Source organism: Demequina sp. NBRC 110056 (assembly GCF_002090155.1).
Lineage (GTDB): Bacteria > Actinomycetota > Actinomycetes > Actinomycetales > Demequinaceae > Demequina.
The window spans coordinates 167,181-224,699 of sequence record NZ_BBRM01000002.1; the positions used below are offsets into that span (position 1 = coordinate 167,181).

Below are 57,519 nucleotides of genomic sequence, written 5' to 3' on the forward strand. Positions count from 1 at the left end.
GCCTCGCTCACCGACGAGGGACGCGCGTGGATCGAGGACAACGCCCCCGACCAGGAGCGCCTGTTCGCCGTCGAGCGCGGCAGGGCCGCCCACCGCGAGGTGATGGTCGAGCTGCGCGCTCTCAGCGAGGCCGTCACGCACGTCATCCGCTCGGTGGACACGCCCGAGGCGACCGCCCGGGCCACGGAGATCCTCGCCTCCGCGCGCAAGGACCTCTATCGGGTGCTCGCCGAGGACTGATCCTCACGAGGTGAGCTGCTGAAGGTGCGGCGCACGGGCTCGACGGGAGTCGACCCCCACGCGTCGCGCCTTCGGCGTGCGCGTCACGCCTCGCGCTCGCGATAGAGCGTTGGCGTCGTGCCCTGGACTCGGCGGAACTGACGCGAGAAGTAGTACGCGTCGCCGTACCCCACGGCCTCCGCGATGCGGGCGATCGGCAGCTCGGTCGTGTCGAGCAGCTCCCGCGCGCGGGACATGCGCAGCTGGGTCTGGAACTGGAGCGGCGACGACCCGAGCTGGCGCCTGAACAACGCGGTGAAGTGCGATCGGCTGAGGTGACACCGTGCCGCGAGCGCGTCGATGTCCAGTCGCTGCTCCGGTGCCAGGCGGATGGTCTCGGCGGCGGCATCGATCGCCGCGGATCTCCGATCGCGGGGGCTGTGCCCCGAGGCGAGCAGCGCCATCACATGCCAAGCCGCACCGGACGCGGCGAGCTGAGCGGCGTCGGTGACCTCACGTTCCACCGCGCGCAGGATCTCGCTGACCAACGCCGCACAGTGCACGATGTCGCGCACCGCGCGCACGGGGGAGCGGATCGTGAGGTCGGCGGCGGCGAGGAACTCGTCGAGGTCCCTGCCCACGACGTGCATCCACCACAGCGTCCACGGCTCGTCGTCGTCGGCGGCGTACGCGTGCGGGTGGCCGGCCGGCAGCACGGCCGCGTGCCCGGGTGTCACGGCGAAGCTCCCCGCGCTGGTCTGGACTGTCCCGCGTCCCTGCGTGCACAGCAGCACGACCGCTTGGTCGATGGGGCGGTCACGCGCGTATCCGTGCCGGTGCGCGCGGGGAAAGTGCCCGATGTCGGTGACGACCAGGTGCCGCGTGCCAGGTCGACCGAGCGCTCCTGCGATGGCGCTCGGCGTCTGGACGAGGATGCGCTGGCCGGGGAAGCCTTCGGCGATGACCACGAGGTCATGGTCGCGACCGATCAGCGAAAAGTCCAGGAACGGCGTCGAACTGTGCTGAGGCGTCGAACGCTCAGGAGCGTATCGTCGGCATGGTGATCGACGACGACCATGTCTCCGAGGTCCTCCTGCCTCCCGCTCCGGCCGCTGTGGCAGGGGACGCGCTCAAGGTGTGGCGTGAGCCGATCGACATCGACACGTACGAGCCGGAGGAGCCCGACGGATACCCGACGTTCTTCGACAAGCGCGTCTACCAGGGCTCCTCCGGTGCGGTGTTCCCCCTGCCGTTCCACGAGCGGATCAGCCAGACCAAGTCGCCCCGCGCCTGGGACGCCGTCCACCTCGAGAACCGGTGGATTCGCCTCGTGCTGCTGCCCGAGCTCGGCGGACGGATATACGTCGGCTACGACAAGGCGGCGGAGTACGACTTCTTCTACCGCAACAACGTCATCAAGCCAGCGCTCGTGGGACTCGCGGGCCCGTGGGTGTCGGGCGGCGTCGAGTTCAACTGGCCGCAGCACCACCGGCCAGCGACGTTCCTGCCGACCGAGGTCGACATCGAGCGCGAGGTGGACGGAGCCGTCACCGTGTGGATGTCCGACCATGACCCCATGCGTCGCATGCGCGGCACGCACGGGATCCGGCTGCGGCCGGACTCGTCGCTCATCGAGCTGCGGGTCCGGCTGTACAACAGGACGACGACCACCCAGACGTTCCTGTGGTGGGCCAACGTCGCCGCGGCGGTGAACGACGACTATCAGTCGTTCTTCCCCACGGATGTCGCCTACGTCGCCGATCACGCCAGGCGGGCGCTCACCGAGTTCCCCGCCGCGAGGACGCCGTACTACGGCATCGACTACGCCGCGCGCGCCGCCGAGGCGGAAGGCGCTGACCGCATCGACTGGTACAAGAACATCCTCGTCCCGACGTCGTACATGGTGACGGACACCGCCGACGACTTCTTCGGCGGGTACGACCACGGCCGTCGGGCGGGCTTCGTCCACGTCGCCGACCGCCGCATCGCGCCCGGCAAGAAGCAGTGGACGTGGGGCAACGCGCCCTTCGGATGGGCATGGGACGCGAACCTCACCGACACCGACGGTCCGTATGTGGAGCTCATGGCCGGGGTGTTCACGGACAACCAGCCGGACTTCTCCTTCCTCGCGCCGGGGGAGACGCGCGCCTTCAGCCAGTTCTGGTACCCGATCCAGGGGATCGGGCCCGCGCACCAGGCGAGCACCGAGGCGGCGGTGTCGCTCGACGTGACGCCCGACGGCGCCCGCACCGCGGTGCGGGTGGGCGTCTGCGTGACGCGGGAGAGGACCGGCGGCGTCGTGGAGCTCTCGGTGGACGGCGCTGTGGTCGAGCGGTGGCCCGGTGCCTTGCGGCCCGGCGAGCCCTTGCTGCGGGAGGTCAGCCTCGAGGGCGAGGTGGAGCCGACGACGGTCGAGCTCGTCGTCCGCGACGGCTCGAGCGTCCTGCTCCGGTGGCGCCCCCGCGACGGTGGGCAGCCGCAGCCGGCGCTCGCCCACGTCCCCCCGGCCCCGGCGGACGTGCAGTCGGCTGACGAGCTCACCGTGATCGCCTCGTACCTCGACCAGTACCGCCACGCGGCCCGTTCGCCCGAGGACTACTGGGCCGAGGCGCTCTCGCGCGACGCGGGAGATGCACGGTCGCACGTCGCGCTTGCGCGCCGAGAGCTCGCCCGAGGGCGTTGGGCGGAGGCCGCGGCGCATGCGAGGGAGGCCGTCGCCCGCGTCACGCAGTACGTCCCCAATCCCTCCGACGGCGAGGCGCACTACCTTCTCGGGCTCGCGCTCGAGCGCACGGGCGACCTCGGAGGCGCACGAGACGCCTGGGGCAAGGCGATGTGGAGCGCGGCCTGGAGGGCGCCCGCAGGCTACGAGCTGGCGTGTGCCGCGCTGCGAGAGGGCGATCCGCGTCGCGCGGCAGACCTCCTCACCGAGGTGCTGGCAGCCAACGCCTCTCACGCGCAGGCTCGGTGCGCGCTCGCCGTCGCGCTCTGGCGGCTCGGCGACGACGATGCCGCGCAGGACGTCCTCGACGACCTCTTCGCCGAGGACCCGATGGACGCGTGGGGCCGGGTGCTGCGTGGCGAGGACGGGCCAGCCGACGCGACGATGGTGCTCGACATCGCCCTCGAGTTCCGCCGCGTGGGCGAGGAGGACGACGCCGTCGCCTGGCTGGAACGGGCCGTGGCGCTCGACCCCGAGGCCCCGCTCGGCCAGGTGCGCGTGGCGCCGGTTGCCCTGGCGCACCTGGCCGCAGCGCACCGCGCGCTCGGAGACGAGCCCGCCGCGCGGAAGGCATGGGCGCGCCTCGAGGCCTCCGACGCGCGCTGGTGCCTCCCAGCACGCGCCGAGGACGCGGACGCCCTCGCCCTTGCGGCAGCTCAGCCCGGCGGCGCGGTGGCGTCGCTGCTGCTCGGCCACTGGTGGTACCACCACCGGTGTCATGGCGCCGCGGAGAGCTGGTGGCGAGCCGCGCTCGCGAAGGGTCTCGACAGCACGGACCGGGCGGTCGTCCTGAGGAACCTCGCCATCGCGGCCTACAACGTCCACCGCGAGCCGGAGCTCGCGGACGACCTCTACGAGCAGGCGCTCGCCGCCGCGCCCGCCGACCCGCGACTGCTGCACGAGCGCGACCAGCTGCGCGCGCGTCGTGGCGTCCCCGCCACGGTGCGACTCGGCGAGCTCGAGGCGCATCTCGACGCCGTGTCCGAGCGTGACGACCTCGTCACCTCGTGGATCGGCCTGCTGGTCGACGCGGGCCGACTCGACGAGGCGCAGGCCGCGCTCTCGGCCCGCCGCTTCCAGCCATGGGAGGGCGGCGAGGGCCTGGTCCTGGCGCAGTGGGATCGCTGTCATCTGGCATTGGCCCGGCGTTCCGCGGACGCCGGACGGTGGCGCGACGCTGTGCAGCACCTGCGTGCGGCGCTCGAGCCTCCTGCGAGCCTGGGCGAGGCGCGCCACCCGCTCGCCAACACCGCCGAGCTCCACTGGGAGCTCGGGCGGGCGATGGTCGCGGTGGGCGACCACGACGGTGCTCGTCAGGCGTGGGACGTCGCCGCTCAGACCACACGAGACTTCGCGGGCATGAGCGAGCGATCCTTCGGCTCGCAGGTGGCGTCGACGGTGCGCGCGCTGCGGGATCTCGGACGCGAGGACGAGGCGCGAGAGGTTCTCGCACGCACACGCTCGGCGGTTGCCGAGCACGCGCGCGTTCCCGCGGAGATCGACTACTTCGCGACGTCGTTGCCGACCATGCTGCTCTTCGACGACGATCCGAGCGATGCTCGCGACCGGTTGGTCGCGACGATCCTCGCCGACCTCGAGGCCGCGGACCTCCGTGCGCTCGAGGCAACCGACGCCACGGACACGAGCGGGTGGTGAGGCTCGCGAGCGGTGCGCTGGCCACATCGTGCCGTTCGTGTGGGTGGTGGGGCCCGTGATGCTCCACCTCGACGCGGGGGCCTGGCACGTCGCCGTGGATCCGGAGCACGGCGCGCGCGTGGTGTCCCTGAGCGTCGACGGCGAGGAGTGGCTGAGCACGTCGAGCCCGGAGCGCGACGGCGAGGGCGCATTCGTCCGTCCCGGGCTCGGAGGGTGGGACGAGGTCGTCCCCACCGTCGCCGACTGCGCCGTCGCGCCCTGGGGCAGGCTCGGCGACCACGGTCAGGCGTGGCACGCGCCGTGGGAGGTGCGGCGTCGCGACGCTCACGCGCTCGCGACCACCATCGAGCTCGACCGGCCCGAGCTGGCTCTCTTGCGCACCCTCACCCTCGGTTCCACGGGGCTCACCGTCGACTACGAGCTGACCAACCGCAGCGCCACTGCGGTGCCGTGGCTCTGGACCGCCCACATGCTGTTCGCGGCACCCGCCGGGACGTCCGTCGAGGTGGACGATGCGCCTGGATCGTTGATCGGTGAATGGCCGAGGCCCGGCTCGTCGGTGGCGCGGCTGCCCGCGGGGATCGACAGCCTCGCGCCGGGCACCGCGCTGAAGTGCTTCGCCCGAGGAGCGCGCCAGGCGAGGATCACGCGCCCTGGCGGTTCCCAGCTGGTGGTGAGCGCTGGCGGCCTGGCCGACCCCGCGATCGGTCTGCTGTGGGACCGGAGACTGTGGGCGGGTGAGGACGTCGTCGCGATCGAGCCGTCCAATGCGGCGACGGACCGGGCATCCGACCTGCCACGATCGGCCTGGCTGGCGCCACGGCGGACCACGACATGGCGAATGAGCATTGCCGTCGTGCCTCGTACCGGTACTCTGGACTCGCGGATGAGCTGGCCAGGCGACCGCGTGGTCCTTCGGGATCCCGAGGAACGTCCGGGCTCCGCAGGGCAGGGTGATGGCTAACGGCCACCCGGGGTGACCCGCGGGACAGTGCCACAGAGAGCAGACCGCCGCGCCTCCTCGGAGGCGAGGTAAGGGTGAAAGGGTGAGGTAAGAGCTCACCGCGCGACTGGTGACAGGAGCGGCACGGTAAACCCCACCTGGAGCAAGGCCAGACAGAGAGCGTTCGAGGGCTGCCCGCCCGAGCTCTCGGGTAGGTCGCTGGAGCCCTGGGGCAACCCAGGGCCTAGATGGATGGTCGCCCCTCGCGAGCGGTGACGCGAGCGAGTGACAGAACCCGGCGTATCGGCCAGCTCATCCGCCCTTAGGCAGACGTCTGGGGGATGCAAGGAGCCGCCGGCACCGGCGGCCTGAGAAGGTCCGGGGACGACCCGGCGGAACGGCGTGTCGCAGGTGCGGCACGGAGGTCTCGAGGAGGCACAGTGGCTCGACCAGCCCAGAGGCGGTCCGACCGAGCACGGTCGGGAGGCGGCGGCAAGCGCCGCAAGCCGACGCGACCGCGCGAACCCGGTCTGATCCCCCTGCTCGCGGCGCTCGCGAACGAGGTGGACCGGGCCCTGCAGCGTCCGCCGATCAAGCAGAGCGTGCGCACCAAGTTCCAGGTGGTCGCCCTGCTCGTGCGCGAGGAGCGCGCGAACGTCAAGAACGATGACTCGCTCACCACGACCGCCCGTGACGAGCTGATCAAGCGCCTCGATGGGGTCGGCACCCTGCTCGCGAAGACCGCAGCTCGAGACACCACACTGCTGTCGCTGCTTGCCGAGGACGCCCGCGTGACCGACTCCGCCCGCCGCTACAAGCACGACGTGCTGCGCGAGGCCGGCCGCGAGGTGCCCGACGAGCCAGAGCCCGAGCCCACGCCGCCGTCCTCCCCGTCTCCCGACGCCGCGAGACGCGTGGTCCCGCAGTCGGCCATCGCGCGCCAGCTCGCCAATCCGTTCCTCGCGCCGGACTTCGAAGCCGTCCGCGAGCGCCAGGCGGCCCAGCCGCGCCGGCTCGCCGGCTGGGAGCTCCTCGACCCGCTGTTCCGCTCGTTCGAGCAGGACGCCCCCGGGGTCGCGGCGTGCATGCCGCTGCCGGAGTCCGGCGCCGCGATGGAGGCGGCGCGGGTCCCGCTCGGTCGATCGCTGATGCCGCACCAGGCCCAGGTGGTCGCCGCGGCCTCGCGAGGCCACCGGACGTTCCTCCTGGCGGACGAGCCCGGTCTCGGCAAGACGGCGCAGGCGCTGCTCGCCGCGCAGGCCGCGGACGCGTACCCGCTGCTCGTGGTCGTGCCCAACGTCGTCAAGATGAACTGGGCGCGCGAGGTCGAGATGTGGACGCCGAGCCGCCGCGCGACGGTGGTCCACGGCGACGGCGACGAGGTGGACGCCTTCGCCGACGTCGTCATCGTCAACTACGCCATCCTCGACCGCCACGTCGGGTGGTTTGGCGACCACGGGTTCCGCGGCATGGTGGTGGACGAGGCGCACTTCATCAAGAACAAGACCTCGCAGCGCTCCCAGCACGTGCTCGCGCTGTCGGAGCGCATCCAGCAGCGCACGGCGAAGCCGTTCCTCATGGCGCTGACCGGCACGCCGCTCATCAACGACATCGAGGACTTCCGCGCCATCTGGCAGTTCCTCGGCTGGATCGACGACGAGCGGCCGCTCGGCGGCCTCATGAACGCCCTCGAGGACAACGGCCTCAACCCCCTCGACCGTGGCTTCTACGCCGCCGCCCGCGGCGCCGTGATCGACCAGGGCATCGTGCGCCGGCGCAAGGTCGACGTCGCCGCGGACATCCCCGCGCGCCGCGTCGCCGACCTGCCCGTCGAGCTCGACGGGCCGGTGGGCCGCACGATCCGCGCCGCGGAGGCCGCGCTCGCAGAGCGCATGGTGGGCCAGTACCGGCGCGCGATGCAGGCGCGCCCCGCGGAGGCGCTGCCCGACGCGGGCGTCGACCTCGACCTCGCCCGCCGCATCGCCGCGGCGGAGCTCAAGGACGCGAGCTCCAAGAAGACGGGGGAGAACATCTTCACCCTCGTCCGGCGCATCGGCCAGGCGAAGGCCGGCCTGGCTGCCGACTACGCCGCTCAGCTCGCGCGCAACGTCGGCAAGGTGGTGTTCTTCGCCAAGCACCTCGACGTCATGGACGAGGCCGAGCAGCTGTTCGCCGACCGCGGCATCCGCTACACCTCCATTCGCGGGGACCAGTCGGCCAAGGTGCGCGAGCAGAACATCGCGGCCTTCACGGACGAGCCCGACGTGCAGATCATCGTGTGCTCGCTCATGGCGGCCGGGGTGGGCGTGAACCTCCAGGTCGCGTCGAACCTTGTGCTCGCCGAGCTGTCGTGGACCGATGCCGAGCAGACGCAGGCGATCGACCGCATCCACCGCATCGGGCAGGAAGAGCCGGTCACCGCGTGGCGCATCATCGCGGCGCAGACCGTCGATTCCAGGATCGCCCAGCTGATCGACAGCAAGTCCGGGCTCGCTGCGCGTGCTCTCGACGGCGCCGTGATCGACGACGCGGACCCGTCGGCGGACGCGCAGGTCGAGGCCCTCGTCGGGCTCCTCGTCGACGCGCTCGAGGCGGAGGGCCTCGCCTGACCGGCACCGTGTGAGCCGCCCGCCGGGTGCATCCGGGTGCTGTCCGGATGCGCTCCCGGCGGAACATCGCGTCCGCACGCCGGGTTGTCCCATGCGGAGGTGATCCCCATGCCCCAGGATGCATGGTCGAAGAAGCGTGAGCGCCAGTACGAGCACATCAAGGAGTCGGAGCTGGATCGAGGCCGGTCGGAGGACCGCGCCGAGGAGATCGCCGCTGCGACGGTCAACAAGACTCGTCGCGAGAAGGGCGAGACCAAGGACGACGACTGAGCGGCTCGGCGTAGCCTTGTCGCCATGAGCCACCGCATCTACCGCGTGCCCGTCGCGTCGGTCTACCCGCACTACGTCACGAAGATGGAGAAGAAGGGCAGGACGGTCGCCGAGCTCCAGGAGGCCATCGAGTGGCTCACCGGGTTCGACGAGGCGCGGTTGCAGTCCCATCTCGACGCGGAGACCACGTTCGAGGACTTCTTCGAGGACGCGACCCTCAACGCGAACGCCGGCCTCATCACGGGCGTGATCTGCGGGGTGCGGGTGGAGGAGATCGAGGACCCGCTCATGCAGAAGGTGCGCTACCTCGACAAGCTCGTCGACGAGCTCGCTCGGGGCAAGGCGATGGACAAGGTGCTGCGCGCGTAGCGGAGCCTCCCGCCCGATAGGGGGCCGCGGCGGTACCCTCGCCGGGTGAGCGACAGCAGCGGCCGGTCTGGCAATGGTGACGGCGCGCCCGGCGCGCGCAGGCCGATGCCGCCCTCGATCCAGCCCGGACAGCGCGACGCGGCCGGACGAGCACGGGGCAGCCAGCAGCGCTCCGACCAGCCCTCGCCGTCACGGCGTAGCGTCATCCCGCCCGCTCAGGGCCAGCCGCGCACCAGCGGGCAGCCGTCATCCGGCTCAGGGCGACCGCCCGCCCCGCAGCGAGCGCCGCAGCAGCCCCAGAACGGCGAGCGGTCGCAGCCAGGGTCGCGCCCCGGCTCGATCCCGCCATCCCAGCGCGGGGCGCGGCCGGACGGTGCCTCCCAGGTCCAGGCGCCGCCGCCCGCGCCTCGTCGCCGCAAGCGCCACCGCCCGTGCCTCACGGCGTTTCTGGTCATCCTCGCGCTCATCGTCGCTGGCCTCATCGCGCTCGTGGTGTGGATCAACTCCAACCTGCAGACGGTGCCCGCGCTGAGCGGCGCGCCGGACACTCCCGGCGACACCTACCTCATCGTCGGCGGCGACTCACGCGAGGGCTGGGACGGCCCTGACACGGTCGAGGGTCAGCGGACGGACACGATCATGGTGCTCCACCGCCCCGAGGAGGGCCCGACCGCGCTCATCAGCATCCCTCGCGACTCGTACGTCGAGATCCCGGGCAACGGCTCGAACAAGATCAACGCCGCGTACGTGTTCGGCGGGCCGGAGCTGCTCGTCGAGACCGTCGAGGACCTCACCGGCCTCACAGTCGACACCTACATGGAGGTGGGCTTCACGGGCGTGGGCGAGATCGTGGACGCCCTCGGAGGAGTGGAGCTCTGCTACGACCAGGACGTGAGCGACTGGCGCAGCCAGCTCGAGTGGGAGGCCGGCTGCCACATGGCCGACGGCGACACGGCGCTCGCGTTCTCGCGCATGCGCTACAGCGACCCGCTGGGCGACATCGGGCGAGCCCAGCGTCAGCGGCAGGTGGTCGGCGCGGTCGCCGAGGAGGTCCTCAAGCCCTCGACGCTGCTCAACCCCACCAAGCTCGTCCCCGTCGCCAACGCCGCCTTCGACGCGTTCACCTTCAACGAGGGCACCACGGCGTTCGACCTCGGCCAGATGGCGCTCGCGCTGCGCTCCGGCCTCGGCGACCAGGCAGTGACGGGCACGCCGCCCATCGCGAACCTCGGCTACCGGGTCCAGGGCGTAGGGTCGACGGTGCTGCTCGACCCCGACCAGATCGACCAGTTCTGGGACGACATCGCCGACGGCGCCTTCGAGCCCGGCAGCGCCGTGGGCGGCATCGAGTAGCGCGGGCTCGCCGCGGAGCGCCGTCAGGCGAGCCGATGCGCGCTCAGGCTCACTCGCACACCACGCCGTCGCCGTCGCGGTCCGAGTACCACGCGTACTCCGGGTCCTGGTCCCGGTAGTAGGGCCCGAGCCCGCTCGGGAGGTCCTTGCAGTACGGGTAGCGCTCGTCGACGTCGGCCGTGGTGCCCCCGGTCGTGTTCGCCGGAACGCGCTCCGAGGAGCGCTCGGGAGCCGATCCCACGTTCGAGGCGATCACCGGCTGGTCGCCGGGGCCCGGCAGCTCCTGTGCCGGGCACGTGTCGAGCACGCGGAGGATCGCGTCGAGCTCCGCCTGGGTGACCCACACCTCGTACTTGGCCTTCACGGCGACCTGACGCGCGACGTAGTCGCAGCGGAAGGCCCGATGCGACGGGAGCCAGGTGGCGGCATCGCCGTCTCCCTTGGCGCGGTTCGCGCCCGCGTCGACGGGCTCGAGGTTGAGAGGGTCGTTCGCGAAGGCGACGCGCTTGGCGAACTCCCACGACGCGGCTCCCTTGACCCACGCGTCCGACAGCGCGACAAGGTGGTCGACGTCGACCTCGCTCGCGCCGCCGCGTTCGACGCGGATCACGGAGCCCGTGAACGGGTCCGCGAGCTCGCCCGACAGCACCGTGCAGGAGCCGGACATCTCGCGGTCGGTCAGGCGCAGGCGCAGCATGTCGTTGCGCGTGTCGCACCCGTTGCGATCCACGTCGATCCACCCCGAGCCGAACTCGTCGCGGTCGTAGCCTGTGCGCGGGGCGCGTCCCTTGACCTCGAGCCGCAGCGCGGCCGCGTGGGCCGAGCCGTAGGCGGGGCGATCGGTGTCCGCGGCCTGCTCGGCGCTGGGACCGGGGAGCGCCGATGCGCTCGCTGAGGGCGTCGCACCTGTGGCGCTCGGAGCGGCGCTGGGGACGGCCGTCGGGGTGGGGGAGACCGCGGGCGCTGGCGTCGCCATGGCAGCGGCGACGGCTGCCTGATCCTCGCGGCCGTCGACCCCGGCGGCCAGGCTGGGCGCGAGCACCCCGAGGAACGCGGGGATCGCGACGGCGGTCGCGACCACCTTGAGCCAGACGGGTGCTCCGCGGCGCAGCCACAGGAGGACGACGCCTGGCACCAGGCACAGCATGAAGCCGACGATGATGGCGGGCCAGCTCGTCCACCATGTGCGTGCTGCTGCCACGACCACTCCCCTCAGAGCTGAGAACGGTCGACCGTAACCCGGTTATCGCATCGGCCCCAAGCGGACGTGGGAAAGTCCACCCGCCACGGCCGCGAGACGAGTCAGCGGCGCTGGTAGATGTCCGCGATGACGTCCTTGAAGTGCTCTGCGACCACCCGGCGGCGCACCTTGAGCGCCGCCGAGAGCTCGCCGGCCTGCTCGGTGAGCTCGTGGGGCAGCACGCGCCACTCGCGGATCGACTCGGCCCTGGACACGAGCGCGTTGGCGCGGTCCACCGCAGCCTGGAGGTGGGCGCGCACGTCGGGGTGGCGGATCGCCTCGGGCAGCGTGAGGCTGGGCAGGCCGCGGGCCTGGAGCCACGCGGGCAGCATCGCCTCGTCCAGCGCGATGAGCGCGCCGATGAACGGCTTGTCGTCCCCGACCACCACGACCTCCTGCACCAGGGCGTCGGGGCGGATCGCATCCTCGAGGGTCGCCGGCTGGACGTTCTTGCCGCCCGCGGTGATGAGGATCTCCTTCTTGCGGCCCGTGATGGCGAGGTAGCCGTCCTCGTCGATCGCGCCGAGGTCTCCGGTCCGGTACCAGCCGTCGTCCATGACGGCGGCTGTGTCCTCGGGGCGCCCGTAGTAGCCGGCGAAGACGTTGGGTCCCTTCGCGAGCACCTCGCCGTCCTCGGCGATGCGTGCCGAGCAGCCGGGATAGGGGATGCCGACGGTGCCGGGGCGCGGCTGCGACGGCGGGTTGCAGGTGAGCGGCGCGGCGGTCTCCGTCGCGCCATAGCCCTCCATGACCGTCACGCCCAGGCCCAGGTAGAAGCGGGCCAGCTCGGGGTCGAGCCGCGAGCCGCCGCAGACGACGTACCTCAAGTTGCCGCCGAGCGCCTCGCGGACCTTGTCGAGGATCAGCAGGTCGGCGGCGCGTGCCTTGATGGCGTGCCAGGACGTGGGCGGCTCGCCGGCCAGACGCAGGTCGGACGTCCGCCGCGACATGCCCGTCGCGAAGGAGAACAGCCGGTGCTTGATCTTGCTGTCCGCGCGCTGCTCGACCACGTTGTAGAAGGTCTCGAGCACCCGCGGCACCGCCATCATCCACGTGGGCCGGAAGGTGCGCAGGTCCTCGGCCAGCGTCTTGGTCGAGGGCGCGAAGCCCACGACAGCCCCGCACGCGAGGCCGAGGATCTGGATGTGTCGCGCGAGCACGTGCGCGAGCGGGAGGAAGAGCAGGATCCGCGGCTCGCCGTGCGCGAGGGTGCCGAAGTCGGGGTGGGCCGAGGCGTTGAGCGCGTGCTCGACGAAGTTGCGGTGCGTCAGCGCGACGCCGCGCGGCTCTCCGGTGGTGCCCGAGGTGTACACGATGGTCGCGATGTCGTCGGCACGGACGTCGGCGCCGCGCGACGCCAGGTCGGCGTCGGACACGGACGCGCCCGCGCTGGTCAGGACGTCGATCGCACCGCGCTCCGCGGCGTCCAGGTGGAGAACTTGAGGGGCGTCGTCCAGCTCCGACAGCACCCGCACCTGCTCGTCGGTCTCGCCGATCGCGAGGGCGAGCGTGGCGTCCCGGTGGATGCCTGCGACCTGCGCGGCGGACGCGGTGGGGTAGATCGGCACCGTGACCGCTCCTGCCGTCTGGATCGCGAAGTCGAGCGCGGCCCATTCGTGGCGCGTGGAGGCCTGCAGCCCTACACGGGCGCCGGGAGCCACGCCCTGGGCGACGAGCCCCTTGGCGAGGGTGACCACCTGCGCGTGGAAGTCCTGGAGCGACACCTCGGTCCATGCATCGCCGTCGCCCTTGAAGGCGGAGTAGGCGCGGTCGGGGAACTCGGCGGCGCGCTCGGCGAGGAACGTGGCGAGCGTGGTCGTGTCGTCGATGGTGACGATGGCGGGAGTGTGCGTCTCGGTGCGCATGACACCAGTCTAGGGGCCAACCTACGGTTCCGTAACTTCAGTCGACGCGGCCGTCACGGGTCCCGCGCGATAGAATCGCGGCGCCGCTCGGATGCCAGGACCGTGACGCACCGTCGGCGCCCTGCGCCGCGTCGCGCCCCGCCCCGAGGAGATCCAGCACCCCCATGAAGCCCCTGTTCCGAGCAGCCGCGCGCCGGCTCGCCGCGCCGCGCGGCCAGTCCGCGATCACGGTGTGGCTGGTGGTGCTGCTGGTCTCAGGCCAGGGCTTCCGCTACCTCATCGGCCTGCCGGCCTTCGCGGTGCTCGCGGTGCTCACGATCGTCGCCGTCGGCGTGAGCTTCCGCCCCACCTGGCGCGACCTGCGGCCACCCCTGCTCGTCGGCGCGTTCGTGGGCCTCGCGACCCTGTCGGTGCTGTGGTCCTCGTCCCGCCTCGTCACCCTCGTCGCGGCGCTGCTCATGGCCGCCACGACCTTCGTCGCGATCGTCACGGCACGAGGCTCGACCGCGACCGAGTTCATGGTGCGGCTGTTCCGCGGCCTCCAGATCAGCCTCGCGATCGGCATCGTCTTCGAGCTGTTCATCGCCGTGCTGTTCCTCGGCACGGTGTCGCCCGCCGTCAACGACCTCGTCGCGCTCGGCGGCGACGCGGGCGGCGTCAAGTTCGTCGCGTGGTCCGATGGGCTGCTGTTCCAGGGCGGGCCCATCCAGGGCTTCGTCGGCAACCGCAACCCGTTCGGCGCGATCGCGATCACCCTGGCGATCGTGACGTTCATCCTCATGATGGAGCGGCGCATCGGCAAGGTCGAGGGCTGGATCACCCTCGGTGCCGCGATCTTCGTGCACCTGTTCACGCAGTCCGCGACCGTCACGGCCGCGGCGGTCTACCTCGTCGCCCTGACGCTCGGCGCGCTCGCCATCAGGAGGGTGTCGTTCCGCTGGAAGCGCGTCCTGTCCTTCTCGATCCTCGCGGTCAGCGCCGTGGGCGCGATCCTGACGATCCGGTTCTCCGAGGCGATCTTCACCGCGCTCGGGCGCGACTCCGACCTCACGAGCCGTACCGAGATCTGGGAGGACGTCCTCGACTACGCGGTGCAACGCCCCGAGGGCTGGGGCTTCGTCGGCTACTGGCCGATCTGGCAGTACCCGTACTCCGAGATCGGCACCGAGGTGAAGTGGGTGCGGCCCACCCACGCCCACAACGCCTTCCTCGACGTCTGGCTGCAGCTCGGGCTCATCGGCCTCGTCCTGCTCGTCGCGATGGTGCTGCTGCTGTTCGGCAGCACCTGGCGATTGGTGGAGCGCGCCGGCACCGGGGACACCTACATCCCGCTGGGCTGGGCGCTGCTCACCGTCTTCCTGTCGATGCAGGCGCTCACCGAGTCCCGGCTGCTGGTCGAGAGCGGCTGGTACCTGCTCGTGGCGCTGTACTGCCTCGGGCCGCCCGTGTTCAGGCTCACGATCGTCGACCCGGAGATGGTGCACTCAGGCGTGCGCCGCAAGGACCGCCGCATCGCCGGCAAGGTGACGGTGTTCTCGGGAGTCGACCACGTCATGCTCGCGATGCCTCCGGGTTCTCAGGACTCGGCTCGCCAGTTCTATGGCGAGGTGCTGGGCATGGTGGAGATGGACTGCCCGGAGCCGATGCGCTCGCAGGGCGGGTGCTGCTTCGAGACGGGTGACGTGGTGCTGCACCTGGGAGCCGCTGACGACTTCGTGCCGGCGACCATGGCGCATCCCGCGATCATGGTCGAGGACCTCGACGCGCTGCAGGCCGCCCTCGAGGAGCACGGCTACGCGTGCCGCCGTTCGGAGAGCGCGCACCCGGGCATCGAGCGCTTCCACACCCGCGACATCTTCGGCAACCGGCTCGAGTTCCAGCAGGCGTAGCTCCATGAGGGCCGCAGGGCGGCCCGCGCGGCCGTAGCGGCGCCGATGCGCGGGTGGGACGCTCGAGTCAGTCGCTCGAGTCAGTCGCTCTGGTCAGTCGCCCGACCGGTTGGCGGCGGCGAGACCCTGGGCGATCTGCGCGAGCAGCCGGGGCGTGTCGTCGCGCGGCACGACGGCCTCGATCAGCACCGCGCGATCGGTGGCGACCGTAGCCGTCGCGAGCGCCTCGTCCAGCTCGGCGATCGTCGAGGCGCGGCACACCTCGACCGGGGTCTCGGGGCCGAGCGCGGCGCAGACCGCGCCCCAGTCCCACGCCGCGATGTCCTGGTAGACGGCGTCGGGGCTCTGGATCGCCCGCTCGACCGTGTAGCCGCCGTTGTTGATCACGACGATCACGGGAGCGAGGCCGCGCGCAAGGATGGTGCCGAGCTCCTGGATGGTGAGCTGGGCCGATCCGTCGCCGATGAGGAGCACCGCGCGCTGGTCGGGCCGCCCGAGCCCCGCGCCGAGCGTCGCCGGGAGCGTGAAGCCGATCGAGGACCAGATCGGCTGGCCCAGCAGGTCGCATCCACGCGGCAGGTCGAGCTCGAGCGCCCCGTAGAAGGCCGTGCCGGCCTCCGCGATCACGAGGGTGTCCTCCGGGATCCAGGCCTCGAGAGCGGGCCACAGCTGCGCGTGCGTGAGGTCGCCGCCGTCGCCGGCGGCGGGCCGCGGAGGCCGCGGGTGGTCGTAGGACTCGTCGGGCAGACCCAGCCCGGAGACGACCCGCGCGAGCGCCGCGAGAGAGTCGGACAGGTCGATGTCGTCGTAGTGCGCGCGCCCGATTCGCGCGCTGCGCAGGCTCAGCTCGATCGCGCCGGCGGCATCGAAGCGGTGGCTGAAGCCGCCGGTGAGGAGGTCGGACAGCACCGTGCCGGCGAGCACCAGGGGAGCGGCGTCGTCCACCGCGACGCGGGTGGCCTCGTTGGGGGTGAAGGCTCCCACGTACGTGCCGAGGCTGTGCGGGTGAGCCTCGTCGATGATCGCCTTCGAGCCCGACTGCGACGCGACCCGCACGCCGGGGACGTCCGCGATGCGGCGCAGCTGCGGCTCGAGGTGGCGGCGGTGCAGCTTGGGCCCGGCGAGCACGGTGACGGCGCGCGCGCCGGCGAGCGCCTGGGCGAGGGCCTGCTCGAACTGCGCGAGACCAGCCGCGTCGGACGCGGGCCGCTCGAGCGGCGCCGCCAGCGGCGCCGCGTCGATGGGCGCCGTCGCGACGTCCGTGGGAACGGCCAGGTAGACCGGCTTGGAGGTGCGCAGCGCCTCGGTGAGGATGCGGTCGATGGTGACGCCCGCATCGGCCGTCCGCAGGGTGGCGGCGGCAGCCGTCACCTCCCGGTACATGGCCTCGAAGTGGTCGGACCGGCCGTCGGCGAGGGTGTGATGCAGGAGGGCGCTGCCGTCGAGCGCCGCGGTCGAGGCGGTGCCCGTGATCTGCACCACGGGGACGTCCTCGGCGAACGCGCCGGCGATGCCGTTGATCGCGGATAGCTCGCCGACGCCGAGCGTGGTGACCACGGCGGCCACGCCGCGTCGCACGCGCGCGTCGCCGTCGGCGGCGTAGGCGGCGTTGAGCTCGTTGGCGGTGCCGACCCACGTGAGCGACCCGTCGGCGAGCATGAGGTCGAGCAGCGTCAGGTTGAAGTCGCCGGGCAGCCCGAACAGGTGGCTGACGCCCAGCTGCCTGAGGCGGGCGGCGAGGTAGGCGCCGACCGTCGTGGTCCCGGGTGCTGAGGTGTCGCTGTCCATGACCCCATCGAATCACGGCACGAGGACCGGCGTGCGGGACCCTCGGAGCGTCCGCCCTCGGCGGCGGTCGGCGGGTCCGCGCTCAGTGGTGCTTGGCCTTGCGCGCCGCCTTCTTCTCGTCGTCCTTGCGGGCCTTCTCCGCCTTCTTGTGCTCGGAGGCCGCCCAGGCGGCGGCACCGACGATGCCAGCACCGTTGAGGAGTTCGGCAGGGATGATCGGCGCACGCAGGGTCAGGTGCGGCAGGAACATGTGGTGGGACTTCGACACGCCGCCGCCCACGATGATGAGGTCGGGCCACAGCAGCTTCTCGATCTCGGAGTAGTACCGCTGCAGGTTCTTGATCCAGCCGTCCCAGTCGAGCCCCAGGCGCTCTCGCGCGGACTCGGCCGCGGCGATCTCCGCGTCCTGGCCGTCGATCTCGATGTGCCCCATCTCGAGATTGGGCACCAGCTGGCCGTCGACGATCATCGCGGTGCCGATGCCGGTCCCGAGCGTCGTCATGAGGATCACGCCGTCGCGGCCGTGCGCGGCGCCGTGCTTGTACTCGCCGTAGCCGGCGGCGTCCGCGTCGTTCATGACGTAGACGTCGTGGCCGGCGTAGTCGCGGATCAGCTCGCGCATGTTGGTGCCGATCCACGCGTCGTCGACGTTCGCGGCGGTCTTCACGACGCCGCGCTGCACCACGCCCGGGAACGCGACGCCGATGGCGGTCTTGCGGCCGGGGGAGAAGCGCGCGATGCACTTCGCGACCGTCCGCGCGACGGCGTCCGGCGTGGACGGGTCAGGCGTGGGGATCCGGTAGCGCTCCTCGGTGAACTCTCCGGTCTTGAGGTCGACGGGCGCCGCCTTGATGCCCGACCCTCCGATATCGACTCCGATGGCGATGTGCTTGCTCATGGCAGGGTCAGGACCTCCGGGCCGTCGTCGGTGATGAGGATGGTGTGCTCGAACTGCGCGACCCACGAGCCGTCGTCGGTGACGACCGTCCAGCCGTCGTCCCACTCGTGGTTGGCCTCCGACCCGGCGCACAGCATCGGCTCCACGGTGAAGACCATGCCGGGCTCGATGACGTCGTCGTGGTGCGGCGCGGCGTCGTAGTGGGGGATGACCAGCCCGGTGTGGAACGCCGGACCGACGCCGTGGCCGGTGTAGCTGCGCACCGACTCGAAGCCGTGGCGCGCCGCGTACTTCTCGATGACGCGGCCGATGACGTTCACCTCGCGGCCGGGCCGGGCCGCCTTGATGCCGCGCATCATCGCCTCGTGCGTGACCTCGACCAGGCTGCGCGCCTGCTCGGACCCCTCTCCGGCGATGAACGTGCCGCAGTTGTCGCCGTGGACGCCGTTGAGGTACGCCGTGATGTCCACCTTGACGACGTCGCCGTCCTCGACGACGGTCGAGTCGGGGATGCCGTGGCAGATGACCTCGTTGACGGAGGTGCACAGCGCCTTGGGGAACGGCGGGCGGCCGGCGGAGCCGGGGTAGCCGAGCGTCGACGGGTAGGCGCCGTGGTCGAGGACGAACTCGTGGCCGATGCGGTCGAGCTCGTCCGTGGTGACGCCCGGCCGGACGTGGCGTCCGACCTCGGCGAGGGCCTGGGCGGCGATGCGGGCGCTGATGCGGATGCGCTCGACGGTCTCCTCGCTGTGGACGTCGCCGCCCGACCACTGCGGCGCGCGCTTGCGGCCCACGTAGTCGGGACGGGCGACGGTCTTGGGGACGTCGCGCCACGGCGACACGGCGCCCTTGGTGATCCTCTCGCGTACCGCGCTCATGCCTGGCAGTCTATTCATGGAGGCGAGGCCCATGTCATCTGAGTCCGGTGAGTCAACGCAGTACTGGTTCAACACGCGCACGCGCACGGTCGAGAAGGGTCGGCAGAGCTCGTGGGAGCACCTCATGGGCCCCTACGACTCGGAGGCCGAGGCCTCCCGGGCGCTCGAGAAGGCGCAGGAGCGCACCGAGGCGTGGGACGACGACGACGCCGAGTGGCGGGGAGACAAGGGCTGAGCCCAGCCCGCGCATCGGCCCTTCCGCCGAGATGACGAGGGGCCCACGATCATCACCATGGGCGACGTGGCGCCGAGGGTGGGGCCACTCTCGCCTTCTCGGGCGAGCGGGTGCTACTCGTCGAAGGTGTGGTCCGCCGTGGGGAACGCGCCGCCCTTGACGGCCTCGACGTAGCCGGCCGCGCCGGCGGCCATCTGCTCGCCCACCTGGGCGAACTGGTGCGAGAAGCTCGGGTGCCAGTCGCCCACGCCGAGCGCGTCGAGCCACACCAGCACCTGGCCGTCGGTGCCCGAGCCGGCGCCGATGCCGATCGTGGGGATGTCGAGAGCCGCCGTCACCTTCTCGGCGACCGGAGCGATGACCATCTCGAGCACGACGGCGAAGGCTCCGGCCTCCTGCAGCGCCAGGGCGTCGGCCAGCAGCTCGTCGTAGGCGCCGTGGCCGCGACCCTGGATGCGCCGCCCGCCGAGCGCGTTCTCGGACTGCGGGGTGAATCCGAGGTGACCGCAGAAGGGGATGCCGGCATCCGTGACGGCCTTGACCTGACGAGCGATGCGCCGCCCGCCCTCGAACTTGATCGCCTGGGCTCCGGATAGCTTCATCATCCGGATGGACGACTCGACGGCCTGCTCGGGCGAGACCTCGTACGTGCCGAACGGGAGGTCGGCGACGACGAACGAGTGCGGCGCGCCCTTGGCGACGGCGCGCGCGAACGGGATCATCTCGTCGAGCGTGAGCGGCACGGTCGAGTCGTAGCCGAGCACGTTGTCGCCCAGCGAGTCGCCCACGAGGAGCATGTCCACGCCGGCGGCGTCGAAGGCCCGAGCGGTGGGGTAGTCGTAGGCCGTGAGCATGGTGATCTTCTCGCCACGCGCCTTCATGTCCTTGAAGTGGTGGATGCGAACCGTCTTCATGGGCTCCACTCTAGGCGGGCCCCGCCACCCGGCCTCCCCGCGAAAGTGGGCCCACTTTCGCGTTTCTTGCGCCTCCGTCATGAAAGTGGGCCCCTTCTCGTGCCTGGGAGGGGCCGATGCGCGCGCTGGCTACGCGTTCTCTCGCCACCTGCTGGTGACGGGCAGGCGGCGGTCGCGCCCGAACGCGAGGGCCGTCACCTTGGGGCCGAGCGGGTACTGGCGACGCTTCCACTCGGCGCGGTCGACGAGCCGCAGCACCGTGTCGACCACCTCGGCGTCGAAGCCGCGCGCGAGCAGCTCCTCGCGGCCCTCGGCGTGCTCGACGTACGCATCGAGCACCTCGTCGAGCAGCTCGTACGGGGGCAGCGAGTCCTGATCGGTCTGCCCGGGTCGCAGCTCCGCGCTGGGGGCCTTCTCGATCGAGCTCACGGGGATCGGCGGCACCTCGCCGCGCGCCTCGGCGTACGCGTTGCGCCACCGCGCGAGCTCCCAGACCCGAGACTTGTCGACGTCCTTGAGGGGGGCGAATCCGCCGATCGAGCCCGCGTCGTAGATGGTCGCGTAGCCGGTGGCGAGCTCCGACTTGTTGCCGGGGGCGATGACCAGGTGCCCTTCGCGGTTCGACAGCCCCATGAGGATGACGCCCCGCACGCGCGCCTGGAGGTTCTCCTCGGCGACGCCGTCGAGCGCGAGCTGATCCTGGAAGGCGTCCACCATGCGCGCGATGGGCTCGACGCGGTAGTCGGCGCCGATCCGCTTGGCGAGGTCGGCGGCGTCGTCCTTCGAGTGCTCGGAGGAGTGGACGGACGGCATCGAGACGCCGACGACGTTCTCGCCGCCGATGGCGTCCGCGGCGATCGCCGCCGTGAGCGCCGAGTCGATGCCGCCCGACAGGCCGAGCACGACGGAGGAGAAGCGATTCTTCACGACGTAGTCGCGCAGGCCGGTCACGCACGCCCAGTAGACCTGCTCGTCGTCGCCCGCGGCTTCTGCGATGTCCGACGGCTCGGCGGTGTCGACGACCTCGGGGACGTCCCACACCATGAGCGCGTCGGTGAATCCCGGAGCCGAGGCGAGAAGGCGACCGTCCGCGCCGACGATGAAGCTGTGGCCGTCGAAGACCAGGTCGTCCTGTCCGCCCCACATGTTGACGTAGGCGACCGGTGCGCCCACCTCCGCGGCGCGGCGCTGCGCGAGCTCGGTGCGGACGTGCCCCTTGCCCTCCTCGAACGGCGATCCGTTGAGGACGGCGAGCAGCTCGATGTCGGCATCGTCCATCGCCGCGACCGGCCCGCCGTCCTGCCAGATGTCCTCGCAGATGACGACGCCCACGCGCCGGCCGCGCACCTCGAGCACGCAGCGGTCCTCGCCCGACGCGAAGATGCGGTGCTCGTCGAAGACGCCGTAGTTGGGGAGGTGATGCTTGTTGTAGCGGGCCTCGACGCGGCCGCCACGGATCACCACGGCCTGGTTGAACGGCCGGCCGGCGCGGCTCACGCCCAGGGTGCCGAGGATCACGACGAGATCGCCGAGTCCCTCTGCGGCGAGATCGTCCGCGATGCGGGTGACCGAGGCCTCCGCCGCCCGCTGGAAGCTCTCGCGCAGCGCCAGGTCCTCGATGGGGTAGCCGGTGGTGGTCATCTCGGGGAACACCACGACGTGCGCGCCGAGCGCCGCGGCCGCGCGGCTGCGGTCCATGATGAGCGCCGCGTTACCAGCGATGTCACCCACGCACGTGTTGATCTGGGCGAGGGCGAGGCGCAGGTCGGGCATGCCGTCAGCGTAGTCGGCGCGCCAGGGCCGGTCACGTTACCCGCATGGCACACAGTTGCGGCAGGATGGGCTCATGGACAAGCAGCAGGAATACGTGCTCCGCAGCGTCGAGGAGCGTGACATCCGTTTCATCCGCCTGTGGTTCACGGACGTGCTGGGCGTGCTCAAGTCGGTCGCCATCGCGCCCGCGGAGCTCGAGAACGCGTTCGCGGAGGGCATCGGCTTCGACGGCTCGGCCGTCGAGGGCCTGACGCGTGTGTCCGAGGCGGACATGCTCGCCGAGCCTGACCCGTCGACCTTCCAGATCCTGCCGTGGCGCGGCGCGAGCCAGGGCGTGGCGCGCATGTTCTGCGACATCTCGACGCCGGACGGCGAGCCCGCGCTGTCCGACCCGCGTCAGGTGCTCAAGCGCAACCTCGACCGCGCGTCCGAGCAGGGCTTCACGTTCTACACGCACCCCGAGATCGAGTTCTACCTTCTCGAGAAGCCCGAGGCCGGCAAGCTGCCGAAGCCCGTCGACCAGGCGGGGTACTTCGACAACGTGCCGCGCGGCACGGCGCACAACTTCCGCCGCGAGGCGATCACGATGCTCGAGTCCATGGGCATCTCCGTCGAGTTCAGCCACCACGAGGCGGGCCCCGGCCAGAACGAGATCGACCTGCGGTACGCCGACGCGCTGACGACAGCGGACAACATCATGACGTTCCGCACCGTCATCAAGGAGGTGGCGCTCGAGCAGGGCGTCTTCGCCTCCTTCATGCCCAAGCCGCTCGTCAACGGGCCGGGCTCGGGCATGCACACCCACATGAGCCTGTTCGAGGGCGACCGCAACGCGTTCTACGAGGCAGGTGCCGATCACAACCTGTCGCCCGTCGCGCGGCAGTTCATCGCCGGGCTGCTCAAGTACGCGCCGGAGATCACCGCGATCACCAACCAGTACGTCAACTCGTACAAGCGCCTGTGGGGCGGCGCCGAGGCTCCGTCGTTCGTGTGCTGGGGGTCCAACAACCGCTCGGCGTTGGTGCGCATCCCCATCCACAAGCCGGGCAAGGGCCAGTCGACGCGCGTCGAGTACCGGGCGATGGACTCGGCGGCGAACCCGTACCTCGCGTTCTCCGTGCTGCTCGCCGCAGGCATGAAGGGCATCGAGGAGAGCCTCGAGCTGCCCGAGGGCGCCGAGGACGACGTGTGGGAGCTCAGCCCCGCCGAGCGCCGCGCGATGGGCTACGAGCCGCTGCCGGCGTCGCTGTCGCAGGCGATCGAGGTGATGGAGCGCTCCGAGCTCGTGGCCGACACTCTCGGCGAGCGCGTCTTCAACTTCGTGCTCCGCAACAAGCGTGCCGAGTGGGAGGCGTACCGCGCCCAGGTGACGCCGTTCGAGCTCGAGCAGTACCTGCCTGTCCTCTAGACGTCGTGAGCCAGCGCGAGATCTCCTTCGCGACGCAGCTGCGACGCGCCGGAGTCGCCGACACCGCGCGCGCCGAGGCACTGCTGGGTCACCTGCGCGACGTCACGGGCGCCTCGATGGAGGATCCCGCGACCGCGATGTCGTACCTCGCGGATCCCGACAGCGGGCTGCTCCAGCTGCTGCGCGTCGCGGAGGCCGCCCGCGACGCCGGGGTGCTCGACTCCCTGCTCGCGCTGCGTGACACCCGCGCGGGCGCGAAGCTCGGCGTGCTCCTCGGCGCCTCGATCGCGCTGGGCGACTTCCTCGTGCGTCATCCCGAGCACATCGCGGACTTCGCCGCCTGGCCCGAGGCCGAGAGCTTCGCCGACGTCGACCAGCGCCGGGTGCTGCTCGAGGCGGTGGGTGCGGACCCCGCCTCCGCGGCGCCGGTGGCGACGGTCGAGGGCGACGCGGTCGCGGCCATGCGCGTCGCGTACCGCCGCCAGCTGATGCGCATCGCGGCGGACGACCTGTTCTCCGCACAGCCACCCGCGATGCTCCCCGAGGTCGCCGCGGCGCTCGCCGACCTCGCGGGCGCTGCGCTCGAGGCGGGCCTCGCCATCGCGCGAGCGGACGAGCCCGACCATGCCCTGACGCGGCTCGCGATCATCGGCATGGGCAAGTGCGGCGGCCGGGAGCTCAACTATGTCTCGGACGTCGACGTGATCTTCGCCGCGGAGCCCGCGGAGGGGGCCGACGAGACGCGCGCCTTGAAGGTCGCCACGAAGCTGGCCAACGCCGCGGCGCGCGCGTGCGACCGAGCCGGGGCCGAGCCCGCGCTGTGGGAGGTGGACGCGAACCTGCGCCCCGAAGGCAAGGACGGCGCGCTCGTGCGAGGCGTCGCGTCCCACCGCGCGTACTACGAGCGGTGGGCGGAGACGTGGGAGTTCCAAGCCCTGCTCAAGGCCAGACCCATCGCCGGAGACCCCGAGGTGGGCGAGGCGTACGTCGAGGCGATGAGCCCGCTCGTGTGGAAGGCGGTCGAGCGCGAGGGGTTCGTCCAGAGCGCCCAGGCGATGCGCAAGCGCGTCGAGGAGCACGTGCCTGCGAAGGAGGCCGACCGCCAGATCAAGCTGGGACCCGGTGGGCTGCGGGACGTGGAGTTCACGGTGCAGCTGCTCCAGCTGGTGCACGGACGTCACGACGAGAGCCTGCGCTCGCGCACGACGCTCGAGGCGCTCGCTGCGCTCCGTCGCGGCGGCTACGTCGGGCGGCCGGACGCGGCGAAGATGGACCGCTCGTACCGCCAGCTCCGCGTGTGGGAGCACCGGCTTCAGCTGCGCAAGCTGCAGCGCACGCACCTCATGCCCGAGGACGAGGACGCCAAGCGCGTCCTGGCCCGCGCATCGGGATTCGCGACCGTCGAGTACATGGACGAGGTCTGGCAGGACACTCGCCGCGACGTGCGCACCATGCACCTCGACATGTTCTACCGACCCATCCTGCCGGTGGTCGCGTCGCTCAGCGCTGACGAGGCGAGCCTCGACGACGCGGCGGCGCGCGATCGGCTGTCGGCCGTGGGCTTCGACGACCCGCAGGCGGCGCTGCGGCACATCGTGGCGCTCACGGAGGGCGTGTCCCGGCGCGCATCGATCCAACGGCAGCTGATGCCGGCGATGATCGGGTGGTTCGCCCAGGGCGCCGACCCCGATGCCGGTCTCCTCGCGTTCCGTAAGCTGTCGGAGCAACTGAAGGATGCCCAGTGGTACCTGAAGATGTTGCGCGACACGGGCACCGCCGCGGAGAGCCTGGCTCGCCTGCTGTCGACCTCGGTCTACGTCACGGAGGCGCTGCTCAGGTCGGCCGAGGACGTCACGTGGCTCGGCGACCCGGCCGCCCTCGCGCCGCGGCCCCCCGAGCGTCTCGAGCGCGAGGCCGATGCGATCCTCACCCGCTCCGACGACGCCGACCAGTGCATCACGGCCTTGCGTGGACTGCGGCGTCGCGAGCTCGCACGGTCGGCTGCGGCGGACGTGCTGGGACTCATCGACTCCGTCCAAGCCGCGGGCTCGGTGACGAACGCCGCGGACGTGCTGATCGCCGGCGCCCTGCGCATCGCGCGCGTCGTGGTCGCGCGGGCCGAGGGGCTCGACGAGCTCCCGCTGTCGATGGCGATCATCGCGATGGGTCGCTACGGCGGCCAGGAGATGGGCTACACGTCGGACGCCGATGTGCAGTTCGTGTTCGATGGTGACGACCCGCGCGCCGCGACGCTCGCGGTCAAGGTCGCCCAGACCGTGCAGCGTCTGCTGAAGGCGCCGATGGCTCAGCCCGCGCTCGAGATCGACGCCGACCTGCGGCCCGAGGGACGCAACGGACCCCTGGCACGCTCGCTGGCGTCCACCACCGAGTACTACGGCCGGTGGTCGGACCCGTGGGAGGCTCAGGCACTGCTGCGGGCGCGGCCCTGCGCGGGCGATCCGGAGCTCATCGAGCGGTTCACGGCGATGATCGACGCCGTGCGCTACCCGACCGAGCTGCCGGCGAGCGCGCTCAAGCAGATGCGCACGCTCAAGGCGCGCATGGAGTCCGAGCGCCTCCCGCGCGGCGTGGATCCGCAGCGCCACCTCAAGCTCGGACCTGGCGGGCTGTCGGACGTCGAATGGACGGTGCAGCTCCTGCAGCTCCAGCACGCGCATCGGCTCCCAGGGTTGCGGACCACCCGCACGCTCGACGCGTTGCGGGTCGCGACGGACGAGGGCCTCATCTCCTCGACCGACGCCGGTGAGCTCGAGGCCGCGTGGGTGCTGGCGACCGACCTGCGGGGCGCCTTGGCGCTGCGTGGCCGCTCGCGCACGCCGGACGTCCTGCCGGGCGACACCCGCGAGCTGCGCGTGCTCGCCGAGATCATGAACGTCCGCGACACGGGGGCCGAGCTCCTCGAGCGCCACGGGCGCGCGACGCGTCACGCTCGCGCCGTCACCGAGCGCGTGTTCTTCGGCTGGGAGGACGGAGCGTGAGAGGGCTCAGAACCCTCCTGTCAGCGCTGTGCATCCTGGCGGGAACCCTGCTGATCGCGGGCTGGGCCGTGAGCTCCGTCGTGGTGCGCGCCGTGGAGGACGGCACCGCGTTGCGGGGTATCACCGAGCACGCGATGGACTCGGCCGCGGTTCGAAGCGAGGTCGCAGCACAGGTCACCGCCCAGGTGCTCGACGCGCTCGCCGACGCCGGCATCACCGTCGGCGGCACCCTCATCGAGCAGGCGGTCGAGGGCGCACTCGACTCCGCCGTCGCGTCCCCGGCGTTCCGCGACGCGGTGCTCGACGAGGCGGATGCCGCGCACGCGCAGTTCGCGGACGCGCTCGCCGACCCGGCGCGCGAGTCGGCCCCGTTGGTGCTCGACGTGGACGTGTCGGGGGCGGTCAACGCGCGCATCGATGACATCCCGGCCGTGGGCGGGGCCATCCCGGATGTCGACGTGCCCCTGGTGGGCATCGAGGTGATGGACGCCGCGACCTTCGACTCCGCGCGAGAGGGGTACGCCAGGGTCGCCTGGGTCGCCGCCTGGGGCCTCTGGGTAGGGCTCGGCCTGCTCGCCCTCGGCATCGTCGTGTCCCACCGCCGCAGGTGGTTCGTCGCGAAGGTGCTCGTGCTGCTCGGCGTGATCTGCCTCGCCGTCGGCGCGGCGATCGCGCTGCTCGGACCCGAGACGGTCGCGACGCTGGTGCCCGGGGGCCGCGACGGCGCGCTCGGTTCCCTCTGGCACGACGTGCTGGCCGACGAGGCAGCGCCCGTGGTGATGGAACGCTCGTTCTGGATCGCCGGAGCCGCCCTCGTGGGCGCCGCGATCGCGGGGCTCGTCGCCTCGATGGCTGGCGGACGTCGCCGCTAGTCTGACCCCAACGAGAGGGAGGGTCCATGCGCGCGCTGCGGGTGATCACCTCGGCCTTCCTGGTGCTCCTGGGGTCGATGATGATGGTGGTGTGGGCGCTCGCCGTGAACACCGTCGCCAGCATCGAGGACGGCAGCGCCGCGGACCAGCTCACGGCGCGCGTGCTCGAGTCGCCCGCGACCGCGGACCTGGTCGCGGACCAGGTCCAGCGGATGCTCGAGGAGCGGATCGAGGGACAGGTCGGCGGCATCGCCCTGGAGCTCCTCGACGAGGAGATCCGCGAGCTCGTCGTGAGCGTCGTCGGCTCGGACCTCGTGACAGGCGCGTTGAGCGCCGGGGCGGATCGCGTCCAGAATCGCCTGTTCGACGAGGTCTCGGACCCCGAGCGCACGCCCGGCCCGTTCGTGATCGCGGTCGACCTGGGAGAGCGGGTCAACGGCCGCATCGACGAGGTGCCGGTCGTCGGCCCGCTGATCCCCGACATCGATCTCCCCGAGTACGAGGTCGAGGTGATCGACGCGGCGACCTTCGAGGACGTGCGCACCGGCTACTCCGCGCTCACGTTCGCCGCGACGTGGTTCGTGTGGATCGGGCTGGCGCTCATCGTCGGCGGCATCGCCGCCGCACCACGCTGGCGGTGGTTCCTTCCTCGCGCTCTCGTGGGCGCGGGCGCGCTCGGTCTCGCGATCGCGTTCGCGCTGGGTGCCGTCGGGCCGAGCACGCTCGCCTCCTTCATGCCCGGCGGGGCCGACGGCGGCGCGGGCGTGCTCGTGGAGGACGTGGTCGCGACGACCGCGCTCGGCCCGATCGTCGACGTCCTGATGGTCCTCGGGATCGTCGCGCTCGGCATCGCGGCGCTGTTCTGGCTGCTCGTGCGCTTCGTCCCGGCGTTGCGCGATCGCGAGCCGTCCTCGCGCGGGCCGGAGGTCGAGCCGGAGGCGGACACTCTCGAGCTCGAGGAGTACGACGGTGCCGACGGCGAGCACGCTGACACCCGAGCGCCCTGACACCCGAGCGCCCTGACACCCGAGCGGCCAGACGGCACGTGTGACGGCGGCACCGACCGCCGCGCGTCAGCCGAGGAGCCGGCTGAGGTGGCGCGACTCGAGGGCGTGCACCGCCTGCGCCGCGCCTGCCTCCAGCACGTCGGACGGCTCCGCTCCGGCGAGCGACGCGACCAGCGCCCCGGCGCAGAAGGCGTCTCCGGCACCGTTGGTGTCGACGATGTCCGCACGCCTCGCTGACGCCGACGCGGTGCGCCCGTCCGCCATGCGCACGGAGGCGCCTGCGGCGCCGCGCGTCCTGATGACGAGCTCGGCTCCCGCGGCGAGGAGCGAGGCGTCCACGGCCGCGTGGTCGCCGGCGCCGTCGTCCGAGAGCACGATGGCGCGCGCCGCGCGCGCGAACGCGGAGTGGAAGGCCTCGCGGCCGTCCCAGTCGTGCAGATCGGTCCAGACGGGAACCCCCAGCTCAGCGAGTCCGTCGAGCGTCGCCGCCCCGAGCGCGGACAGGTCGGCGACCACCGCATCGGCGCCGCGGGCGCACTCGAGAGCGGTCGCGACGGCCTCGGCGCCGGGCTCCGAGGGGGTCCGCGTGTAGAGGGACACGCGTTGTCCCGCGGCCGTCATGAGGTTGGTGTGGGACTCGGTGCGGTCCGCGGCCACCGCCTCGACGTCAAGGCCCGTCGCCGCGAGCGCGGTGCGGACGCGGTCACCGTCCGCGTCGGAGGCGAGCGGCGTCACCAAGGTGACGTCGACGCCGAAGTCGAGAAGATGCAGCGCCTTTCCCGCGGACGTGCCGCCGACGGTCCACCACGCGTCCACGGCCGCCTGCATGTGTGGGTGCGGCTCTGGGAGGGCGTCGAGCACCACGATGTGGTTCCAGCTCGAGGGGCCGATCACCACGACGCGCGGCGCGCTGCCCATGTCAGCCTTCGCGGGGGGCCCGCGGCGCGGCCGTGGACTTGCGCACCACGAGCTCGTACGGCAGCTCCTCGTTGGCGGGCTCGGAGGAGTCGCCGTCGAGCTCGTGGAGCACGCGCTCGACGGCTCGTCGGCCCTGCACCTCCGGGAACTGATCGACCGTGGTGAGCGCGAAGAAGTCCGCGAGGTCGTGGCCGTCGATGCCGACCACCGACAGGTCCCCGGGGACCTCCTTGCCGAGGTCGCGCGCGGCGAGGATCGCGCCGATCGCCATCTCGTCCGAGGCGGCGAAGATCGCGGTCGGGTGGACTCGCGGATCGCCGAGCAGCTGCAGCGTCGCGTCGTAGCCGCCCGCGATGGTGAAGTCGGCTGACCTCACGAGCAGCGGGTCGGCCTCGACCCCGGACTCGGCGAGCGCCTCCTCGTAGCCGGCGCGACGCGTCGCGGGCAGATGGAAGTCGAGCTCGAAGTCCGGGTCTCCGGCGATGTGCGCGATGTGGCGGTGCCCGAGCGACAGCAGGTGGTCCGTCGCGAGACGCGCGATGGCGTGGTCGTCGATCGACAGGGTCGGGACTCCCGGCAGCGGTCCGCCGACGCACACGACCGGCTTGCCGAGGCCGCGCATGCTGTCGAGCTCGGCGGCGTCGAGCTCGAGGCTCACCGCGATGAGCGCGTCGACGCGCTTGCGGCGCAGGAACTCCTCGAAGAGGCGACGCCTGCGCGGGTTCGCCTGCGCGGGCAGGTCCATGCCGAGGTTGGCGTCGAGGTGGTACAGCGTGAGGTCGTACCCGGCGTCCAGCAGCGCGTGCTGGGCGCCGCTGAGCACCTTCATGTAGAACCAGGTGTCGAGCAGCGGAGTGACGACGCCGATGTTGCGCGTGCGTCCCGAGGCGAGGCTCGACGCGCTGGCGGACACGACGTAGCCGAGCTCCTTGGCGGCCTTCTCGACCCGCGCGCGGGTGGTGGGGGAGACGGAGGGCTTGCCCGCGAGGGCGCGCGAGACCGTCGCCGTGGACACGCCGGCGAGCTCCGCGACCTTCTGGATCTTCGCCATCGTCTCCTCCTCGAGCGCCGTGGCTAGAGGACCATCCAGACGCAGGTGTCTGCCGGAATGCTATCGGTCACGGGCGCGGACGCGACGATGACCTCGCCGGACGGCAACGGGAAGTCCGCCCCATCGACGTTCGCCAGCACGGTGATGTCGCCGACCCGGAGCCCCAGTACTCCCTCCGGCGTCTCGAGCCAGGTCAGCTCGGCCGCAGCGAGGCCGTGCCCGCGGCGCAGGCGCAGGGCCTCCGAGTACATGGTGAGCGTGGAGGTGGCCACGCCCTCCTGGGCGTCGCGCGCGAACCGCGCCCACTCCTCGGGCTGCGGGAGCCAGGTGTGGCCGGTGGGCGAGAAGCCGTGCGCGGGCGCGTCCGCCTCCCACGGCAGCGGCACTCGGCAGCCATCGCGTCCGTAGCGCTCGCCCTCGGTGCGGTGCCACGTGGGGTCCTGGCGCGCCTCGTCAGGGATGTGGATCGCCTCGGGCAGCCCCAGCTCCTCGCCCTGGTAGATGTACGCGGAGCCGGGCAGCGCGAGCATCAGCAGGGTCGCGGCACGGCCGCGCTGGAGGCCGACCACGGGGTCGGGCAGGCCCGCGGAGCGGGGGCCGATGCCGTGGCCCTGAGGGTTCTCCGCGGACAGGGCCATGCGGCTCGCGTGGCGCACCACGTCGTGGTTGGACAGCACCCAGGTCGAGGGTGCGCCCACCGCGCCGAACTCGGCGATCGACTCGTCGATGACCGCGCGCAGGTCCGCGGCGTGCCAGTCCGTCGAGAGGTAGGAGAAGTTGAAGGCCTGGTGCATCTCGTCGGGCCGCACCCACCGCGCCATGAGGGATAGCGGCGACACCCAGGCCTCGGCGGCGAGGATCCGCTCGCCGGGGTAGGCGTCGACGACGCGGCGCCAGCGCCGCCAGATCGCGTGCACGCCGTCCTGCGCCCACCACGGCGGGATGGGGCCGGCGCCGCCGCCCATCGAGTCGCCGTCGTCCTCGGCGATGAAGTCGGGCAGGCCCTCGGCCTTGATGAGGCCGTGGGCGACGTCGACGCGGAAGCCGTCGACGCCCCGGTCGAGCCAGAAGCGCAGCACCCGGTCGAACTCGACCAGGACCTCGTCGTTGGCCCAGTTGAGGTCCGGCTGGGAGGTGTCGAAGAGGTGCAGGTACCACTGTCCGGGGGTGCCGTCGGGCTCGGTCAGGCGGGTCCACGCGGGACCGCCGAAGATCGACTGCCAGTTGTTGGGCGGCTCGTCGCCGCCCGCTCCGCGGCCGTCGCGGAACACGTAGCGATCGCGCTCCAGGCTTCCCGGCGCCGATGCGCGCGCTGCCTGGAACCAGGCGTGGGCGTCGGAGGTGTGGTTGGGGACGATGTCGACGATGACGCGCAGGCCCAGCTCGTGGGCGCGGGCCGTCATCGCGTCGAAGTCCTCGATCGTGCCGAAGAGGGGGTCGACGTCGGTGAAGTCCGCGACGTCGTAGCCGGCATCCTTCTGCGGGCTCGTGTAGAACGGCGACAGCCAGATGGCGTCCACCCCCAGGGCGGCGAGGCTATCGAGACGCGCCGTGATGCCGGCGAGGTCGCCGATGCCGTCCCCAGACGCATCGGCGAACGAGCGCGGGTAGATCTGGTAGATGACGGCGGTGCGCCACCACTCGGATCGGGTCGCGTCGGACGTGGGGGCAGCGGTGGCGTGGGCGTCGCTGACGACGGTGGCGCTCATGGGGACGGGGATCCTCTCGGCGGGTGCCGCGCGGACCGTCCCCTTCGGGCGCGGCAGCCGGCGGCGACGGCGGGTGCGCTCGCGTGTGCGAGAGCCCCAATGTAAACGCTTGCACCGCTCGGTTCAAGTCGGTCGGCGCGCCGTCACGTCGGTCGCCCTGTCGCCGCGTCGGCGCGTGGCGTGTGCGGGCTCGCACGGCCCGGCGCGTCGCGGACTGCGCGCCGCCGCGTGGGTCGGCACGGTCGAGCGATCGGAGCCGACGTGGCGAGGACGTCGCGAACGGCCCCTCGTCAGCGCGTCAAGCGTCGAGGATCCAGGCGGTGGCGTTGGGCGGCAGGGTGCCGTCGAGCGCCTCGGAGGAGACGATCACGCGGCCGGCGGGGAGCGCTGCAGCTTCCGTGGACATGTTGCACGCCACGGTGACATCGCCGATCCGCGCGACGAGCACGTCGTCCGTGCCCGAGACCCAGGTCAGCGGGGCCGCGGCGAGGCCGTGCTCGCGCCGCGCAGCGAGCGCCGCTCGGTACATCTCGAGGGAGCTGCCGGGATCGCCCTCCTGGCGGTCGCGAGCGAACTCGCCCCACCACGACGGCTGAGGGAGCCAGGCCTCGCCCGTCGGCGAGAAGCCGCACGCGGGGGCGTCGGCCTCCCAGGGGATCGGCACGCGGCAGCCGTCGCGTCCGTAGCGCTCGCCCGCGGTGCGGTGGAAGGTGGGGTCCTGGCGGCGGTCGGCGGGGATGTCGAGCACCTCGGGCAGGCCCAGCTCCTCTCCCTGGAACAGGTAGGCCGAGCCCGGCAGCCCGAGCATGAGCAGCGTCGCGGCGCGGCCTCGGGCACGCGCGACCTCGGGGCGCGGCAGGCCGGGGGAGTCGGGGCCGATGCCCACGCCTTGGGGATTGGGAGCCGTCAGAGCGAGGCGGCTGGGGTGGCGCACGACGTCGTGGTTGGACAGCACCCACGTCGCCGGAGCGCCCACGGAGGAGAAGGCCTCGAGCGAGTCGTCGATGACCTCCTTGACGGCTGTCCCGTCCCACGGCGTCATGAGGTACGGGAAGTTGAAGGCCTGGTGCATCTCGTCGGGACGCACCCAGGCGGCCATGCGCGACAGCGGCTCCACCCAGGCCTCGGCGGTGAGGATGCGGTCGCCGTCGTAATCGTCGACGACTGCTCGCCAGCGGCGCCAGATGTCGTGCACGCCGTCCTGCGCCCACGCGGGGTGGCCCATCTGCGCCGCGCCCATCGAGTCGATCAGCTCGTCGATGACGAAGTCGGGAAGGTCGGGGTGCTTCGCGAGGCCATGGGCGACGTCGACGCGGAAGCCGTCGACGCCCCGGTCGAGCCAGAAGCGCAGCACGCGGTCGAACTCTGCACGCACCTCCTCGTTGGTCCAGTCCACGTCGGGCTGGGAGGAGTCGAACAGGTGGAGGTACCACTGTCCGGGGGTGCCGTCGGGCTCCGTCAGGCGCGTCCACGCCGAGCCGCCGAACACGGACTCCCAGTTGTTGGGGGGCTGCTCGCCGTTCGGGCCGCGGCCGTCGCGGAAGATGTAGCGCGCGCGCTCGACGCTTCCCGGCGCCGATGCGCGCGCGGCCTGGAACCACGCGTGGGCGTCGGACGTGTGGTTGGGGACGATGTCGACGATGACGCGCAGGCCCAGCTCGTGGGCCTTCGAGGCCATCGCGTCGAAGTCCTCGAGGGTGCCGAACAGGGGGTCGACGTCGGTGAAGTCCGCGACGTCGTAGCCCGCGTCCTTTTGAGGCGACCGGTAGAACGGGGACAGCCAGATCGCGTCCACGCCGAGGGCTGCGAGGCTGTCGAGCCGTGCCGTGACGCCGGCGAGGTCCCCGATGCCGTCGCCGGACGCGTCAGCGAACGAGCGCGGGTAGATCTGGTAGATGACGGCGGTGCGCCACCATTCTGTCGTCGTCGAGGCAGCCATGCCTGCCATCCTAAGCACGTCGAGCGGCACGGAGCGCGCGGGGGTCGGGCCGCCTGCGGCGCGCTCGGGGAGGTGGGGCCACACGGGCTCGGCGGCGGTCACCGCCGAGCCCGGCCGTCGTGGCGTCAGCCCTAGTGCGCGACCGGTACGGGTGCATCGGCCGCCCTCAGGGCGACCTTGTTGACCTTCCCGGCGGCGTTGCGCGGCAGGGCCTCGACCACGACCACGTCCTTGGGCTGCTTGAAGCGCGCGAGCTTGTCTCCCAGCCACTCGTGCAGCTCGGCCACGTCGAGGGAGGTGCCCTCGCGGAGGACGACCGCCGCCACGGGCACCTCGCCCCACCTGTCGTCGGCGCGCCCGTACACGGCGGCCTCGACCACGGACGGGTGGGCGAACAACGCGTTCTCCACCTCGGCGCAATAGACGTTCTCGCCGCCCGAGATGATCATGTCCTTGAGGCGGTCGACCACCCACACGAACCCGTCCTCGTCCTGACGGACGAGGTCGCCCGAGTGGAACCACCCGCCCTCGAAGGCCTCCGCTGTCTCAGCAGGCTTGCGCCAGTAGCCCTGCATGAGGCTTGGGCCGCGGTAGATGATCTCGCCCACCTGCCCCGGCTCGACGTCCTTCATCGACGCATCCACGATGCGCGCCTGCACGGTGGGGACGGGGCGACCCACGGAGCCGAGCTTGGTGAACGAGTCCTCGCCGCTGAGCGCGCAGGTGATCGGGGACATCTCGGTCTGGCCGAAGACCGCGACGTTCAGCGCTCCAGGGAAGGTCTCGGACATCGTGCGCAGCAGGGTGTCCGATGCCGGGGCCGCGCCCCACGCGATGATGCGCAGGGGAAGGTTGCGCTCGCGCACGCCCGGGACGGCGCAGATGACCTGCCACTGCTGAGGCACGTTGAACACGACGGTCGCCTGCTCCTCCTCCCACGCGTCGATGAGCGCGACGGGGTCGAACGCGCCGAGCGGGTGGATGACCGTCGGGATGCCCACGACGAAGTTCGGCGCGATCGAGCCGAGCCCGGCGATGTGGAACAGCGGGGCCGTCATGAAGGCGATGTCGTCCTCGGTGATGATGCCGTTCGCGCGGATGCACGTCAGCGCCTGCGCGGCGATGTTGCCGTGGTCGAGCACGGCGCCCTTGGGCTTTCCCGTGGTCCCGGACGTGTACATGATCAGGCAGGGCGTGGACTCCGGCACGTCGGGTGCCTCGAAGCCGTCGAGCGGCTCTGCGAGCAGCGACGCGATCGACTCCTGGCCCTCGCCGGCCTCGCCGAACACGATCACCCGCTTGATGCGGTCCGTGGCCTGGGACGCGGCCGCGATGAGCGGCGCGAGCGGCTGGTCGACCATGACGATGTCCGCGTCCGCGTCGTCGATGATGTACGCGAGCTCGACGGGGGACAGCCGGATGTTCATGGGGACCGCCATGGCGCCGAGTCGGTTGATCGCGAACACGGACTCGACCACCAACGGGTGGTTGAGGGTCAGCATGAGCACGCGGTCGCCGAACCCGACACCGCGGCGCTGCAGCGCCGCCGCGATCGTGTCCATGTGCGACGCGGCCTCGCTCCAGGTCGTCACGGTGCCCTGGAACTTGAACGCTGGGGCTCCGGGCTTCATCTCCGCCTGGGTCAGCACCTGGTTCATCCAGTGGTTGCGGCGGACGGCGGGGGGGATGACGGGGGTCTCGCTGCTCATGACATGCACCTCTTCGTACGTCGAGCTCCGACGGGAGGGCCTCATTGCCCTTCCCGCCCACGGTGGTCGACCGGCGGCGCCGGCCGATGCTCCATATGTTACTCACGATTCACAAAATCGCGCCAGCGATTGTCGCGAGAGTCGCAGAGCATTAGGGTGACTGACGTGAGTGAGGCGACGGCGTCTGCGCCGGTGAGGCGCCGGCCGCGCGATCGACGAGAGACGATCGAGGCGGCCGCTGGTGTCGCGTTCGCCCAGCGTGGGTACCACATGGTGTCGATGCAGGACGTCGCCGAGTCCGTCGGGATCACGGCGGCGGCGCTCTACCGCCACTTCGACACCAAGTACGACCTGTTCCGTGGCGTGGTCATGGGGCTCGCGACGCGCCTCGAGGCCTCGGCGGTCGCGGTCCACGAGCCTGAGGACCCCGACGAGGCGTCCGCGCGCGCCGACCTCGACGCCGTGATCGAGGCGATCACGGCCGCGACGGTGTCGATGCGTGCCGCAGGCGGCATCTATCGGTGGGAGAGCCGCTACCTCGAGTCCGACGATCGCCTCGCGCTGCGCGAGTCCTTCGCCAGCCTGCGGCGCCGGCTCGCGGGCCCGGTGGGCGTGCTCCGTCCGGACCTGGACGAGGCGACGCTCGACCTCGCGTGCCTGGCGGCTCTGAGCGTCATCGCCTCGGTCACCCTACATCGCGTCGCCGTGTCCCCCGGGCAGCTGCGCTCCCTCGTGCACGATGCCGCGATCCGCGTCCTCGAGCGCGTCCGCGGACCGGTGCCGGAGCCGGCTCCGGCGCCGGACACGGCCGAGGCGGCACCGACGCCGCGCCGCCGCAAGCCACAGTTGGCGCACGCGAGCATCGCGCTGTTCGCGGAGCGCGGGTACCACGACGTGTCGATCGAGGAGGTGGCCACCGCCGTCGGCCTCACGCCGTCGGGCGTCTACCGTCACTTCAGCGGGAAGGCCGACATCCTCCTCGACGCGTGCGCGCGCGCCTCGACGGTGCTCGAGCAGGCTGCGGGCGACGCCCTCGCCGCGCCCGATGCGCGCGACGGGCTGCACGCGCTCGCCGCGGCGTACATCGGCTTCGCCGTCGACGATCGCGCGCTCATGGAGGTCTACACCGCAGACGTGGGCGCGCTCGATGACGAAGATCAGAAGCGCCTGCGCCGCCTCCAGCGTGCCCACGTCGACGACTGGGTGGACCTGCTCGGTCGCGTCCGGACGGACCTCGACCAGCGCGAGCTGCGCGTGCTCGTCCACGCGGGCTTCACCGCCGTCGCCGACCTGAGCGTCGCGCTGCGCCACAGCACCGGCGCCGATGCGCGCGCCTGGATCGCGCCGGTGCTCGACGCCGTGCTCGGCGTCGGGGCGCCCGCCGCGGACTAGGCACGCCCGCGTGCCGTCGTCACCCCTCGTGGGGTGCGCTCGGCAGGCGCCCCCAGCCTGCGCATCGGCGCTGCAGAAGGCACGGCCGCCGCGTGGAGGGCTCCCTCACGCGGCGGCCGGGGTCGAGATCGCTACTTCGAACGACCGTGCAGCATCGGGATCATCTTGGCCGCGGTGTGGATGTCCTTCTCGGAGCGATCCATCGTCAGGAGGTTCAGCGCCGCCTTGCGGGTCTGGCGTGCGATCGACTTGACCGTCGAGAACTCGCGCAGCCCGTCGGCTCCATGGATGCGACCGAAGCCTGAGTCCTTCACGCCGCCGAAGGGCAGGGCCGCGACGCCCGCGAACCCCAGCACCGAGTTGATGGTGACGGCGCCGGCCTGCAGCCGTGCGGCGGCACGCTCGCCCGCTCGCCTGTCCTTGGTGAACACGGCCGCGCCGAGCCCGTAGCGAGAGGCGTTGGCGCGATCGACGGCCTCGTCGAGCGAGGCGACGGGATTGATGACGACGAGGGGGCCGAAGGTCTCCTCCTGCATGGCCTCCGCCGACTCGGGCACGTCCACGGCGACGACCGGGGAGATCACGCGGCCGTCGATGCTGGCGGGGCCGCCGAGCACCAGGGTGCCGGACTCGCTCGCGCTGTCGACGTGGCGCCGGACGACGTCGACCTGGGTCGGCAGCGTCATGGGGCCGTACTGGGCGTCGTCGCCGGTGGTGCGCAGTCGCGACGCGCGCTCGACGACCTTGGTCACGAGGGCGTCGTGGATGGAGGACACCGCGTAGACACGCTCGACTCCCACGCACGTCTGGCCCGCGTTTCCCATGCCGCCGAACACGATGAAGCTCGCGGCCGCGTCGAGGTCTGCGTCGGCGGCGACCAGCAGCGCGTCCTTGCCGCCGCACTCCGCCACGATGGGCGTCAGGCGCTCCGCGGCTGCCGCCATCACCTTCTTCGCGGTGGCGGTGGAGCCGGTGAACGCGATCTTGTCGACGTCGGCCGCGACGAGCGCGGCTCCGGTGGCGCGGTCGCCGGTCGCGGCGACGAGCACATCGTGCCCGACCGCCTCGGCCCAGCGCTCGGCCAGCCACGCGGCAGGCCCAGGCGCGAGCTCGCTCGGCTTGAAGACCACGGCGTTGCCGGCGGCGAGCGCGTACGAGATCGAGCCCATCGGCGTGTAGAGCGGGTAGTTCCACGGGCCGATGACACCCACCACGCCGTACGGCTCGTAGCCCACGGTGGCGTGCTGGTTGTAGTTGATGAGCCCTGCCTTGACCTTGCGTCGCTTGAGGACCCGCTTCGCGTTCTTGGCCGCCCAGTCGAGGTGGCCCAGCGTCAGCATGACCTCGAGGACGGCGTCGCCGTGCGGCTTGCCGGTCTCCGAGGCGATGAGCGTCGCGAGCTCGTCCGCCTGCTGGGCGATGCGCGACTTCCACCGCAGCAGGTGCGCCTTGCGGCCATCGAAGCCCTGGCCGTTCCACCAGCGGGCGCCGGCACGGGCGCGCGCGACGATGGCGTCCACGTCGCCGGGCGTGGCGACCGGGTAGCTGGCGACGGGGGAGCCGTCGTGGGGGTTGCGGGTGGTGACCTGCGTCTGCGGCGAGGCCTGCTCCATCAGCGTCATCGTGCTGTCTCCTACTCCTCGTTGAGTGGATTTTTGTGAATGACGAGTCACATCCTATGGCGGAGGCGAGTCGCTTGCAGTAGAAATTCTAATCTGGTTTAGAATGAGGAGGATGAGCGACACGGCCACGACGCCGCCGACGTCAAAATCGGCTCAGACCCGCCAGCGGATCCTCGACGCCGCAGCGGAGGTGCTGTCGCGCAAGGGCTACGCGGGCACCCGGCTCGGCGACGTGGCGGCCGTCGCGGGCGTCCAGGCCCCCGCCATCTACTACTACTTCGGCTCCCGCGACGAGCTCGTCGAGGAGGTCATGTGGGTGGGTGCGCACCGCGTGCGCCTGCACGTCGAGGAGGTCCTCGCCGCGGTGCCCGAAGGCGCGACGTACATGGACCGCATGATGGTCGCCGTCGACGCGCATCTCCGCTTTGAGCTGCAGCTGTCCGACTACGCGACGGCTTCGATCCGCAACGCCGGCCACGTGCCGGAGCAGCTCCGCGTCCGGCCCGCGGCGGAGGAGGCGCTCTACAGCCGCCTCTGGCGCGACCTGTTCGTCGCCGCCCAGCAGGCGGGGGAGATCCGAGCAGACCTCGACATCAACGTGTTCCGTCTCCTGCTGCTCGGCGCGATGAACTGGGTGGTCGAGTGGTGGAACCCGCGCACCCGCTCGCTCGACGAGCTCGTGGCGACCGCGCAGGCGATGGTCAGGCACGGCGCGGGCCAACCCTGAGCCCGCCGCGGCGGCGCGATGCGAGCTCGCCACGCGGTCGCGGTGGTGCCGGTGAGCCCGGCCCCGCCGCTGCGCCGGCCCGGCGCCGGCGGTCCTATCGCGAGGCTCAGGTGCGCCGGCCCGGGATGCGGGCCACCAGTCGGCCGAGGGACCCTCGCACGAGTCCGACGAGGCCGTAGGGCAGGAAGAACGCGAACAGGATCAGCACCACGCCGTAGGTGGCGCCCGTCGCGGCGGCGCTGATGTCGGAGGTCAGCGTCGGGACGTACTGGACGAACAGCGCGCCGAGCACGGCACCTGGCACCGATGCGAGGCCGCCGACCACGATGAGGGTCACGAAGGAGATCGACAGCGCAAGGTTGAAGTTCTCGGGCCCCACGAACTCCAGCAGCATGGCGTAGAGCCCGCCTGCCACGCCGGCGTACGCCGCGGACGTCGCGAAGAGCCGCGTCTTGGTCTGCCAGACGTTCACTCCCAGCGTCTCGGCGACGAGCTCGGCATCGCGCACGGCCACGAAGGAGCGGCCGAGCCGGCCCTTCGCGAGGCGGCGGGTGATGACGTACGCCACCGCGGCAAGCGCGAGCGCGAGGTAGTAGACCCACTGGTCGTGCGCGAGGGGCATCCACGAGGGCGGGTCGCCGTCGATGCTGATGCCTCGGCTCCCGTGCGTCAGCGGCTCGAGCGCGCGAATGGCCGCGGGAGTGGCCATCGCGAGCGCGAGGGTCACCAGACCCAGCTGCAGGCCATGCAGCCGCAGCGCCGGAAGGCCCACGACATAGCCCACGACGAAGGGCACCACGGCTGCCGCGAGCAGCGACAGGCCCTGGCCCCACCCGGCCTCGCCGCCGACGGCGACGGCGTAGGCGCCGATCGCGAAGAACGCGGAGTGACCGAGCGACACCTGGCCGCCGAAGCCGACGAGCAGGTTGAGCCCGAGGCCGACGATGGTCCAGATCATCACGAGGGTCACGGTCAGGTTGATGTAGCTGGGATTGACGAGTGGCACGGCGACGAGCGCCGCGGCGCCGACGACCACCGACGTGATCGCGAGCCACCGGGGCGGGGACAGGGGCGCGCGGGGGCGCCGCAGCCACGCCGCGACGGACTCGCGCCGGGGTGCCTCGCCCCGTGCCTTGGGGGCTGCCGTCACGTCCGTGCTCATACCCGCACCACCTCCCGGCGTCCGAAGATCCCTTGAGGCCGCAGCAGCAGGACCCCGACGATGATGACGAGCGCGACCACCTGCTTGAAGTCGGAGCCGTGCGGCAGGTAGGTGCCCGCGAGGTTCTCGACGACGCCCACGACGATGCCTCCGACGAGGGCGCCCGGCGGCGAGTCGAGCCCGCCGAGGGTCGCCGCCGCGAACGCGTAGATGAGGACCGGCGCCATCATCCCCGGATGGAGGAACAGCTCCGGCGCGATGAGCGTGCCGGCCAGGGCTCCCACGCCGCCGGCGATGGCCCATCCGATCGACATGGTGCGTCCCGTCGAGATGCCCGACAGCTCGGCCGACTCCGGATTCGAGATGGCGGCGCGCATCCTGAGCCCCAACGGGGTGTACTCGAACAGGATGCCGAGCCCGATCGCCACGGCGAGGACGGTGAGCACGATGCCGACGTCCTGCCGCGACACCGCGACCCCAAGGAGGTCGATCGTGCCCGAACCGAACAGCGGCGGGACCTCCTTGGTCTGGTACGTCCAGGCCCAGCCGATGAGGGCGTTGATCGCGATCATGAGTCCCAACGTCACGATGATCAGCGGCAGCGCCTGGTGACGCTTGACCAGCGGCCGGACCAGCACCTTCTCGGCAGCGACGGACAGTACCGCGAGCGCTGCCATGGACACGATCACCGCGGCCCAGATCGGCACTCCCCAGGCGACCAGCTGCCACGATACGTAGGCGCCCAGCAGCGCGAGCTCCCCCTGAGCGAAGTTGAGCGTGCGCGACGCCCGGTAGACGAGGACGATCGCCAGCGCGAGGGCGCCGTAGATGGCGCCCGTCGCGACGCCGTCGGCCAGCTGTTGCAGGAGCATCGGTGATCCCTCTCAGACGCCGAGGTAGGCGCGTCGGACGTCGTCGTTGTCCCGGAGCTCGGCGGCGGGTCCCCGGATCGTGATGCGGCCGCTCTCCAGGATCACGGCCTGCTCGGCGATGCCGAGGGCGAGCTCCGCGTTCTGCTCGACCAGCAGCATGGCCGTGCCGGTCTCTGCGCACAGCTCGTCCAGAGTCGCGAAGAGCTCGACGGTGATCTTCGGCGCAAGGCCGAGCGACGGCTCGTCGAGCAGGAGCAGCCGCGGAGCCGACATGAGGGCGCGCGCGATCGCGAGCAGCTGTTGCTCGCCGCCGCTCAGCCCCGAGGCGGCGCGTGAGGCGCGCTCGCCCAGCCGAGGGAAGCGCTCGAGCCACCGGTCGGCATCGGCGAGCGCGGTGCGCCGCTGGCGCGTCGCGCCTCCGACGAGGAGGTTCTCGCGCACGGTCAGGTCTCCGAAGGTGCCGCGCCCCTGCGGAACGTGCGCGATGCCCGCCGCCGCGACGCGGTACGGCGGGGCGCCGACGAGCTCGGCGTCGCCCCACCGGATCGACCCGCTGACACGGCACAGGCCGGAGATCGTCCGCAGGATCGACGTCTTGCCCGCGCCGTTCGCTCCGAGGATCACCAGGCGGCCGCCCTCCGGCACCTCGAGCTCCACGTCGCGCAGCACGGTGACGGGCCCGTAGCCGGCCTCCGAGATCTCGACGGCGAGACGGCTCATGCCGCTCGCCCCAGGTATGCCGCGATCACCGCGGGGTCCTGCGCGACCTCGCGGGGATCCCCCTCGGCGATCAGCCTGCCGAAGTCGAGCACCGCGACGCGATCGCAGACAGACGTCACGAGCCCCATGTGGTGCTCGACGAGCAGGATCGCCGCGCCCCGCTCTGCGGCGAGGCGGCGCAGCGTCTCGCCGAGCTCGATCACCTCGCCGTGCACGAGGCCGTTCGCCGGCTCGTCGATGAGCAGCAGCCGAGGAGAGCCGAGCAGAGCCCGCGCGAGCTCGATCCGCTTGAGGGTGCCGAAGGGAAGCGTGCCGACGATGCGACCCGCGACCGAGGCGAGGTCGAGCTCCTCGAGCAGCGCGAGCGCGGCGGCGCGCGTCTCGTCCTCGGAGCGTCTGACGTGAGGAGCCGCGGCGGCGGTGGCCCACCAGCCCCCGCGGCTGGCGTGATACGCCCCGGCCATGACGTTCGCGAGGACCGTCTGGCTCTGGAGCAGCCCGATGTTCTGGAAGGTGCGGCCCACGCCGAGGCTTGCGATGCGATGGCGGGGGAGGCCGACGATGCGCTCGCCGGCCACGGTGATCGTGCCCGACTGCGGGCGGTAGAGCCCGCTGATGCAGTTGAACAGGCTGGTCTTGCCCGCCCCGTTGGGGCCGATGAGGCCGACGACCTCGCCGTCGCCCACCGCGAGGCTCGGGCCGTCGAGCGCCGTGAGGCCTCCGAAGGACAGGCGCACCTCGTGCACCTCGAGCAGCTTCGCCATCGTCGCTCCTTCGCGGACGTGTCGATGCGGGCCCTGGGCCGGGCTCCCGGCCCAGGGCGCCGCGGTCAGTTGACGGTGTACGTGCCCTCGGCGACGTCCCAGGTCTCGCCGTTGAACACCTGCACCTTGAGCTCGGTGAACACGTACGGGTAGTCGGGAGTCGTGGTGATCGGCACCGGGGCCAGGTCGAGCTCGACCGCATCGAACGACGTCGCCGAGGCGAGCAGGTCGGCGCGCGTGCAGCCCTGCATCCCTTGGAGCGCGAGCTCGAGCAGCTGGGCCGTCTGGTAGCCCGCCGCCGCGGGGGCGAAGGCGGCGTTCACCTCGTCGGGGTGCGCGGCCGCGAACGTCGTCCAGGCATCGAAGCCCGCGTCGCCGGCGAGCGACGGGTCGGTGATGTCCTTGGTGTAGGACACCGACACGGTGCCGTCGGCGGCGCCTTCGCCCGCGGGCTTGAGGAAGAACGTCGCGTCCGCCGCGGGGGCGTTGATGACGGTGGTGGCGTCCCACCCCAGCTCGAGCTTCTTCTTGAGCGACTGCGTCGCGAACGCGCCCACCGCCCAGTTGAGGAAGATGTCGGCGTCGGACGACGCGAGCGAGGTCACCTGGCTGTCCACCGACGCGCTCGCGAGCTCGTAGGGCTCGGACGCCACGATCTCGATGCCGGTGCCCTCGAAGGCGGCCTCGAAGCCGGCCACCACGCTCTCGCCGAAGTCGTCGTTCTGGTACAGGATGGCGGCCGTCGAGTCCGGGTGATTCTCGATGAGGTACTCCGCGAGCGCCTGCACCTCGAAGCCGTACTGGGGCATGAAGCCGATGGTCCACGGATCCGTCTCGTGGAGCGCGAGGATCGCGTCGGTACCCGTGCCCACGTAGAGGTTCGGCACCCCGGCCTCCTCGATGTAGGGAGCGACCGAGATCGCGGCGCCGGTCCCGAGCACGCCCGCGAGGGCGAACACCTGGTCCTGCTCGACGAGGGTGCGCACGTTGGCGGCCGTCTTCGCGGGGTCGTAGCCATCGTCGACCACGTTGACGGTGACCGTCCGCTTGATGCCGTCCGCGAACTCGAGCCCACCCGCGGCGTTGATGTCGTCGAAGTAGATCTGGAGCGTCTGACCGATCGCGCCGTACGCAGCGGCAGGGCCGGACAGCGGGATCGAGTTGCCGATCAGCACCTCGGTGTCCGTGAAGCCGGGGTCGCATGCCTCGAAGACCGGAGGCCCGCTCGCCTCCGCCGTGGCGGAGCCGGTGGTCTCGGGCTCCGCCGCGGGCGTCTCCTCGATGGCGTCCCGTCCCGCGCATCCGGCGAGCACGAGCGCGCCGAGTGCAAGGCCGGCCACGGTGCCGGGGCGGGTCAGGCGAGATGGGGTGGGTGTGGGCGTGGGCATGGTCGCTCCTCAGGTGAGTGCGTGCGGCGCCGTGCGTTCGCGCGCGGCCGCGGTCGGGTGAGCCGATGAGCGCGTTCCTTCACGGGTGCGCGCATCGTGATCGGGGGCGACGGGCTCGCCCTCCGTCGTGGTGCCGAGCGCGTGGTCATGCGGTGGCAAGGCGAGAGGACCGTTGGACGGTCGACTGCGATGGTTCATCGCCGCGCTCCTACTCCTCATTGAGCAGATAAGTGAATGGCAGTTCACAGACTAATGCGACGCTGAAGGTGACGCAAGGCTGTCGTCGCACCTGGATGTGATGTGGGACGGTGCAGAGGTTGCGACTTCGTGCCTGGTAGATCTACGATCGGCAACGGCGAGTCCAGGTTCAAGACAACGCGCCGTTATCAAAAAGTGATCCCGGATTCACGTAGGTGTGACTACGCGGAGCGGCGCCCACGGACGCGCGCTCGGTGGCTACGCGGGCAGGGGTGCGGCGTCCACCAGCGCCATGCGGCTGCGCAGCACGTCCTCGGCCTCGGCGACGATGCGCCGGACGACGTCGCCCGCCGGTGGGACGTCATGGATGAGCCCCTGGACGAGGCCCACCGTCCAGATCCCGGCGTCGAGGTCGCCATCCTCGAAGACCTTGCGGCCACGCGCGCCGGCGACCAGGGGTCGCACGTCCTCGAACTCGCCGCCCTCGGCGAGGATCTGGACCACCTCGTCGCTGACGGCGTTCTTCGCGACCCGCGCGGTGTTGCGCAACGACCGGAAGATGAGGTTGGTGTCGAGCTCGCTCGCCTCGACGATCCGGTCCTTGACCACCTGCGAGATCGGTGACTCCTGGGTGCACATGAAGCGAGAGCCCATGTTGATCCCGTCCGCGCCGAGGGCGAGCGCGGCGGCGAGGCCACGACCGTCGCCGAAGCCGCCGGACGCGATGAAGGGGATGGTCAGCTGGTCCGCAGCGGCGGGGATGAGCACGAGACCCGGGACGTCGTCCTCGCCGGGGTGTCCGGCGCACTCGAAGCCGTCGATCGAGACTGCGGTCACGCCCACCTTCTCCGCCTTGAGGGCGTGCCTCACGCTCGTGCACTTGTGGATCACTCGGACCCCGTGCTCATGGAACATCTCCATGTGGGGCTCCGGGTTCGAGCCGGCGGTCTCGACGATGGTCACCCCGGCATCCACGATCGCTCGACGGTACTCGTCGTACGGCGGCGGGTTGATCGAAGGCAGGATCGTCAGGTTCACGCCGAACGGCTTGTCCGTCAGCGTTCGCGCTCGCTCGATCTCCCTGACCAGATCCTGCGGTGTGGGCTGCGTGAGCGCGGTGATGATGCCGAGCCCGCCGGCCTCCGACACCGCCGCCGCGAGCTCGGCGCGACCCACCCACATCATCCCGCCCTGGACGATCGGGTGGTCGATCCCCAGCGCCTGCGTGAACCTCGTCGTGAGCATCGGAGCGCTCCCTTACTCGTAGATCTCGCCGGACTCGGCGCGCGCCACGAGCGACGCCGGGGGGTCGAAGCGGTCGCCGTAGGCTGCGGCGAGCTCTCGGGACCGTGCGACGAAGCCGGGAAGTCCGCCCTCGTACTGGTTGACGTACTGCAGGACGCCGCCGGTCCATGCCGGGAAGCCGATGCCGTAGATGGACCCGATGTTCGCGTCCGCGACGCTGGTGAGCACGCCCGCATCGAGGCAGGCGATCGTGTCGAGCGCCTCCGCGAACAGCATGCGCTCCTGCAGGTCGATCAGGGGAAGGTCGAGGGTCCCGGAGGCGTACCGGTCGCGCAGCCCCGGCCACAGCCGCGTGCGGCGTCCATCCTCGCCGTAGTCGTAGAAGCCGGCGCGAGCCTTGCGGCCCGTGCGCCCCTGCTCGTCCACCATCCAGTCGACCACCGGCTCGGCGGGATGGGCATCCCAGCCTCCGCCCTCCGCGAGCGCGGCGTCGCGCGTCTCGTTGCGGATCTTCTGGGTGAGGGACAGGGTGAGCTCGTCGAGCAGCTGGAGGGGGCCGGCCGGGTACCCGGCCTGGAGCGCCGCCTGCTCCACGGACGAGGGCTCGACGCCTTCGCCGACGGCGGCGACGGCCTCGTCGATGAAGCGCCCGATCACCCGTGAGGTGAAGAAGCCGCGGGCGTCGTTCACGACGATCGGCGTCTTGCGGATCTGCAGGACGAAGTCGAACACCTTGGCGAGCACCTCGTCGCTGGTGCGCTCGCCGCGCACGATCTCGACCAGCGGCATCTTGTCGACGGGGGAGAAGAAGTGGATGCCGATGAAGTCCTCGGAGCGCTTCACCCCCTCGGCGAGCAGGGTGATGGGCAGCGTCGAGGTGTTCGACCCGAGCACCGCATCGGGTTCGACGATGTCCTGGATCTCTCCGAACACCGTGCGCTTCACCTCGGCCGACTCGAACACCGCCTCGATCACGATGTCGACTCCCGCGAAGTCGGCGGGCTCGGCCGTCGGGGTGATGCGCGCGAGCAGCTGCTCGCTACGGTCCGGCGTGGCCTTGCCGCGGTCGAGCGCCTTGGCCTCGAGCGCGCGGGCGTAGTCCTTGCCCTTCTCTGCCGCCTCGAGGGACATGTCCTTGAGGACCACGTCGATCCCGCTGCGCGCGGCGACGTAGGCGATCGCCGCGCCCATCATGCCGGCCCCGATGACTCCCAGCTTGGAGGCCTGGAAGGGCGCGGGTCCGGAGGGACGGCTCGCTCCGGCGTTGATCTCCTGGAGGTCGAAGAAGAATGCCTTGATCATGTTCTTGGCCACCTGCGAGTGGGTGAGGCTCACCAGGTAGCGCGACTCGATGGTCGACGCGGTGTCGAAGTCGACGAGCGCTCCCTCGACGGCTGCCGCCATCGCGGCGCGGGGAGCGGGCAGGGGCGATCCCTTGATCTGCTTGCGCAGCATCGCGGGCATGGCGCCCAGCACGGCCGCCATGGATGGCGACGAAGGCGAGCCGCCCGGCAGCCGGAAGCCCTTCTCGTCCCAGGCCTTCACGGGCGAGGGGTTGGCAGCGATCCACGCCTTCGCGCGCTCACGCACACGCTCGGCGGGGACCACCTCGTCGATCAGGCCGATCGCGAGCGCGTCCTCCGCCGAGAACTTGGTGGCCGGCAGGATCACCTCCGACAGCGCCTTCGTCAGGCCGAGCATGCGCACGGTGCGGGTGACCCCGCCTCCACCGGGCAGGAGCCCGAGGGACACCTCCGGCAGGCCGAAGCGGGCGCCCTTCGCATCGCTCGCGGCGATCCGGTAGTGGGTCGCGAGCGCCACCTCGAGGCCGCCACCGAGCGCCGTGCCGGTGAGCATGGCCACGACGGGCTTGCCGAGCTGCTCGAGCCTGCGCAGCAGCGCCTTGACGTGCTCGATGTGCGCCATCTCCTCCGCGGCGCGCGAGGGGTCGGCGGCGCGCAGCAGGTTGAGGTCTCCGCCGGCGAACCAGCTCTTCTTCGCCGAGGCGAGGATGACGCCTGCGATGCGCTCGCGCTCGGACTCCAGGCGTTCGACCGTGTCCTCGAGGGCGGCGACGAAGTGCGCGTTCATCGTGTTGGCCCCGCTCGCGGGGTCGTCCATGGTGATGGTGACGACGCTGTCGTCGTCCTCGTCCCACGCGTAGCGGGCGGCTGCTGCGGTGTGCTCGATCACGCTCATGGTGTGGCCTTCCTAGACTCGCTCGATGATGGTGGCGACGCCCATGCCCGCCCCGACGCACAGGGTGGCCAGGCCGCGCTGGAGATCGCGGCGCTCGAGCTCGTCGAGCAGGGTGCCGAGGATCATGGCGCCGGTCGCGCCGAGGGGGTGGCCCATGGCGATCGCGCCGCCGTTGACGTTGACCTTGTCGTGAGGGATCGACAGCTCCTTCTCCCACTTGAGGACCACCGACGCGAACGCCTCGTTGAGCTCGAAGAGGTCGATGTCCTCGACGGTCAGCCCAGCACGGTCGAGGACCTTGCGGGTGGCCAGAGTCGGACCCGTCAGCATGATCGTGGGCTCGGAGCCCGTCGCGGCAGCGCAGACGATGCGCGCGCGGGGCGTGAGCCCCATGCGTTCGCCCACCTCCCGGGACCCGATCAGCACGAGTGCGGCGCCGTCCACGATGCCCGACGAGTTGGCGGCCGTGTGGACGTGCTCGATCGCCTCGAGCTGGTGGTACTTCTGGAGCGCGACGGCGTCGTAGCCCGCGTCGGCGCCCATCGCGGCGAAGGACGGCGTGAGGGCGCCGAGGGACTCGACGGTCGAGCCGGGCCTGCGGTGCTCGTCGTGATCCAGCACCGTCACGCCGTTGAGGTCGCGCACGGGCACGACCGAGCGGTCGAAGCGGCCCTCGCTCCAGGCGACGTCCGCGCGCCGCTGCGACTCGACCGCGTACGCGTCGACATCCTCGCGAGAGAAGCCCTCGATGGTCGCGATCAGGTCCGCGCTGATGCCCTGCGGCACGAAGTGGAGATCGTAGTTCGTCGTCGGGTCCTGGACGTAGGCGCCGCCGTCGGAGCCGAGCGGGATCTTGGACATGGACTCGACGCCGCCGGCGATCACCAGGTCGTCGAAGCCGCTGGCGACCTTCTGCGCCGCGGTGTTGACGGCCTCGAGCCCGGAGGCGCAGAAACGGTTGAGCTGCACGCCGGGCACGGACTCGGGAAGGCCCGCGACGAGCGCCGCGGTGCGGGCGATGTCGCCGCCCTGCTCGCCGATGGGGGACACGACGCCGAGGACGACGTCGTCGACCTCGGCGGGCTCGAGGGTCGGGTTGCGCGCCTCGAGCGCGTGGATCAGCCCCACCACGAGATCGACGGGCTTCGTGCCGTGCAGGGCGCCGCCGCGGTTCTTCCCGCGGGGGGTGCGGACGGCGTCGTAGATGTATGCGTCAGGCATGGGTTCCTCTCAGAGTCCGAGTCCTCGGCCGACGATCTCCTTCATGATCTCCGTCGTGCCGCCGTAGATTGTCGTGATGCGTGCGTCCTCGTAGTCGCGCGCGATCCGGTACTCGCGCATGTACCCGTAGCCGCCGTGCAGCTGGAGGCAACGGTTCACGACCTCGACGTACTGCTCCGTGGTGTGGAACTTCGCTGCCGCAGCGTCCTCCGGAGTGAGCACGCCGTCGTTGTGCAGCCGCAGGCATGCGTCGATGTAGGCGCGGCTGGCGCGGACGGCCGTGACCATCTGCGCCATCTCGAAGCGTGTGTTCTGGAAGGCGCCGATGGGCTGGCCGAACGCGTGGCGCTCCTTGACGTACGCAAGCGTGCGCTCGAGCACGCCCTCGCTCGAGGCGACCGCCGCGGCCGCGATCGAGATGCGCTCCTGCGGGAGGTTGCGCATGAGGCCCGCGAAGCCCTCGCCTTCCGCGCCGAGCAGGTTGGCCACGGGCACCCGCACGTTCTGGAACGCCAGCTCGCTCGTGTCCTGCGCGTGGAGCCCGATCTTGTCGAGCTTGCGGCCCCGCGAGTACCCCGCCGCGTCCGCGGGTATCACCAGCAGGCTGAGCCCGCGATGGGGGTGCTCGGCGGTGCGCACGGCCGTGACGACCAGGTCGGCGTTCTGCCCGTTCGAGATGAAGATCTTCGAGCCGTTCACCACGTACTCGTCGCCGTCGCGCACCGCGCTGGTGCGGATGGCGGACAGATCGGACCCGGTTCCCGGCTCGGACATGGCCACGGCGACGATGCTCGTGCCTGCCGCGATGCCGGGCAGCCAGCGCGCCTTCTGCTCGTCGTTCGTGAGCTCGGTGAAGTAGGGGATGACGATGTCGTTGGACAGCGCGATCCCGGCCATCCCGGAGGACACGGGGTTGCGCGCGAGCTCCTCGCCCATGACGGCGTTGAAGCGGAAGTCGTCGGAGCCGCCGCCGCCGTACTCCTCGGGGATGCCGAACCCGAGGATGCCGGCCTCGGCGGCCCGTTCGAACAGCGAGCGGTCGACCTTGCCCTCCTCGTCCCAGCGGTCCGCGTGAGGGCGTGCGTGCTCCTCGACGAAGGCGGCCACCATCTCGCGGAACTGGCCGTGCTCCTCGTCATACAGGTCGCGCGGCCCGACGACGCCTCCGAGCGCCCGGGTCGCGGTTGTGGTCGCGGTCATCGCGCCTCCGATCGTCCTTGATCTTGCCGACAGATTTTTTATACCATATTAGAAATCGCCGTGGCGAGAACTTGATCGAAAGTAGTGATCGGTGTTCGCTGGGCTCAGGTCTTGAACCTGGATTAAGCGATCGCGCAAAGGAGCGTGGCATGAACTCGAGGTCCGCGTCGGCACTGGGCGAGCCGCTGAAGAGGCGCCCGGAACAGGAGCTTCCCGCGCCGGCGCTCGCCGCCGCTGGCCGCCGACTCGAGGGCAAGGTCGCCATCGTCACTGGGGCCAGCCGCGGCATCGGGCGGGCCGTCGCGGAGCGCCTCGTCGAGGAGGGGGCGAACGTCGTGATCACCGGTCGCACCGAGGACGCGCTCGTGGAGGCCGTCGCTCAGATGCCCGACGGAAGAGCGGTGGCCGTCGCGGGCCGCTCGCAGGACCCAGAGCATCGGGCGACCGCGGTCGCGACCGCCGTGGAGCGCTTCGGCGCCGTGGACGTGCTCGTCGCGAACGCGGGCATCAATCCCGTCTACGGACCGCTCGTCGACCTCGACCTCCAGGCGGCGAGCAAGGTCCACGACGTCAACGTCCTCGCGACGCTCGGCTGGGTGCAAGAGGCTTGGCGTGCGGGCCTGGGAGACAGGCCCGGCGCGAACGTCCTCGTGATGTCGTCCGTGACGGGGTCCGTGCCGTCGCCCGGGATCGGCTGGTACGGGGTGACGAAGGCGGCGGTCGCCCACCTGGCGGTGACCCTCGCGGCGGAGCTCGGGCCGCGGGTCCGCGTCAACGCACTCGCGCCCGCGGTCATCACGACGCGCTTCGCGAAGGCGCTGTACGAGGGACGCGAGGAGGAGGTCGCGGCGGCGTACCCCATGGGCAGGCTGGGCCGGCCCGAGGACGTGGGCGCGGCAGCCGCGTACCTGTGCTCGGACGATGCCGCATGGGTGAGCGGTCAGGTGCTCGGCATCGACGGCGGCCTGCTCGCGGCGGGAGGCACGGCATGACGGCCGCGTTGGTCGCACGCACACGCGCCTTCGTCCGCGACGCGGTGATGCCCGCCGAGCCCCCCGCGGGCGTCGGCTTGGGGGCCGATGCGCGAGCGGCCCTGCAGGAGCAGGCACGTCAGGCGGGGGTCTTCGCCCCGCTCGGCCCTGCTGGACTCGGCGGCCAGGGGCTGCCGCTGCGCGAGTGGTCGCCGGTGCTGCAGGAGGCCGGCTACTCCGTGATCGGACCCGCTGTCCTCAACTGCATGGCGCCCGACGAGGGCAACATGCACCTCCTCGAGCGCATCGGCAGCCCGCTCCAGCACGAGCGCTACCTCGCCCCGCTGGTCGCGGGTCGCTTTCGGTCATGCTTCGCGATGACCGAGCCGCACCCCGGCGCGGGCTCCGATCCGGCCGCGCTCGCCACGACCGCGCGGCGCGTCACCGGGGGGTGGGTCATCGACGGCGAGAAGCGCTTCATCTCGGGTGCCGACGAGGCCGACGTCGCGATCGTCATGGCTCGCACCCCGGAGCTTGGCGAGGCCGCCGCGTCGCTGTTCCTCGTGCCGCTGAGCGCCGACGGCGTGGTCGTGGGCCACGCCATCCGCACCCTGGAGACGGCGATCGCCGGCGGTCACCCCCACGTCAGCTTCGAGTCGTGCTTCGTGCCCGACGTGGACGTGCTCGGCGCGCCGGGCGAGGCCTTCCGCCACGTGCAGGTGCGCCTCGGACCCGCCCGGCTCACGCACTGCATGCGATGGCTCGGCCTCGCACGGCGTGCGCACGACACCGCGCTGGACCGGGTCCGCTCGCGCGAGCTGTTCGGCCAGCCCCTCGGGGAGCTCGGCATCGCGCAGGCGCAGCTCGCCGACTCGGAGATCGACCTGGCCACCGCATCGGCCACCATCGACTGGGCGGTCGAGGCGCTCGAGCGTGACCCCCGCGAGGGCGCGAACGCGTCCTCGATCGCCAAGGTGCACTGCTCCGAGGCGGTCTCGCGGGTCATCGACCGAGCGATGCAGCTGTGCGGTGGGGATGGCGTCACGCTCGAGCTGCCGCTGCTCGCGTTCGCCAACGAGGTGCGCCCCTTCCGCGTCTACGACGGGTCGAGCGAGACGCACCGGTGGGCCATCGCGCGCCGCGCGGTCAAGCGGCGAGCTCGTGACCGTGAGGGCGGCGCACCGGCGCTCGACATCCCGGAGGGCGGCCGATGACGGCTCTGCTCACCACCCCCGACGACGTCGATGTCGTGCGCACGCGCCACGACGCGGACCCCGAGCGTCCGCCGTTGCTCGTCGTCGACGCCCTCACCGCCTATCTGGACCGCCGAGGACTCGACGGCGGAGACCTCGCGTGGAGGCGCATCGGCGACGGCCAGGCCAACGTCACCTACGAGCTGCGGAGGGGCCCGCACCGCGTGGTCCTTCGGCGCGGCCCGCGGCCGCCCTTCCCGCCGTCCGCGCACGACATGGTGCGCGAGGCGCGCATCGTCGGGACAGTGGGCGCGCACGGCGTGCCGGCGGCGCGGGTCGTCGCCGTGTGCGACGACGCCGACGTGATCGGGTCGCCCTTCTATCTCATGGACTTCGTCGACGGGCATGTGGTCACGGACGCGTTGCCTCCCGGCTTCGACACCGGCCGCGCTCGGGGTGAGCTCGTGTTGACGGCCGTGGACGCGTTGGCGGCGCTGCACGCGGTGCCGCTCGAGGGCGACGTGGCCACGCTCGGCCGGCCCGAGGGCTACCTCGAGCGCCAGATCCGCCGCTTCCGGGAGCTGTGGCCGCTCAACACCCGCCGCGAGCTCCCGGAGATGGACCGTCTCGCGACGCGACTCGCGGCGACCAAGCCCGACGCCACCAGCGGTCGCGCGATCGTCCACGGCGACTACCGCATCGGCAACCTCATGTACGCGGCGCCCGACCGACTCGCGGCGATCCTCGACTGGGAGATGGCGACGCTCGGCGACCCGCTCGCCGACCTCGGCTACCTGCTCGCGACCTATTCGGACCCGGCATGGCCGTCCACGGTGATGGACCTCACGCCGGTGACGGCGGGGCCTGGCTTCCCGTCGCGCGAGGAGCTGGCCGCGCGCTACGCCTCCCGCTCGTCGCTGCCCATCGACGCGCTCGCCTGGTACGAGGCCCTCGCCCTGTGGAAGGCCGCCGTCTTCTGCGAGGCCATGCTCACCCGCTGGAGGGCGGGGGAGCGGCCCGGCGACACCTTCGCCCCGACACTGGTGGAGGGCGTGCCCGCGCTCGCCGCCGCCGCCCACGACGCACTCGACAGGAACGCTAGGAGCAGGTCATGAGAATCCTCGTGCTCGCCAAGCCCGTGCCCGACACGTATGGACAGCGCACGCTGTCGCTGGAGACGGGGCTCGCCGATCGCGATGCCGACGTCGCGGTGCTCGACGAGATCTCGGAGCGTGCCCTCGAGGTCGCGTTGGCGCATGCGGGCGACCATGACGGCACCGAGGTCGTCGTGCTCGCGATGGCGCCGCAGTCGCTGCAGGCGTCCTTGCGCAAGGCGCTCGCGATGGGAGCCCACGACGCGGTGCAGGTGGTGGACGACGCGCTCGTCGGCGCCGATGCGGTGCTCACCGCCGAGGTGCTGGCCGCCGCGGCTCAGCGGACCGGCTTCGACCTCATCGTCGCTGGCAACGCCTCGACCGACGGTTCCGGCGGCGTGGTGCCGGCGATGATCGCCGAGCGGCTTGGCATCGCCTGCGCGACCTCACTATCGAGCGCAAGCATCGCCGATGGCGAGGTGCGGGGCGAGCGTGCCTCGGACGGGGCGACGCTGACGGTCTGCGCCGCGCTGCCCGCCGTCATCTCGATCACGGAGGCGTTGCCGGACCCGCGCATGCCCAACTTCAAGGGGATCATGGCCGCGAAGAAGAAGGAGATCGAGACGTTGAGGCTCGGCGACCTCGGCGTCGAGGCCCTGCCCGACGACGTCGCGCGCTCGATCATGGTCGAGGCGAGCGAGAGGCCACCGCGCGAGGCCGGGACCATCATCACGGACACCGGAGACGCCGGCACTCAGCTCGCACGTTTCCTCGTCGCCAACCGGCTCGCCTGAGGAGGACGCCATGTCGACGCCCCAGGACCAGACCATCCTCGTGCTCCTCGACCGCGGCCCGGACGGGCAGCTCGCGGCGTCGGCCGCGGGCCTGCTGGCAGCCGCGGTCGCGCTCGGCACGCCCGTGGCGTTGATCGTGGGCGAGGACGCCGATGCGCTCGCAGAGCGGGCGGCAGCGCTCGGGGCCGCGCGGGTCCTGACCGCACCGGGCGACCAGGATGCGCTCACCGTGCCCGCCGTGGACGCCCTGCAGGCGGCGGCCGGGCACGTGACCCCCGCCGCGGTGATCGCCGCGCACTCCGTGGAGGGGCGAGAGGTCGCGGCTCGCTTCGCGCTGCGCACAGGCGCCGCGCTCGCGCTGGACGCCGTCGCGGTGGAGCGCGACGAGGAGGGCATCGTCGCGCGCCATGCCGCCTACGGCGGGGACTACCTCGTGACCTCCGCAGCGACGTTCGGCGCGCCGGTGATCACCCTGCGCGAGGGCAGCGTGGACGCGCCACCTCCCGGCGACGGCGCCGGTGGCGACATCGCGCCCGAGGTGCTCGACGTGACACCGTCGGAGGCTCCGGCGGCGCGCGTCGAGTCGGTCGAGCCGGCCCGAGAGGCGTCGGACCGGCCCGACCTGCGCAGCGCTGCCAAGGTGGTCTCCGGAGGACGTGGCCTGGGCAGCGCCGAGCAGTTCGCGCTGGTCGAGGAGCTCGCCGATGCGCTCGGCGCCGCGGTCGGTGCCTCCCGCGCGGCGGTCGACGCGGGCTTCGTGCCTGCCTCGCATCAGGTGGGGCAGACCGGCGTGTCCGTCTCGCCCCAGCTGTACGTCGCGCTCGGGATCTCCGGCGCGATCCAGCACCTCGCGGGCATGCAGACGGCGAGCACCATCGTCGTGATCAACACGGACGACAAGGCGCCGCTGTTCGAGATCGCCGACTTCGGCGTCGTCGGCGACGTCTTCACCGTCGTGCCGCAGCTCATCGAGGCGCTCCGCTCGGAGGGATCCTCGTGACTCGGCAGCTGCGGCGCGGGCTGCCGCGCGTCGCCGGCGGCGAGCCGTGGCCGCCGGCGGCCGCCGCGCGGGAACAGTCGGGCGGGGCGTCCGAGGGCTCCGCAGGTGCCGGGCCAGCCACGGCATCGGCTCTCAAGGCTGCGCCAGCGTCGGGGGACGCGGTGCTCGAGCCCGGCGGGGCAGCGCTGCCCGCGCTCGGCTCCGGAGGACGGGCACCGACGGCCGACCGCGTGGAGGTGGCGCTCCGGCGCGGCCTGCCGCGGGAAGCCGGGGGAGACCCGTGGCCGCCCGAGGGAACGGCGATGGCGCGCGTGTCCGCAGCGGCGGTGCCCGCCAGCGTCGGCGTCGAGCGTCGCGCCGAGTCCAGCGCCGACCCCATCGCCGACGCCATCGCCCCGCCCGTCGGAGCTCCCAGCGCCGAGCCCGGCGCAGCGTCCGGTGGGCCGACGCCATCCATCGCTGACCCCATCGCCGAGCCGAGCGCCCAGTCCAGTGCCCAGCCGAGCGCCCAGCCCTCTCCCGCGGCGCCGGCGCCCACTCCTCGGTGGGTGGTGCTCACGCGCATCGGCGTTCTCGCGGCGGTGGCGCTCGCCGCGCTGGTGCTGCTCGCGCGGTGGTTGATGACCGTTCCTGGAGTCGCGGACTTCGTCGCGTCCTATCCGGGCGCCGCGCCCATGCCTGAGGACGCTCCCGTGGGCATCCCGCCGTGGCTGTCCTGGACGCACCTGTTCAACGTCTTCCTCATGGTGACGATCGTGCGGACGGGCCTGCTCGTGCGCACCCAGCAGCGGCCGGAGGCCTACTGGGCGCCGCGGGAGGATCCGCGCGCGCGGATCAGCCTCATGGCATGGACGCACCAGGCGGTCGACGTGCTCTGGATCGTCAACGGCGTCGTGTACGTCGCGCTCTTGTTCGCGACGGGTCAGTGGATGCGGATCGTGCCCACCAGCTGGGAGGTGGTGCCCAACGCGCTCTCGTCGGTGCTGCAGTACCTGTCCCTCGAGTGGCCCGCCGAGGACGGCTGGGTGCACTACAACGGGCTCCAGCAGCTCGCCTACTTCACCACCGTGTTCATCGCGGCCCCTCTCGCGATCGCGACGGGCGTGCGCATGAGCCTCGCGTGGCGCTCAGGGCCGCGTCGGGACCGGATCTACCCGCTCGAGTGGGCGCGTCGGCTGCACTTCCCGGTGATGATCTACTTCGTCGCCTTCGTCGTCGGCCACGTGGCGCTGGTCCTCGCGACGGGCGCACAGGAGAACCTCAATCACATCTACGCGGCGCGCACCGGCGGCGGCTGGCTGGGCTTCGCCCTGTTCGTCGCCTCGACGGTCGTGATCGCCGGTGCCGCGATCGCGCTGCGACCGCTTCTGGTCGCCCCCGTGGCGCGACGCTTCGGGAACGTGAGCGGGCGATGATCGCATCGCAATGTATACACAGCACCCAGATTGGGCGTACTATCTCCAGCAGAGGCGCTTCAATGTATGCACACGAGGGAGTGACGGGCGTGAGAACCAGCGAGCGGGTCTACCGGCAGCTGTGCGACGAGATCCTCGACGGCACGCTCGCTCCCGGCGCGGTCCTCGCGGAGGTCGAGCAGGCCGAGCGGCTGGGAGTGTCACGCACGCCGCTGCGGGAGGCGCTCGCGCGGCTGCAGGCCGAAGGCCTCGTCGTCGCGCGGGGGGGGCGAGGGCTGATCGTCGCCGCGCTGAGCCCTCAGAACGTGCGCGAGCTGCACGAGGTGCGCGAGGCGCTCGAGGTCAAGGCAGCTCGGCTCGCCGCGCTGCGCCGCGACCCGGAGGTCTTCGACGACCTGCGAGCTCAGGTCCGCGAATCCGCGCGCGACCTCGACACTGCCGGCGGACGCGCCGCGTTCTACGAGACCGTCGGGCGGATGGATGCCGCGATCGACGCAGCAGCGGCGAGCCCACACCTGCTCGCCGCCCTGCGCGGCGTGCGCGTGCACGTCGCCCGTGTCCGCCGTCTCGCCCAGGACGACGCGGAGCGGCTGCGCAGCGCGGCGCACGAGCACCTGATGATCCTCGACGCGATCGTCGAGGGCAACGAGTCCATGGCGGCGCACGCCACCGAGCTTCACCTGCATCGCAGCCTTGCGGCGGTCCTGTCCGCGATGGCTGCGTCCACCGTCCCCGTCCCCGTCCTCGAGGAGAGCCGTCCGTGATCACCCACACCGTCCGAGCCCACAAGTCCGCGGAGGCGCTTCCTCGTGAGGAGCAGCTCGCCTGGCGGATCGCCGAGGTCGCCAGCGAGCGTGTCGAGGTCACGCCCGAGGTCGAGGACATGGTCATCAACCGGATGATCGACAACGCGGCCGTCGCCGTCGCCTCGTACGGACGCGAGGCTCCTAGCGCCGCGCGCACCCAGGCGCTCGCGCATCGGCCCTCCACCGGCGGCGCCGGCGCCACGGTGTTCGGCGAGCCGCAGGGAACGCGCGTGAGCGCCGAGTGGGCGGCGTGGGCCAACGGCGTCGCCGTGCGCGAGCTCGACTACCACGACACCTTCCTTG

General features: G+C 71.8%; 45 protein-coding genes and 1 other RNA gene (2 of these 46 running past the window's edge). 23 read left to right on the plus strand and 23 right to left on the minus strand.

Going from position 1 to position 57,519, the window contains the following annotated elements:
* On the plus strand, positions 1–240 hold the 3' portion of the coding sequence (locus B7K25_RS00845; protein WP_234988016.1) for a PadR family transcriptional regulator. It extends 183 nt beyond the left edge of the window; the window shows 240 of its 423 coding nt (coding positions 184–423); its start codon lies off the left edge, out of view; it ends in the stop codon at positions 238–240.
* 83 nt (positions 241–323) lie between these two features.
* Here B7K25_RS00845 and B7K25_RS00850 read toward each other — a convergent pair whose 3' ends face one another.
* On the minus strand, positions 324–1,187 hold the full coding sequence (locus B7K25_RS00850) for an AraC family transcriptional regulator (protein WP_084103357.1): 864 nt from the start codon (positions 1,185–1,187) through the stop codon (positions 324–326).
* 89 nt (positions 1,188–1,276) lie between these two features.
* Here B7K25_RS00850 and B7K25_RS00855 point away from each other — a divergent pair, with 89 nt between their 5' ends.
* The 6 genes from B7K25_RS00855 (at position 1,277) to B7K25_RS00880 (ending at position 10,141) form a co-directional block, all read left to right on the plus strand.
* Complete coding sequence (locus tag B7K25_RS00855; RefSeq protein WP_084103359.1) at positions 1,277–4,597, plus strand: DUF5107 domain-containing protein; 3,321 nt, start codon at positions 1,277–1,279, stop codon at positions 4,595–4,597.
* Positions 4,598–5,484: 887 nt separating this feature from the next.
* Positions 5,485–5,859, plus strand: an RNA gene (rnpB, locus tag B7K25_RS00865) — RNase P RNA component class A.
* A gap of 121 nt (positions 5,860–5,980) precedes the next feature.
* Positions 5,981–8,149, plus strand: a complete 2,169-nt coding sequence (locus tag B7K25_RS00870; protein WP_084103363.1) for a DEAD/DEAH box helicase — start codon at positions 5,981–5,983, stop codon at positions 8,147–8,149.
* Positions 8,150–8,257: 108 nt separating this feature from the next.
* Complete coding sequence (locus B7K25_RS13815; protein ID WP_200807819.1) at positions 8,258–8,419, plus strand: hypothetical protein; 162 nt, start codon at positions 8,258–8,260, stop codon at positions 8,417–8,419.
* Between the two features lie 24 nt (positions 8,420–8,443).
* Entirely contained in the window at positions 8,444–8,788 is a 345-nt protein-coding gene (locus B7K25_RS00875) for a DUF2200 domain-containing protein (protein WP_084103365.1), read from the plus strand.
* A 45-nt stretch (positions 8,789–8,833) separates the two neighbouring features.
* The gene (locus B7K25_RS00880; RefSeq protein ID WP_234988017.1) at positions 8,834–10,141 is read left to right on the plus strand and encodes an LCP family protein; all 1,308 of its coding nucleotides are present in this window, start codon (positions 8,834–8,836) and stop codon (positions 10,139–10,141) included.
* Between the two features lie 49 nt (positions 10,142–10,190).
* On the opposite strand, the gene B7K25_RS00885 is transcribed toward B7K25_RS00880, so the two are convergent.
* Positions 10,191–11,342 (minus strand): DUF1524 domain-containing protein, encoded by a 1,152-nt coding sequence (locus B7K25_RS00885; RefSeq protein ID WP_144018788.1) that lies wholly within the window; start codon positions 11,340–11,342, stop codon positions 10,191–10,193.
* Positions 11,343–11,443: 101 nt separating this feature from the next.
* Entirely contained in the window at positions 11,444–13,246 is a 1,803-nt protein-coding gene (locus B7K25_RS00890; protein WP_084103369.1) for a long-chain fatty acid--CoA ligase, read from the minus strand.
* Between the two features lie 164 nt (positions 13,247–13,410).
* On the opposite strand from B7K25_RS00890, the gene B7K25_RS00895 reads away from it, so the two are divergent.
* Complete coding sequence (locus tag B7K25_RS00895) at positions 13,411–15,135, plus strand: O-antigen ligase family protein (protein ID WP_084103370.1); 1,725 nt, start codon at positions 13,411–13,413, stop codon at positions 15,133–15,135.
* Positions 15,136–15,228: 93 nt separating this feature from the next.
* Here B7K25_RS00895 and B7K25_RS00900 read toward each other — a convergent pair whose 3' ends face one another.
* The 3 genes from B7K25_RS00900 to map form a co-directional block, all read right to left on the minus strand.
* Entirely contained in the window at positions 15,229–16,923 is a 1,695-nt protein-coding gene (locus tag B7K25_RS00900; protein WP_084103371.1) for an alpha-keto acid decarboxylase family protein, read from the minus strand.
* An 82-nt stretch (positions 16,924–17,005) separates the two neighbouring features.
* Positions 17,006–17,821: a polyphosphate--glucose phosphotransferase gene (ppgK, locus tag B7K25_RS00905; protein WP_084103372.1), complete on the minus strand. Its 816-nt coding sequence runs from the start codon at positions 17,819–17,821 to the stop codon at positions 17,006–17,008.
* Positions 17,818–18,699: a type I methionyl aminopeptidase gene (gene map / locus B7K25_RS00910; RefSeq protein WP_084103373.1), complete on the minus strand. Its 882-nt coding sequence runs from the start codon at positions 18,697–18,699 to the stop codon at positions 17,818–17,820. Before map ends, ppgK begins: the two co-directional genes overlap by 4 nt.
* 31 nt (positions 18,700–18,730) lie before the next feature.
* On the opposite strand from map, the gene B7K25_RS00915 reads away from it, so the two are divergent.
* Entirely contained in the window at positions 18,731–18,934 is a 204-nt protein-coding gene (locus B7K25_RS00915) for a hypothetical protein (RefSeq protein ID WP_084103374.1), read from the plus strand.
* 113 nt (positions 18,935–19,047) lie between these two features.
* On the opposite strand, the gene panB is transcribed toward B7K25_RS00915, so the two are convergent.
* Entirely contained in the window at positions 19,048–19,848 is an 801-nt protein-coding gene (gene panB / locus B7K25_RS00920) for a 3-methyl-2-oxobutanoate hydroxymethyltransferase (protein ID WP_084103375.1), read from the minus strand.
* A 129-nt stretch (positions 19,849–19,977) separates the two neighbouring features.
* Positions 19,978–21,621, minus strand: coding sequence for an NAD+ synthase (locus tag B7K25_RS00925; RefSeq protein WP_084103376.1), 1,644 nt, complete (start codon positions 21,619–21,621; stop codon positions 19,978–19,980).
* A gap of 73 nt (positions 21,622–21,694) precedes the next feature.
* Here B7K25_RS00925 and B7K25_RS00930 point away from each other — a divergent pair, with 73 nt between their 5' ends.
* Genes B7K25_RS00930 through B7K25_RS00945 form a run of 4 tightly spaced genes read left to right on the plus strand, consistent with a single transcriptional unit; the run spans position 21,695 to position 27,907 of the window.
* The gene (locus B7K25_RS00930) at positions 21,695–23,029 is read left to right on the plus strand and encodes a glutamine synthetase family protein (protein ID WP_084103377.1); all 1,335 of its coding nucleotides are present in this window, start codon (positions 21,695–21,697) and stop codon (positions 23,027–23,029) included.
* A gap of 5 nt (positions 23,030–23,034) precedes the next feature.
* Positions 23,035–26,028: a bifunctional [glutamine synthetase] adenylyltransferase/[glutamine synthetase]-adenylyl-L-tyrosine phosphorylase gene (locus B7K25_RS00935; RefSeq protein ID WP_084103378.1), complete on the plus strand. Its 2,994-nt coding sequence runs from the start codon at positions 23,035–23,037 to the stop codon at positions 26,026–26,028.
* Complete coding sequence (locus B7K25_RS00940) at positions 26,025–26,900, plus strand: hypothetical protein (RefSeq protein WP_084103379.1); 876 nt, start codon at positions 26,025–26,027, stop codon at positions 26,898–26,900. Before B7K25_RS00935 ends, B7K25_RS00940 begins: the two co-directional genes overlap by 4 nt.
* A gap of 26 nt (positions 26,901–26,926) precedes the next feature.
* On the plus strand, positions 26,927–27,907 hold the full coding sequence (locus B7K25_RS00945; RefSeq protein ID WP_084103380.1) for a hypothetical protein: 981 nt from the start codon (positions 26,927–26,929) through the stop codon (positions 27,905–27,907).
* Positions 27,908–27,973: 66 nt separating this feature from the next.
* Here the strand turns inward: B7K25_RS00945 and B7K25_RS00950 are convergent, their stop codons facing one another.
* From B7K25_RS00950 to B7K25_RS00970, 5 genes are all read right to left on the minus strand, one after another.
* Positions 27,974–28,825 (minus strand): carbohydrate kinase family protein, encoded by an 852-nt coding sequence (locus tag B7K25_RS00950; RefSeq protein WP_084103382.1) that lies wholly within the window; start codon positions 28,823–28,825, stop codon positions 27,974–27,976.
* 1 nt (position 28,826) lies between these two features.
* Positions 28,827–29,876: a LacI family DNA-binding transcriptional regulator gene (locus tag B7K25_RS00955; RefSeq protein WP_084103384.1), complete on the minus strand. Its 1,050-nt coding sequence runs from the start codon at positions 29,874–29,876 to the stop codon at positions 28,827–28,829.
* Between the two features lie 23 nt (positions 29,877–29,899).
* Positions 29,900–31,585, minus strand: coding sequence for a glycoside hydrolase family 13 protein (locus tag B7K25_RS00960; RefSeq protein WP_084103386.1), 1,686 nt, complete (start codon positions 31,583–31,585; stop codon positions 29,900–29,902).
* Positions 31,586–31,883: 298 nt separating this feature from the next.
* The gene (locus tag B7K25_RS00965; protein WP_084104477.1) at positions 31,884–33,533 is read right to left on the minus strand and encodes an alpha-amylase family glycosyl hydrolase; all 1,650 of its coding nucleotides are present in this window, start codon (positions 33,531–33,533) and stop codon (positions 31,884–31,886) included.
* Positions 33,534–33,655: 122 nt separating this feature from the next.
* Complete coding sequence (locus tag B7K25_RS00970; protein WP_084103388.1) at positions 33,656–35,233, minus strand: long-chain-fatty-acid--CoA ligase; 1,578 nt, start codon at positions 35,231–35,233, stop codon at positions 33,656–33,658.
* A gap of 165 nt (positions 35,234–35,398) precedes the next feature.
* Here B7K25_RS00970 and B7K25_RS00975 point away from each other — a divergent pair, with 165 nt between their 5' ends.
* A complete protein-coding gene (locus B7K25_RS00975; protein ID WP_159450077.1) occupies positions 35,399–36,625 on the plus strand; it encodes a TetR/AcrR family transcriptional regulator in 1,227 nt (408 codons plus the stop codon).
* Between the two features lie 131 nt (positions 36,626–36,756).
* Here the strand turns inward: B7K25_RS00975 and B7K25_RS00980 are convergent, their stop codons facing one another.
* On the minus strand, positions 36,757–38,247 hold the full coding sequence (locus B7K25_RS00980; protein WP_144018789.1) for an aldehyde dehydrogenase family protein: 1,491 nt from the start codon (positions 38,245–38,247) through the stop codon (positions 36,757–36,759).
* Between the two features lie 112 nt (positions 38,248–38,359).
* Between B7K25_RS00980 and B7K25_RS00985 the strand changes: the two genes are divergently transcribed.
* Complete coding sequence (locus tag B7K25_RS00985) at positions 38,360–38,974, plus strand: TetR/AcrR family transcriptional regulator (RefSeq protein WP_084103392.1); 615 nt, start codon at positions 38,360–38,362, stop codon at positions 38,972–38,974.
* A gap of 106 nt (positions 38,975–39,080) precedes the next feature.
* On the opposite strand, the gene B7K25_RS00990 is transcribed toward B7K25_RS00985, so the two are convergent.
* The 9 genes from B7K25_RS00990 to B7K25_RS01030 form a co-directional block, all read right to left on the minus strand.
* The gene (locus tag B7K25_RS00990; protein WP_084103394.1) at positions 39,081–40,136 is read right to left on the minus strand and encodes a branched-chain amino acid ABC transporter permease; all 1,056 of its coding nucleotides are present in this window, start codon (positions 40,134–40,136) and stop codon (positions 39,081–39,083) included.
* A complete protein-coding gene (locus B7K25_RS00995; protein ID WP_084103396.1) occupies positions 40,133–41,008 on the minus strand; it encodes a branched-chain amino acid ABC transporter permease in 876 nt (291 codons plus the stop codon). The genes B7K25_RS00990 and B7K25_RS00995 overlap by 4 nt, the downstream gene beginning before the upstream one ends.
* A gap of 12 nt (positions 41,009–41,020) precedes the next feature.
* A complete protein-coding gene (locus B7K25_RS01000) occupies positions 41,021–41,728 on the minus strand; it encodes an ABC transporter ATP-binding protein (protein ID WP_084103398.1) in 708 nt (235 codons plus the stop codon).
* Positions 41,725–42,492, minus strand: coding sequence for an ABC transporter ATP-binding protein (locus B7K25_RS01005; RefSeq protein ID WP_084103400.1), 768 nt, complete (start codon positions 42,490–42,492; stop codon positions 41,725–41,727). Before B7K25_RS01005 ends, B7K25_RS01000 begins: the two co-directional genes overlap by 4 nt.
* Before the next feature lie 65 nt (positions 42,493–42,557).
* Entirely contained in the window at positions 42,558–43,880 is a 1,323-nt protein-coding gene (locus tag B7K25_RS01010; RefSeq protein WP_084103402.1) for an ABC transporter substrate-binding protein, read from the minus strand.
* 456 nt (positions 43,881–44,336) lie between these two features.
* Positions 44,337–45,323 (minus strand): nitronate monooxygenase family protein, encoded by a 987-nt coding sequence (locus B7K25_RS01015; protein ID WP_084103404.1) that lies wholly within the window; start codon positions 45,321–45,323, stop codon positions 44,337–44,339.
* 12 nt (positions 45,324–45,335) lie between these two features.
* Positions 45,336–47,522, minus strand: a complete 2,187-nt coding sequence (locus B7K25_RS01020; protein WP_084103406.1) for a 3-hydroxyacyl-CoA dehydrogenase NAD-binding domain-containing protein — start codon at positions 47,520–47,522, stop codon at positions 45,336–45,338.
* Positions 47,523–47,534: 12 nt separating this feature from the next.
* On the minus strand, positions 47,535–48,743 hold the full coding sequence (locus tag B7K25_RS01025) for an acetyl-CoA C-acetyltransferase (protein WP_084103408.1): 1,209 nt from the start codon (positions 48,741–48,743) through the stop codon (positions 47,535–47,537).
* A 9-nt stretch (positions 48,744–48,752) separates the two neighbouring features.
* The gene (locus B7K25_RS01030; RefSeq protein WP_084103410.1) at positions 48,753–49,943 is read right to left on the minus strand and encodes an acyl-CoA dehydrogenase family protein; all 1,191 of its coding nucleotides are present in this window, start codon (positions 49,941–49,943) and stop codon (positions 48,753–48,755) included.
* A gap of 149 nt (positions 49,944–50,092) precedes the next feature.
* Here B7K25_RS01030 and B7K25_RS01035 point away from each other — a divergent pair, with 149 nt between their 5' ends.
* From B7K25_RS01035 to B7K25_RS01070, 8 genes are all read left to right on the plus strand, one after another.
* Positions 50,093–50,935: an SDR family oxidoreductase gene (locus B7K25_RS01035; RefSeq protein ID WP_084103412.1), complete on the plus strand. Its 843-nt coding sequence runs from the start codon at positions 50,093–50,095 to the stop codon at positions 50,933–50,935.
* Entirely contained in the window at positions 50,932–52,128 is a 1,197-nt protein-coding gene (locus B7K25_RS01040; RefSeq protein ID WP_084103414.1) for an acyl-CoA dehydrogenase family protein, read from the plus strand. Before B7K25_RS01035 ends, B7K25_RS01040 begins: the two co-directional genes overlap by 4 nt.
* Positions 52,125–53,222: a phosphotransferase family protein gene (locus tag B7K25_RS01045; RefSeq protein ID WP_084103416.1), complete on the plus strand. Its 1,098-nt coding sequence runs from the start codon at positions 52,125–52,127 to the stop codon at positions 53,220–53,222. Before B7K25_RS01040 ends, B7K25_RS01045 begins: the two co-directional genes overlap by 4 nt.
* Positions 53,219–53,995, plus strand: a complete 777-nt coding sequence (locus B7K25_RS01050) for an electron transfer flavoprotein subunit beta/FixA family protein (protein WP_084103418.1) — start codon at positions 53,219–53,221, stop codon at positions 53,993–53,995. The genes B7K25_RS01045 and B7K25_RS01050 overlap by 4 nt, the downstream gene beginning before the upstream one ends.
* Positions 53,996–54,005: 10 nt before the next feature.
* Positions 54,006–54,995 (plus strand): electron transfer flavoprotein subunit alpha/FixB family protein, encoded by a 990-nt coding sequence (locus B7K25_RS01055; RefSeq protein ID WP_084103420.1) that lies wholly within the window; start codon positions 54,006–54,008, stop codon positions 54,993–54,995.
* Complete coding sequence (locus B7K25_RS01060; RefSeq protein ID WP_234988019.1) at positions 54,992–56,410, plus strand: cytochrome b/b6 domain-containing protein; 1,419 nt, start codon at positions 54,992–54,994, stop codon at positions 56,408–56,410. The genes B7K25_RS01055 and B7K25_RS01060 overlap by 4 nt, the downstream gene beginning before the upstream one ends.
* 89 nt (positions 56,411–56,499) lie before the next feature.
* The gene (locus B7K25_RS01065) at positions 56,500–57,174 is read left to right on the plus strand and encodes a GntR family transcriptional regulator (protein ID WP_084104479.1); all 675 of its coding nucleotides are present in this window, start codon (positions 56,500–56,502) and stop codon (positions 57,172–57,174) included.
* Positions 57,171–57,519 carry the 5' portion of an MmgE/PrpD family protein gene (locus B7K25_RS01070; RefSeq protein ID WP_084103424.1) on the plus strand. The gene runs 1,184 nt beyond the window's last position, so the window shows 349 of its 1,533 coding nt (coding positions 1–349); it begins with the start codon at positions 57,171–57,173; its stop codon lies off the right edge, out of view. Before B7K25_RS01065 ends, B7K25_RS01070 begins: the two co-directional genes overlap by 4 nt.

What these genes read in the sequence shown, in the direction of transcription:
- map (WP_084103373.1), bottom strand. Translation starts at nt 18,699, where the DNA reads ATGAGCGCGGTACGCGAGAGGATCACCAAGGGCGCCGTGTCGCCGTGG.
- B7K25_RS01000 (WP_084103398.1), bottom strand. Translation starts at nt 41,728, where the DNA reads ATGAGCCGTCTCGCCGTCGAGATCTCGGAGGCCGGCTACGGGCCCGTC.
- B7K25_RS00945 (WP_084103380.1), top strand. Translation starts at nt 26,927, where the DNA reads ATGCGCGCGCTGCGGGTGATCACCTCGGCCTTCCTGGTGCTCCTGGGG.
- B7K25_RS01015 (WP_084103404.1), bottom strand. Translation starts at nt 45,323, where the DNA reads ATGCTCACGACGAGGTTCACGCAGGCGCTGGGGATCGACCACCCGATC.
- B7K25_RS01010 (WP_084103402.1), bottom strand. Translation starts at nt 43,880, where the DNA reads ATGCCCACGCCCACACCCACCCCATCTCGCCTGACCCGCCCCGGCACC.
- B7K25_RS00955 (WP_084103384.1), bottom strand. Translation starts at nt 29,876, where the DNA reads ATGGCGAAGATCCAGAAGGTCGCGGAGCTCGCCGGCGTGTCCACGGCG.
- B7K25_RS00930 (WP_084103377.1), top strand. Translation starts at nt 21,695, where the DNA reads ATGGACAAGCAGCAGGAATACGTGCTCCGCAGCGTCGAGGAGCGTGAC.
- B7K25_RS00970 (WP_084103388.1), bottom strand. Translation starts at nt 35,233, where the DNA reads ATGAGCAGCGAGACCCCCGTCATCCCCCCCGCCGTCCGCCGCAACCAC.
- B7K25_RS00995 (WP_084103396.1), bottom strand. Translation starts at nt 41,008, where the DNA reads ATGCTCCTGCAACAGCTGGCCGACGGCGTCGCGACGGGCGCCATCTAC.
- B7K25_RS01025 (WP_084103408.1), bottom strand. Translation starts at nt 48,743, where the DNA reads ATGCCTGACGCATACATCTACGACGCCGTCCGCACCCCCCGCGGGAAG.
- B7K25_RS00965 (WP_084104477.1), bottom strand. Translation starts at nt 33,533, where the DNA reads ATGGCAGGCATGGCTGCCTCGACGACGACAGAATGGTGGCGCACCGCC.
- B7K25_RS01040 (WP_084103414.1), top strand. Translation starts at nt 50,932, where the DNA reads ATGACGGCCGCGTTGGTCGCACGCACACGCGCCTTCGTCCGCGACGCG.
- B7K25_RS00915 (WP_084103374.1), top strand. Translation starts at nt 18,731, where the DNA reads ATGTCATCTGAGTCCGGTGAGTCAACGCAGTACTGGTTCAACACGCGC.
- B7K25_RS00960 (WP_084103386.1), bottom strand. Translation starts at nt 31,585, where the DNA reads ATGAGCGCCACCGTCGTCAGCGACGCCCACGCCACCGCTGCCCCCACG.
- B7K25_RS13815 (WP_200807819.1), top strand. Translation starts at nt 8,258, where the DNA reads ATGCCCCAGGATGCATGGTCGAAGAAGCGTGAGCGCCAGTACGAGCAC.
- B7K25_RS01005 (WP_084103400.1), bottom strand. Translation starts at nt 42,492, where the DNA reads ATGGCGAAGCTGCTCGAGGTGCACGAGGTGCGCCTGTCCTTCGGAGGC.
- B7K25_RS00950 (WP_084103382.1), bottom strand. Translation starts at nt 28,825, where the DNA reads ATGGGCAGCGCGCCGCGCGTCGTGGTGATCGGCCCCTCGAGCTGGAAC.
- B7K25_RS01030 (WP_084103410.1), bottom strand. Translation starts at nt 49,943, where the DNA reads ATGACCGCGACCACAACCGCGACCCGGGCGCTCGGAGGCGTCGTCGGG.
- B7K25_RS01035 (WP_084103412.1), top strand. Translation starts at nt 50,093, where the DNA reads ATGAACTCGAGGTCCGCGTCGGCACTGGGCGAGCCGCTGAAGAGGCGC.
- ppgK (WP_084103372.1), bottom strand. Translation starts at nt 17,821, where the DNA reads ATGAGCAAGCACATCGCCATCGGAGTCGATATCGGAGGGTCGGGCATC.
- B7K25_RS00925 (WP_084103376.1), bottom strand. Translation starts at nt 21,621, where the DNA reads ATGCCCGACCTGCGCCTCGCCCTCGCCCAGATCAACACGTGCGTGGGT.
- B7K25_RS01050 (WP_084103418.1), top strand. Translation starts at nt 53,219, where the DNA reads ATGAGAATCCTCGTGCTCGCCAAGCCCGTGCCCGACACGTATGGACAG.
- B7K25_RS00990 (WP_084103394.1), bottom strand. Translation starts at nt 40,136, where the DNA reads ATGAGCACGGACGTGACGGCAGCCCCCAAGGCACGGGGCGAGGCACCC.
- B7K25_RS00895 (WP_084103370.1), top strand. Translation starts at nt 13,411, where the DNA reads ATGAAGCCCCTGTTCCGAGCAGCCGCGCGCCGGCTCGCCGCGCCGCGC.
- B7K25_RS01020 (WP_084103406.1), bottom strand. Translation starts at nt 47,522, where the DNA reads ATGAGCGTGATCGAGCACACCGCAGCAGCCGCCCGCTACGCGTGGGAC.
- B7K25_RS01045 (WP_084103416.1), top strand. Translation starts at nt 52,125, where the DNA reads ATGACGGCTCTGCTCACCACCCCCGACGACGTCGATGTCGTGCGCACG.
- B7K25_RS00855 (WP_084103359.1), top strand. Translation starts at nt 1,277, where the DNA reads ATGGTGATCGACGACGACCATGTCTCCGAGGTCCTCCTGCCTCCCGCT.
- B7K25_RS00890 (WP_084103369.1), bottom strand. Translation starts at nt 13,246, where the DNA reads ATGCGCACCGAGACGCACACTCCCGCCATCGTCACCATCGACGACACG.
- B7K25_RS00900 (WP_084103371.1), bottom strand. Translation starts at nt 16,923, where the DNA reads ATGGACAGCGACACCTCAGCACCCGGGACCACGACGGTCGGCGCCTAC.
- B7K25_RS01055 (WP_084103420.1), top strand. Translation starts at nt 54,006, where the DNA reads ATGTCGACGCCCCAGGACCAGACCATCCTCGTGCTCCTCGACCGCGGC.
- panB (WP_084103375.1), bottom strand. Translation starts at nt 19,848, where the DNA reads ATGAAGACGGTTCGCATCCACCACTTCAAGGACATGAAGGCGCGTGGC.
- B7K25_RS00875 (WP_084103365.1), top strand. Translation starts at nt 8,444, where the DNA reads ATGAGCCACCGCATCTACCGCGTGCCCGTCGCGTCGGTCTACCCGCAC.
- B7K25_RS00980 (WP_144018789.1), bottom strand. Translation starts at nt 38,247, where the DNA reads ATGACGCTGATGGAGCAGGCCTCGCCGCAGACGCAGGTCACCACCCGC.
- B7K25_RS00985 (WP_084103392.1), top strand. Translation starts at nt 38,360, where the DNA reads ATGAGCGACACGGCCACGACGCCGCCGACGTCAAAATCGGCTCAGACC.